The sequence below is a fragment of the Cupriavidus sp. FW305-46 genome (assembly GCF_058787075.1).
The window spans coordinates 1-55,744 of sequence record NZ_JBYSZI010000025.1; the positions used below are offsets into that span (position 1 = coordinate 1).

General features: G+C 66.9%; 55 protein-coding genes and 1 tRNA gene (1 of these 56 cut by a window edge). 14 read left to right on the plus strand and 42 right to left on the minus strand.

Going from position 1 to position 55,744, the window contains the following annotated elements; translation table 11 throughout:
* Nucleotides 1-115: 115 nt before the first annotated feature.
* The 22 genes from nagZ to AC3WON_RS14250 form a co-directional block, all read right to left on the minus strand.
* Nucleotides 116-1,165, minus strand: a complete 1,050-nt coding sequence (nagZ, locus tag AC3WON_RS14145) for a beta-N-acetylhexosaminidase (RefSeq protein WP_492319866.1) — start codon at nt 1,163-1,165, stop codon at nt 116-118.
* A 14-nt stretch (nt 1,166-1,179) separates the two neighbouring features.
* The gene (gene acpS, locus AC3WON_RS14150; protein WP_340520375.1) at nt 1,180-1,602 is read right to left on the minus strand and encodes a holo-ACP synthase; all 423 of its coding nucleotides are present in this window, start codon (nt 1,600-1,602) and stop codon (nt 1,180-1,182) included.
* Nucleotides 1,599-2,381, minus strand: coding sequence for a pyridoxine 5'-phosphate synthase (gene pdxJ / locus AC3WON_RS14155; protein ID WP_011615719.1), 783 nt, complete (start codon nt 2,379-2,381; stop codon nt 1,599-1,601). The genes acpS and pdxJ overlap by 4 nt, the downstream gene beginning before the upstream one ends.
* A gap of 41 nt (nt 2,382-2,422) precedes the next feature.
* Nucleotides 2,423-3,316 carry a DNA repair protein RecO gene (recO, locus tag AC3WON_RS14160; protein WP_439670798.1) on the minus strand — a complete coding sequence of 298 codons (894 nt, stop codon included), beginning with the start codon at nt 3,314-3,316 and terminating at the stop codon, nt 2,423-2,425.
* Nucleotides 3,317-3,335: 19 nt separating this feature from the next.
* Nucleotides 3,336-4,274, minus strand: coding sequence for a GTPase Era (era, locus tag AC3WON_RS14165; protein WP_010814691.1), 939 nt, complete (start codon nt 4,272-4,274; stop codon nt 3,336-3,338).
* Entirely contained in the window at nt 4,271-5,041 is a 771-nt protein-coding gene (gene rnc / locus AC3WON_RS14170; protein WP_010814690.1) for a ribonuclease III, read from the minus strand. Before rnc ends, era begins: the two co-directional genes overlap by 4 nt.
* 1 nt (nt 5,042) lies before the next feature.
* Nucleotides 5,043-5,435, minus strand: coding sequence for a DUF4845 domain-containing protein (locus tag AC3WON_RS14175; protein WP_492319864.1), 393 nt, complete (start codon nt 5,433-5,435; stop codon nt 5,043-5,045).
* A gap of 50 nt (nt 5,436-5,485) precedes the next feature.
* Nucleotides 5,486-6,385 carry a signal peptidase I gene (gene lepB, locus AC3WON_RS14180; protein ID WP_011615721.1) on the minus strand — a complete coding sequence of 300 codons (900 nt, stop codon included), beginning with the start codon at nt 6,383-6,385 and terminating at the stop codon, nt 5,486-5,488.
* Between the two features lie 95 nt (nt 6,386-6,480).
* Nucleotides 6,481-8,274 (minus strand): translation elongation factor 4, encoded by a 1,794-nt coding sequence (lepA, locus tag AC3WON_RS14185; RefSeq protein ID WP_010814687.1) that lies wholly within the window; start codon nt 8,272-8,274, stop codon nt 6,481-6,483.
* Between the two features lie 208 nt (nt 8,275-8,482).
* Nucleotides 8,483-8,767, minus strand: a complete 285-nt coding sequence (locus AC3WON_RS14190; protein ID WP_492319863.1) for a glutaredoxin family protein — start codon at nt 8,765-8,767, stop codon at nt 8,483-8,485.
* Between the two features lie 13 nt (nt 8,768-8,780).
* A complete protein-coding gene (locus AC3WON_RS14195) occupies nt 8,781-10,265 on the minus strand; it encodes a DegQ family serine endoprotease (RefSeq protein WP_492319862.1) in 1,485 nt (494 codons plus the stop codon).
* A 133-nt stretch (nt 10,266-10,398) separates the two neighbouring features.
* The gene (locus tag AC3WON_RS14200; RefSeq protein ID WP_492319861.1) at nt 10,399-11,478 is read right to left on the minus strand and encodes a MucB/RseB C-terminal domain-containing protein; all 1,080 of its coding nucleotides are present in this window, start codon (nt 11,476-11,478) and stop codon (nt 10,399-10,401) included.
* A gap of 8 nt (nt 11,479-11,486) precedes the next feature.
* Entirely contained in the window at nt 11,487-12,113 is a 627-nt protein-coding gene (locus AC3WON_RS14205) for a sigma-E factor negative regulatory protein (RefSeq protein WP_492352055.1), read from the minus strand.
* A gap of 115 nt (nt 12,114-12,228) precedes the next feature.
* Nucleotides 12,229-12,828, minus strand: coding sequence for an RNA polymerase sigma factor RpoE (rpoE, locus tag AC3WON_RS14210; RefSeq protein ID WP_010814682.1), 600 nt, complete (start codon nt 12,826-12,828; stop codon nt 12,229-12,231).
* A 637-nt stretch (nt 12,829-13,465) separates the two neighbouring features.
* Nucleotides 13,466-14,698, minus strand: coding sequence for a beta-ketoacyl-ACP synthase II (gene fabF / locus AC3WON_RS14215; RefSeq protein WP_454750348.1), 1,233 nt, complete (start codon nt 14,696-14,698; stop codon nt 13,466-13,468).
* 190 nt (nt 14,699-14,888) lie between these two features.
* Nucleotides 14,889-15,128: an acyl carrier protein gene (gene acpP / locus AC3WON_RS14220; protein ID WP_008644813.1), complete on the minus strand. Its 240-nt coding sequence runs from the start codon at nt 15,126-15,128 to the stop codon at nt 14,889-14,891.
* A gap of 170 nt (nt 15,129-15,298) precedes the next feature.
* Complete coding sequence (gene fabG / locus AC3WON_RS14225) at nt 15,299-16,048, minus strand: 3-oxoacyl-ACP reductase FabG (RefSeq protein WP_018309408.1); 750 nt, start codon at nt 16,046-16,048, stop codon at nt 15,299-15,301.
* A 16-nt stretch (nt 16,049-16,064) separates the two neighbouring features.
* Entirely contained in the window at nt 16,065-16,994 is a 930-nt protein-coding gene (gene fabD, locus AC3WON_RS14230; RefSeq protein WP_011615725.1) for an ACP S-malonyltransferase, read from the minus strand.
* Between the two features lie 83 nt (nt 16,995-17,077).
* A complete protein-coding gene (locus AC3WON_RS14235; RefSeq protein WP_492319859.1) occupies nt 17,078-18,058 on the minus strand; it encodes a beta-ketoacyl-ACP synthase III in 981 nt (326 codons plus the stop codon).
* 52 nt (nt 18,059-18,110) lie between these two features.
* Nucleotides 18,111-19,190, minus strand: a complete 1,080-nt coding sequence (gene plsX / locus AC3WON_RS14240; RefSeq protein ID WP_010814676.1) for a phosphate acyltransferase PlsX — start codon at nt 19,188-19,190, stop codon at nt 18,111-18,113.
* A 165-nt stretch (nt 19,191-19,355) separates the two neighbouring features.
* Nucleotides 19,356-19,535: a 50S ribosomal protein L32 gene (gene rpmF, locus AC3WON_RS14245; protein ID WP_010814675.1), complete on the minus strand. Its 180-nt coding sequence runs from the start codon at nt 19,533-19,535 to the stop codon at nt 19,356-19,358.
* Nucleotides 19,536-19,654: 119 nt separating this feature from the next.
* A complete protein-coding gene (locus AC3WON_RS14250; RefSeq protein WP_492319858.1) occupies nt 19,655-20,245 on the minus strand; it encodes a DUF177 domain-containing protein in 591 nt (196 codons plus the stop codon).
* 206 nt (nt 20,246-20,451) lie between these two features.
* On the opposite strand from AC3WON_RS14250, the gene AC3WON_RS14255 reads away from it, so the two are divergent.
* On the plus strand, nt 20,452-21,051 hold the full coding sequence (locus AC3WON_RS14255) for a Maf-like protein (RefSeq protein WP_492352056.1): 600 nt from the start codon (nt 20,452-20,454) through the stop codon (nt 21,049-21,051).
* Between the two features lie 16 nt (nt 21,052-21,067).
* A complete protein-coding gene (locus AC3WON_RS14260; protein ID WP_492319856.1) occupies nt 21,068-21,799 on the plus strand; it encodes an SAM-dependent methyltransferase in 732 nt (243 codons plus the stop codon).
* Nucleotides 21,800-21,856: 57 nt separating this feature from the next.
* Here the strand turns inward: AC3WON_RS14260 and AC3WON_RS14265 are convergent, their stop codons facing one another.
* From AC3WON_RS14265 to AC3WON_RS14280, 4 genes are all read right to left on the minus strand, one after another.
* A complete protein-coding gene (locus AC3WON_RS14265) occupies nt 21,857-23,041 on the minus strand; it encodes a S49 family peptidase (protein ID WP_492319855.1) in 1,185 nt (394 codons plus the stop codon).
* 79 nt (nt 23,042-23,120) lie between these two features.
* Complete coding sequence (locus tag AC3WON_RS14270; RefSeq protein WP_011615727.1) at nt 23,121-23,519, minus strand: Rieske (2Fe-2S) protein; 399 nt, start codon at nt 23,517-23,519, stop codon at nt 23,121-23,123.
* The gene (locus AC3WON_RS14275; protein ID WP_013957379.1) at nt 23,512-24,171 is read right to left on the minus strand and encodes an HAD-IA family hydrolase; all 660 of its coding nucleotides are present in this window, start codon (nt 24,169-24,171) and stop codon (nt 23,512-23,514) included. Before AC3WON_RS14275 ends, AC3WON_RS14270 begins: the two co-directional genes overlap by 8 nt.
* 30 nt (nt 24,172-24,201) lie before the next feature.
* Entirely contained in the window at nt 24,202-25,206 is a 1,005-nt protein-coding gene (locus AC3WON_RS14280) for an RluA family pseudouridine synthase (RefSeq protein WP_492319873.1), read from the minus strand.
* A gap of 793 nt (nt 25,207-25,999) precedes the next feature.
* Between AC3WON_RS14280 and AC3WON_RS14285 the strand changes: the two genes are divergently transcribed.
* The 5 genes from AC3WON_RS14285 to AC3WON_RS14305 all read left to right on the plus strand — a co-directional run bounded on the left by AC3WON_RS14285 (nt 26,000) and on the right by AC3WON_RS14305 (nt 32,811).
* On the plus strand, nt 26,000-29,074 hold the full coding sequence (locus AC3WON_RS14285) for an Rne/Rng family ribonuclease (protein ID WP_492352057.1): 3,075 nt from the start codon (nt 26,000-26,002) through the stop codon (nt 29,072-29,074).
* A 220-nt stretch (nt 29,075-29,294) separates the two neighbouring features.
* A complete protein-coding gene (gene moaA, locus AC3WON_RS14290) occupies nt 29,295-30,419 on the plus strand; it encodes a GTP 3',8-cyclase MoaA (protein WP_010814666.1) in 1,125 nt (374 codons plus the stop codon).
* A gap of 20 nt (nt 30,420-30,439) precedes the next feature.
* Nucleotides 30,440-31,039 carry a molybdenum cofactor guanylyltransferase MobA gene (gene mobA / locus AC3WON_RS14295; protein WP_010814665.1) on the plus strand — a complete coding sequence of 200 codons (600 nt, stop codon included), beginning with the start codon at nt 30,440-30,442 and terminating at the stop codon, nt 31,037-31,039.
* Between the two features lie 6 nt (nt 31,040-31,045).
* Entirely contained in the window at nt 31,046-32,335 is a 1,290-nt protein-coding gene (gene moeA / locus AC3WON_RS14300) for a molybdopterin molybdotransferase MoeA (RefSeq protein ID WP_492319850.1), read from the plus strand.
* A gap of 194 nt (nt 32,336-32,529) precedes the next feature.
* A complete protein-coding gene (locus AC3WON_RS14305; protein WP_010814663.1) occupies nt 32,530-32,811 on the plus strand; it encodes a hypothetical protein in 282 nt (93 codons plus the stop codon).
* A 78-nt stretch (nt 32,812-32,889) separates the two neighbouring features.
* Here AC3WON_RS14305 and AC3WON_RS14310 read toward each other — a convergent pair whose 3' ends face one another.
* The 6 genes from AC3WON_RS14310 to AC3WON_RS14335 form a co-directional block, all read right to left on the minus strand.
* On the minus strand, nt 32,890-34,377 hold the full coding sequence (locus tag AC3WON_RS14310; RefSeq protein WP_492352058.1) for a DNA recombination protein RmuC: 1,488 nt from the start codon (nt 34,375-34,377) through the stop codon (nt 32,890-32,892).
* Between the two features lie 27 nt (nt 34,378-34,404).
* Nucleotides 34,405-35,400: a 2-hydroxyacid dehydrogenase gene (locus AC3WON_RS14315; RefSeq protein WP_492319848.1), complete on the minus strand. Its 996-nt coding sequence runs from the start codon at nt 35,398-35,400 to the stop codon at nt 34,405-34,407.
* A 4-nt stretch (nt 35,401-35,404) separates the two neighbouring features.
* Nucleotides 35,405-36,829 (minus strand): sodium:proton antiporter, encoded by a 1,425-nt coding sequence (locus AC3WON_RS14320; RefSeq protein WP_492319847.1) that lies wholly within the window; start codon nt 36,827-36,829, stop codon nt 35,405-35,407.
* Between the two features lie 157 nt (nt 36,830-36,986).
* The gene (locus AC3WON_RS14325) at nt 36,987-37,673 is read right to left on the minus strand and encodes a LutC/YkgG family protein (protein WP_492319846.1); all 687 of its coding nucleotides are present in this window, start codon (nt 37,671-37,673) and stop codon (nt 36,987-36,989) included.
* A gap of 109 nt (nt 37,674-37,782) precedes the next feature.
* Complete coding sequence (gene pncB / locus AC3WON_RS14330; protein WP_492352059.1) at nt 37,783-38,961, minus strand: nicotinate phosphoribosyltransferase; 1,179 nt, start codon at nt 38,959-38,961, stop codon at nt 37,783-37,785.
* Between the two features lie 74 nt (nt 38,962-39,035).
* The gene (locus AC3WON_RS14335; protein ID WP_492352060.1) at nt 39,036-39,599 is read right to left on the minus strand and encodes a hypothetical protein; all 564 of its coding nucleotides are present in this window, start codon (nt 39,597-39,599) and stop codon (nt 39,036-39,038) included.
* Nucleotides 39,600-39,911: 312 nt separating this feature from the next.
* Here AC3WON_RS14335 and fdxA point away from each other — a divergent pair, with 312 nt between their 5' ends.
* The 3 genes from fdxA to AC3WON_RS14350 all read left to right on the plus strand — a co-directional run bounded on the left by fdxA (nt 39,912) and on the right by AC3WON_RS14350 (nt 41,740).
* On the plus strand, nt 39,912-40,235 hold the full coding sequence (fdxA, locus tag AC3WON_RS14340; protein ID WP_010814656.1) for a ferredoxin FdxA: 324 nt from the start codon (nt 39,912-39,914) through the stop codon (nt 40,233-40,235).
* 77 nt (nt 40,236-40,312) lie between these two features.
* Complete coding sequence (locus tag AC3WON_RS14345) at nt 40,313-41,422, plus strand: NAD(P)/FAD-dependent oxidoreductase (protein ID WP_010814655.1); 1,110 nt, start codon at nt 40,313-40,315, stop codon at nt 41,420-41,422.
* 242 nt (nt 41,423-41,664) lie between these two features.
* Nucleotides 41,665-41,740 (plus strand) — tRNA-Asn (locus AC3WON_RS14350).
* 138 nt (nt 41,741-41,878) lie between these two features.
* On the opposite strand, the gene AC3WON_RS14355 is transcribed toward AC3WON_RS14350, so the two are convergent.
* The 7 genes from AC3WON_RS14355 to AC3WON_RS14385 all read right to left on the minus strand — a co-directional run bounded on the left by AC3WON_RS14355 (nt 41,879) and on the right by AC3WON_RS14385 (nt 50,284).
* Entirely contained in the window at nt 41,879-42,646 is a 768-nt protein-coding gene (locus AC3WON_RS14355) for an IclR family transcriptional regulator (RefSeq protein ID WP_492319842.1), read from the minus strand.
* Nucleotides 42,647-42,714: 68 nt separating this feature from the next.
* Entirely contained in the window at nt 42,715-43,878 is a 1,164-nt protein-coding gene (locus AC3WON_RS14360) for a CaiB/BaiF CoA transferase family protein (protein WP_492352061.1), read from the minus strand.
* A gap of 12 nt (nt 43,879-43,890) precedes the next feature.
* Nucleotides 43,891-45,057, minus strand: coding sequence for an acyl-CoA dehydrogenase family protein (locus tag AC3WON_RS14365; protein WP_010814652.1), 1,167 nt, complete (start codon nt 45,055-45,057; stop codon nt 43,891-43,893).
* Between the two features lie 59 nt (nt 45,058-45,116).
* On the minus strand, nt 45,117-46,094 hold the full coding sequence (locus tag AC3WON_RS14370; protein ID WP_013957395.1) for a Bug family tripartite tricarboxylate transporter substrate binding protein: 978 nt from the start codon (nt 46,092-46,094) through the stop codon (nt 45,117-45,119).
* A gap of 50 nt (nt 46,095-46,144) precedes the next feature.
* Entirely contained in the window at nt 46,145-46,534 is a 390-nt protein-coding gene (locus tag AC3WON_RS14375; RefSeq protein ID WP_492352062.1) for a cupin domain-containing protein, read from the minus strand.
* Nucleotides 46,535-46,707: 173 nt separating this feature from the next.
* Nucleotides 46,708-47,403 (minus strand): two-component system response regulator KdpE, encoded by a 696-nt coding sequence (gene kdpE / locus AC3WON_RS14380; RefSeq protein WP_492352063.1) that lies wholly within the window; start codon nt 47,401-47,403, stop codon nt 46,708-46,710.
* Between the two features lie 31 nt (nt 47,404-47,434).
* Nucleotides 47,435-50,284 (minus strand): DUF4118 domain-containing protein, encoded by a 2,850-nt coding sequence (locus AC3WON_RS14385; RefSeq protein ID WP_492352064.1) that lies wholly within the window; start codon nt 50,282-50,284, stop codon nt 47,435-47,437.
* Nucleotides 50,285-50,674: 390 nt separating this feature from the next.
* Here AC3WON_RS14385 and rpsU point away from each other — a divergent pair, with 390 nt between their 5' ends.
* The 3 genes from rpsU (at nt 50,675) to AC3WON_RS14400 (ending at nt 52,878) form a co-directional block, all read left to right on the plus strand.
* A complete protein-coding gene (gene rpsU / locus AC3WON_RS14390; protein WP_010814647.1) occupies nt 50,675-50,887 on the plus strand; it encodes a 30S ribosomal protein S21 in 213 nt (70 codons plus the stop codon).
* Between the two features lie 201 nt (nt 50,888-51,088).
* Nucleotides 51,089-52,000 carry a nodulation factor ABC transporter ATP-binding protein NodI gene (gene nodI / locus AC3WON_RS14395; RefSeq protein WP_492352065.1) on the plus strand — a complete coding sequence of 304 codons (912 nt, stop codon included), beginning with the start codon at nt 51,089-51,091 and terminating at the stop codon, nt 51,998-52,000.
* A gap of 14 nt (nt 52,001-52,014) precedes the next feature.
* Nucleotides 52,015-52,878, plus strand: a complete 864-nt coding sequence (locus AC3WON_RS14400; protein ID WP_492352066.1) for an ABC transporter permease — start codon at nt 52,015-52,017, stop codon at nt 52,876-52,878.
* A 20-nt stretch (nt 52,879-52,898) separates the two neighbouring features.
* Here AC3WON_RS14400 and sugE read toward each other — a convergent pair whose 3' ends face one another.
* Complete coding sequence (sugE, locus tag AC3WON_RS14405) at nt 52,899-53,219, minus strand: quaternary ammonium compound efflux SMR transporter SugE (RefSeq protein WP_018309438.1); 321 nt, start codon at nt 53,217-53,219, stop codon at nt 52,899-52,901.
* Between the two features lie 56 nt (nt 53,220-53,275).
* Between sugE and AC3WON_RS14410 the strand changes: the two genes are divergently transcribed.
* Nucleotides 53,276-53,521 (plus strand): hypothetical protein, encoded by a 246-nt coding sequence (locus AC3WON_RS14410; protein ID WP_340521393.1) that lies wholly within the window; start codon nt 53,276-53,278, stop codon nt 53,519-53,521.
* 4 nt (nt 53,522-53,525) lie between these two features.
* Here AC3WON_RS14410 and AC3WON_RS14415 read toward each other — a convergent pair whose 3' ends face one another.
* Together AC3WON_RS14415 and purF are read right to left on the minus strand one after the other, a co-directional pair.
* Nucleotides 53,526-54,731: an O-succinylhomoserine sulfhydrylase gene (locus AC3WON_RS14415; RefSeq protein WP_492352067.1), complete on the minus strand. Its 1,206-nt coding sequence runs from the start codon at nt 54,729-54,731 to the stop codon at nt 53,526-53,528.
* A gap of 340 nt (nt 54,732-55,071) precedes the next feature.
* On the minus strand, nt 55,072-55,744 hold the 3' portion of the coding sequence (gene purF, locus AC3WON_RS14420; RefSeq protein WP_013957403.1) for an amidophosphoribosyltransferase. The gene runs 857 nt beyond the window's last position; only the last 673 of its 1,530 coding nucleotides appear in the window; the start codon falls outside the window, past its right edge — the gene reads right to left on this strand; its stop codon occupies nt 55,072-55,074.

A 55,744-nucleotide genomic window follows, 5' to 3' on the forward strand; every position in this document is an offset into this window, starting at 1 on the left:
GCACGGGTCGTTAAGTCGCGACCTTCTCGCTACACCGTTCGGTACCTGAAGAAGGACCTTAACTGAACGGCATTACAGCCGCGGCTGCCATTTTTGTTTGTGCACGCGGCCCCGTTCAGGCGATCAGGTCGTGCTCTTTCAGCGTGCGCAGCGCGGCGCGGTACTCGCCTTCCTGGTGCAGCTTGTTCCAGTCCAGCGGCTTCCTGCGCGCGAACAGCTTGCGGATGCGGCGCTGCGAGGTCTTGTCGATGCCCACGTCCAGCTCGGTCAGCAACTGGTCGGCGCGCTCCGGGTGGTTGCAGATCAGCACCATGTCACAGCCCGCGGTCAGCGCGGCGCGCGCGGCCTCGGTGACATTGCCGGCGACGCTGGCGCCTTCCATGCTGAGGTCGTCGCTGAAGATCACGCCCTCGAAGCCCAGCTGGGCGCGCAGCACGTCCTGCAGCCAGTAGCGCGAGAAGCCGGCCGGGTTCGGGTCGACCTTGGGGTAGATCACGTGCGCCGGCATCACCGACGACAGCGACAGGCCCAGCCACTCGTACGGGCGCGCATCCTGCTCCAGGATCTCGTCCAGCGAGCGCTCGTCGACCGGGATCGCCACGTGCGAATCGGCCTCGACGTAGCCGTGGCCAGGGAAGTGCTTGCCGCAGTTGCTCATGCCGGCCAGCAGCAGGCCGTGGTTCAGGTGGCCGGCCAGCATCGACACCACGCGCGGATCGGCGTGGAAAGCACGGTCGCCGATCACGGCGCTGCGGCCGTAGTCCAGGTCCAGCACCGGGGTGAAGCTCAGGTCGATGTCGCAGGCGCGCAGTTCGGCGGCCAGCACATAGCCGCAGGCCACGGCGGCCTTGGTCGCGGCCAGCACGTCGCGCTCCCACAGCTCGCCCAGGCGGTGCATCGCCGGCAGGTGGGTGAAGCCGTCGGTCTTGCAGCGCTGCACGCGCCCGCCTTCATGGTCGATGCAGATCAGCACGTCGTCGCGCACCGCGCGGATGGCGCGCGTCAGCGCCTGCAGTTGCGCGCGCGACTCGAAATTGCGCGCGAACAGGATCACGCCGCCGGTCAGCGGATGCGCGATGCGGCGCGCATCTTCCGCGTCGAGCTGCTTGCCGACGACGTCGAGGACCACCGGGCCCGGCCGCTTGCCGGAGTTCTTCTTGGACATGGAAGTTGTTGGATTCACAAGGCTGTAGGTTGGGAAGCCGCCCCGCCCGCACGCTCGGCAATGGCGAAGGCGACGGCAAAGTCGTGCTCGTCACTGACACTGACCCGCACGGTGAGCCCGCGTTCCGCCAGCCATGCGGCCAGCTCGCCATGGCATACCGGCGTGGGCTCGCCGGACGGCAGGTTCATCAGCTCCATGGCGCGCCACGTCATCGGCCAGCGCATGCCCAGGCCGATGGCCTTGGAGAACGCCTCCTTGGCAGCGAAGCGCGTGGACAGGAAGGCCAGCCCGCGCTTCTCGGAGCGCGCCTTGCGCGCGTGGTACTTGGCCAGCTCATCGGGGCCCAGCACCTTCTCGGCGAAACGGCCGTTGGTGCGTTCCATCACGCCCTGCACGCGGGCGATCTGGATGATGTCGGTGCCGACGCCGTAGATCACGCCGGGGCGCCCGCGGCAGGATAGCGCGTGCCCAGGCGCGCGGCGACCATGATGGCCTTCATCTCGCGCACCGCGTTCTCCCAGCCCGCGAACACCGCATGCGCCACGATCGCGTGGCCGATGTTCAGCTCCTTGATGCCGGGCAGCGCGGCGATCGGCTGCACATTGGTGTAGTGCAGGCCATGGCCGGCGTTGACCACCAGGCCGTGCTTCTGGCCGGCATCGACGCCATCGGCGATGCGGCGGAACTCGAGCGCCTGCTCATCGGGCGTATGCGCATCGGCATAGCGGCCGGTATGCAGCTCGATCACCGGCGCGCCGCACGCGGCCGCCGCGGCGATCTGGTCGGCATCGGCATCAATGAACAGCGACACGCGGATGCCGGCACCGGCCAGCTGCGCGCACGCCGCCTTGACCTGCTCGAAACGCCCGGCCACATCCAGCCCGCCCTCGGTGGTCACTTCCTCGCGGCGCTCCGGCACCAGGCATACGTCCTGCGGACGGATCTCGCAGGCGATGTCGAGCATCTCCTGCGTGAGCGCGCATTCCAGGTTCATGCGCGTGGCCAGTTGCGGACGCAGCGCGCGCACGTCGGCATCGCGGATATGGCGGCGGTCTTCGCGCAGGTGCAGCGTGATCAGGTCGGCGCCGGCCTGTTCCGCCAGCAGCGCGGCACGGATGGGATCGGGGTACACGGTGCCGCGCGCGTTGCGCAGCGTGGCGACGTGGTCGATATTGACGCCAAGGTCGATGACGCCCGGATTTGCGTGGAAGATCATGCGAGCAGGTGCAGGAGTGAGTCGGATGGTTCTTGAGTCGGTCAGAGATACTGCAGGTCGATCAGAATCTGGCGCGTCTTCAGCGGCGCGCCTTGCAGATAATAATGCAGCAGGAACCGCATCAGCGCGCGGCTTTGCGCGGCGGTCTGCGCGCGGCTGTAATCGTCCTGCGCCATGTCCAGCAGGGTCTGGCCGGTCACCACCGGCCACGACGACGGGTCGCTCGGCTGCGCGCGGCGCACGCCGCGCTCTGGCTGGTAGACATAGTCCAGGCCCGGCTGGACCCGCTCGCCGGTGCTCAGGCACTGGTCAAACGCAACCGCGAAGCCGGTTTCCTGCAGCAGCACGCGTTCAAAGCTGCGCAGCACCAGCCCGGCTTGCTCGCCGTGCGCCAGCCGCGTCAGCGTCGTCAGGTAATGGCGGAACAAGGCCGGATGCGCATCCTCGCGCGGGCAGAAGCGCATCAGCAGCTCGTTCAGGTAGAACGCCGACAGCAGCGCGTCGCCGGCCAGCGGCGGCATGCCGCCGACCCACTCGGCCTTGGTCAGGGTCTTGACCTCGCCGCGGCCGCTCCATGACACCGAGACCGGGTGGAAATGCTGCAATACCGCGCGCAGCGCGGAGTGCGGGCGCTTGGCGCCCTTGGCCACCATCGAGATGCGGCCGTAGTCGCGCGTGAACAGGTCCAGGATCAGGCTGGTCTCGCGATACGGCCAGGCATGCAGCACAAAGCCGGGCTGCTCGGCCACGCGCGACTCGGGCCGGGCCGGCACGATGCGCATGGCGCGATCCATCATCGCGCGCGCGGCAGCGTCGGCCATGCCGGGCAGCGCCTTGCTGTCGAGCAGTTCGGCGGCCTCGTCGACCACGGGGTCGGCGCGGCGGGACCGTGGCGCCGGCGCCGGCGCGCGCGCGATGTCAGCCGTCTTGCTCACTGGTCGCTCGCTGTTGTGCTCACTCGTAGCCGTACGCGCGCAGCCCTGCTTCGTTGTCGGCCCAGCCGCTCTTCACCTTGATCCACATTTCCAGGTAGACCTTGCCGTCGAACAGCTTTTCCATGTCCAGGCGCGCCTCGGTGGAGATCTGCTTGAGCTTGGCGCCCTTGTTGCCGATGATCATGGCCTTGTGCGCGTCGCGCTCGACCAGGATGGTGGCAAAGACGCGGCGCAGGCGGCCTTCGGTCTCAAACTTGTCGATGATCACGGTGCTGGTGTACGGCAGCTCGTCGCCGGTCCAGCGGAACACCTTCTCGCGGATGATCTCCGAGGCCAGGAAGCGCTCGCTGCGGTCGGTCATGGCGTCGGCGTCGTACATCGGCTCGCCTTCCGGCAGGTAGGGCCGGATGATCTCGAACAGGCGCGCGATATGGTCGTGGGTCTTGGCCGTCATCGGCACCACTTCGCGGAACGGGAACTGCTGCCCCATCTTTTCCAGGAAGGGCATCATCACTTCCAGGCGGTTCTCGCCGTTGACGCGGTCCAGCTTGTTGGCGACCAGCAGCACCGGCGTGTTCTTCGGCAGCAGCGACAGCACCTTCTCGTCGTCGGCGCCGTAGTAGCCGGCCTCGACCACGAACAGGACCAGGTCCACCGACGACAGCGTGGACGTGACCGCGCGGTTCAGCGAACGGTTCAGCGCGCTGGCGTGGCGGGTCTGGAAGCCCGGCGTGTCGACGAACACATACTGCGCGTCATCCGTGGTCTGGATGCCGACGATGCGGTGGCGCGTGGTCTGCGCCTTGCGCGAGGTGATGCTGATCTTCTGGCCGACCAGCGCGTTCATCAGCGTGGACTTGCCCACGTTGGGGCGGCCGACGATGGCCACGGTGCCGCAGCGGAACGCCGCGGCCGGGGTATCCGCCGCGTCTTGCTGCGGATGGGTAGATTCGGTCATTCCTTCAACCTGAGAGACAGCTGTGGGTCTTGCGGCACGGGTTGCTTGCGGGTCTTGCCGGTGCGCTCGGCGCGGCTGCGCTTGAGCAGCTGCGGCACCAGCTTCTGGACTTCATCCAGTGCCAGCTTGGCGGCGGCCTGCTCGGCGGCGCGCCGCGAGGCGCCGGTGCCGAACACCCGGACTTCCAGTTTAGGCACCGTGCACTCGACTTCAAACTGCTGGCTGTGCGCGGCCCCGTGTGTGGCGATTACGTTATATTGCGGCAGGGCGATCTTGTGGCCCTGCAGGTATTCCTGCAGCAGGGTCTTGGCGTCCTTGCCCAGCGTGCGCGGATCGACCTGCTCCAGGATCGGGATATAGAGCTTGCGGATCAGCGCGCGCGCGGCGTCGAAGCCGGCGTCGAGAAACACCGCGCCGACGATGGCTTCGAGCGCATCGGCGAGGATGGACGGACGGCGGAAGCCGCCGCTCTTGAGTTCGCCCTCGCCCAGGCGCAGCGTGTCGGACAGCTGCAGCATCTGGGCGATCTCGTACAGGGCCTGCTGCTTGACCAGGTTGGCCCGCACGCGCGACAGGTCGCCCTCGTCGAGCTTGCCGAACATGCCATAGAGCATGTCGGCCACGGCGCAGTTGAGCACCGAATCGCCCAGGAATTCAAGGCGTTCGTTGTGCTGGGCGCTGTGGCTGCGGTGCGTCAGCGCCTGTTGCAGCAATTCGGGCTTGCTGAATCGGTAGCCGAGTCGTTGCTGCAAGGCGTCGAGGTTCATATCAGTGCTGCGTTCCTGAATAGGTAATCAGTAGGCTCAGGGGTCCGTAGACGGGTACCTCGGTCCGGTACGAGAAATCGACCGACTGGATGGTGCCGTTCTCGTCTTCCCGGATCAGGAGGTCCTCGGCCTTGATTGCGGTAATCCGGTCGATGGCTGCCTGCTTTTCAAAAAAATCGACCACTTCGCGCTTGTTGGCGGCGCGCTGCTTGGCATAGCTGGCGGCGCGCTTGACCGAAAAATACTCCACCAGGCTCGGGATCGCGCGCAGGGCCGGCAAGGCCACCCCGATCACGAACACCACGATCACCAGCAGCGTCCAGACGGAAAACCCGCCTATGCCTGCCCGGCGTCGTACCGGATTCCTGCCCCCCACCTTCCCAAGTTGACCCATGATGCGCTCGTCCTCGTTTAGCGTTGAGTGTTCTTGCGCCGCGGGGATTCTTATTTGAACGTTCCCACGCGTCCGAAATTGCCCAGGTTCATCCAGATTACAAAGGCCTTGCCGACGATATTCTCATCCGGCACGAACCCCCAGAAACGGGAATCCAGGCTGTTGTCCCGGTTGTCACCCATGACGAAATAGTGACCTGCAGGTACCTTGCAGGTCACGCCCTGCTGATTGTAAGTGCAGTTTTCCCGGTACGGGAAATCCGGGTCCGCCCCCGCGATAAACGCCGGGCGGTCGGCGTCGTTCAGGATGCCATGATCGACGCTGCCTGGCAGCTTTTCGCGGAAATGCCTGGAATATGCCAGGCGCTCCTCGTCCAGGAAATCCGGCAGCGCGGCGTACTCGGCCGGCTTGCCGTTGATGGTCAGGCGCTTGTTGGCATACTGCACCACGTCGCCCGGCACGCCGATCACGCGCTTGATGTAGTCGAGCGACGGGTCCTTCGGGTAGCGGAACACCATGACGTCGCCGCGCTGCGGCTCGCCCATGTCCATGACCTTCTTGTTCACCACCGGCAGGCGGATGCCGTACTCGTACTTGTTGACCAGGATGAAGTCGCCGATCAGCAGCGTCGGGATCATCGAGCCGGACGGGATCTTGAACGGCTCGACCACGAACGAGCGCAGCACGAACACCGCCAGGATCACCGGGAAGAAACTGGCCGAATATTCCAGCCACCACGGCTGGCGCAGCTTTTCCTCGGCCAGGCGCTTGCGCGTGGCGTCAGCTTCCGCCGCGCCGAAGCGGCCCTGCAGGTCGGCCTGGCGCGAATCGAACTCGGCCAGCGCCAGCCGCGCCGAAGAGCGGCGCTGCCGCTCGAACACGAGCTTGTCCGCAACCCACGCGACGCCCGTAATCACCACCAGCACAAAAAGGATCAGTGCAAAATTCATGACGGCTTCTGGTTTCTTGAAATCCTGGTACAGCCTGTTCTTTCACCACGGCGGCAAGCCGCCGCGCGTGGCACTGCCCTGCTCGCGGCGCCTTCTTACTTGTCATCCACCTGCAGGATGGCCAGGAAAGCCTCCTGCGGGATCTCGACCGTACCGACCTGCTTCATCCGCTTCTTGCCCGCCTTCTGCTTTTCCAGCAGCTTCTTCTTGCGCGTGATGTCGCCGCCGTAGCACTTGGCCAGCACGTTCTTGCGCAGCGCCTTGACGTTTTCGCGCGCAATGATATTCGCGCCGATGGCGGCCTGGATCGCCACGTCGTACATCTGGCGCGGAATGATCTCGCGCATCTTGGCCGCGACCTCGCGGCCGCGGTATTGCGAGTTCGATCGGTGCACGATCACCGACAGCGCATCGACCTTGTCGCTGTTGATCAGGATGTCGACCTTGACCACGTCCGACGGGCGATATTCCTTGAACTCATAGTCCATCGACGCATAGCCGCGCGACACCGACTTCAGGCGGTCGAAGAAGTCCATCACGATTTCCGCCATCGGGATTTCGTAGGTCAGCTGCACCTGCTTGCCGTGGTAGCTCATGTTGATTTGCGAGCCACGCTTCTGCGTGCACAGCGTAATCACCGAGCCGACATATTCCTGCGGCATATACAGGTTCACGGTGACGATCGGTTCCAGGATCGCCTCGATCTTGCTCGGGTCCGGCATCTTCGCCGGATTTTCCACGGTGATCACGGTGCCGTCGCGCATCTCGACCTGGTACACCACCGTCGGCGCGGTGGTGATCAGGTCCATGTCGAACTCGCGCTCCAGGCGCTCCTGCACGATCTCCATGTGCAGCAGGCCGAGGAAGCCGCAGCGGAAGCCGAAGCCCAGCGCCTGCGACACTTCCGGCTCGAACATCAGCGAGGCATCGTTGAGCCGCAGCTTTTCCAATGACTCGCGCAGCGCCTCGTACTGGTTTGCCTCAACCGGGTACAGGCCGGCGAACACCTGCGGCTTGACTTCCTTGAAGCCCGGCAGCGGCGCTTCGGCCTTGCGCTGCATGGTGGTGATGGTATCGCCCACCTTGGCCGCCTTCAGTTCCTTGATGCCGGCGATGACAAAGCCCACCTGGCCCGCCGTCAGCGCATCGCGGGGGATCGACTTCGGCGTAAACACGCCCACCTGCTCGACCAGGTGCTGTGAGCCGTTGGCCATCAGCAGCACCTTGTCCTTGGGACGCAGGGTGCCGTTGACCACGCGCACCAGCATCACCACGCCAACGTAGTTGTCGAACCACGAATCGATGATCAGCGCCTGCAGCGGCGCGTCGGCGTCGCCCTCGGGCGGCGGCACCTTGGCGATCAGCGCCTCGATCACGTCCTGCACGCCCTGCCCGGTCTTGGCCGAGCACGGCGTGGCGTCCTGCGCGTCGATGCCGATCACGTCCTCGATCTCCTGGATCGCGTTATCGGGATCGGCCTGCGGCAGGTCGATCTTGTTCAGCACCGGCACCACTTCCACGCCCAGCTCGATCGCGGTGTAGCAGTTGGCCACGGTCTGCGCCTCAACGCCCTGCGAGGCGTCGACCACCAGCAGCGCGCCTTCGCAGGCGGACAGCGAGCGGCTCACTTCATAGCTGAAGTCGACGTGTCCCGGGGTGTCGATCAGGTTCAGGTTGTAGACCTTGCCGTCGCGCGCCTTGTAGCTGAGCGCAGCGGTCTGCGCCTTGATGGTGATGCCGCGCTCCTTTTCGATATCCATCGAATCGAGGACCTGCGCTTCCATCTCCCGATCCGACAGCCCTCCACAAAGCTGAATGATCCGGTCGGCCAGGGTGGACTTCCCATGGTCGATATGGGCAATGATCGAGAAATTACGGATATGGTCCATCTAGTGTTCAGGGGGGCGCCGGCGTGAGAGCCCGCGCGGCAACAAGCGGTTGAGCGGCCCGGCGCCGCGCGCCGCAAGGCGGGCGCGGGCGTACCGCAGGTTCGGGGGGTGCAATTTTTGCGCCAATCCGCAATTTTACCGGATTTTCAATGACTTCCGGGTCGTCAAATGGCGGCGTGGCGCGGTTGGCGGCGGTTACCGACGGGGATCAGCGGGTTGTGTGCGCGCCGCCATGTGCGGCAAGCCACACCCTTACGGCAGCTTCGTCGAGGAAATAGTGGCAAAGCTCCACGGCGCCGCCCTGCAAGTCTGCTGGGGTGCCCGGCATCAGCACCGGCACCAGTTCGCCAAAACGGTCTTTCAGCCCCGCATCGGCATCGACATCCACCTCGTGCAGGGTGAAAGAAAAATCGCGCCGGAGCGGCTCCAGCGCGACCTTCATGTCTTCGCAAAGGTGACAGTATGCCCGGCCGTACAACGTCAGCGCAGGCATACCGGTCATTGCTTTAGCGGCTGGACGTGGCGCCCGGACGCAGCGTCAGCACCTGGGTGGCATCGCCGCGCCGCACGAACACCGCGGCAATCCGGTTCTTGTCCAGGCTGCGCACCAGCTCGTTGAACTGGCGGGCGTTGGTCACGTCCGTATCGCCCAGGCGCAGGATGATGTCGCCCGGACGGATGCCGGCACGCAGCGCCGGGCCGTCGGCCACTTCCACCTCGACGCCCGACTTGAGCTTGAGCTCCTTCAGGCGCGCCTCGGGCAGGTCGTTGACCACCAGGCCAAGCGCGTTGGGCTTGCCGGCCTGTGCCGCGCTGTCGTCCTTGGGCGTTGCGCCGCTGCGAGCGCGTGCCTTGCCGTCCGGCTCCAGCTCGGTGACGGTGATCGTGACCTCGCGGACCGCGCCCTTGCGCCACAGCTGCAGCGGCACGCGCGTGCCCGGCTTGGTCTCGCCCACCATGCGCGGCAGGTCCGAGGCCCGCTCGATATCGCGGCCGTTGAACTTGAGGATGATGTCGCCGGCTTCGATGCCCGCCTTCTCGGCAGGACCGCCCGGCTCGACGCTGCCGACCAGCGCGCCGCGCGCACGGCCCAGGCCCAGCGAATCGGCCACCTCCTTGGTGACGTCGCCGATCGCCACGGCGATGCGCCCGCGCGTCACGCGCCCGGAGCTTTTGAGCTGCTCGGACACGCGCATCGCCTCGTCGATCGGGATCGCGAACGAGATACCCATGTAGCCGCCGCTGCGGCTGTAGATCTGCGAGTTGATGCCGATCACCTCGCCGCGCAGGTTGATCAGCGGGCCGCCGGAATTACCGGGATTAACCGCCACGTCGGTCTGGATGAACGGCAGGTAGTCGCCCGTGTCGCGGCCCTTGGCCGAGACGATGCCGGCGGTCACGCTGTTGTCCAGCCCGAACGGCGAGCCGATCGCCAGCACCCATTCGCCGGCGCGGACCTTGTTGGAATCGCCCAGCGGCAGGCGCGGCAGGCCGCTGGCCTCGACCTTGAGCAGCGCCACGTCGGTGCGCTTGTCCGAGCCGATCAGCTTGGCCTTGAATTCGCGCTTGTCGGGCAGCGTCACATAGATGGTTTCGGCGTCGGCCACCACGTGCGCGTTGGTCATCACGTAGCCGTCCTGGCTGATGATGAAGCCCGAACCCACGCCGCGGCTCTGCTCTTCCTGCTGCGGCGGCTGGCCGCGGCGGGGGGCGCCGGGCGCCGGGGCACCGGGCATCGGCACGCCGAAGAAGCGCCGGAAGAATTCCGCCATCTCGTCATCGCCGCCGGGCGCACCGCGCTGGCGCACGAGTTCCGTGGTGCGGATATTGACCACGGCCGGACTGGCCTTTTCCACCAGGTCGGTGAAATCGGGCAGGTTGTAGTTGGAGGCGGCAGCCTGGGCATGGCTGACTTCGGCAACAGTCGGGCCGAGCAGCATCATGGCAGCCATGACCACGGCCCGCGCCAGGGCTGGAGATCTGAACATCATCGACAACTCCCGGGATTCAGCGAATAGAAGAAAAACCGTCTGGATGTGATCCCGTGGCGGGGACCCCTGCGCAGGTTTCATGGAGCCGGCGCCGGGACAGAGTCCGGCGGCGTCGGCTGCACCTGCGTCAAGCTCAGTGTACCGCCTTGGGCGGGCGGTACTCCACGGCCGTCGCAAACTGCCGCACGGTGCTCGCCGGCACCTCGCCCACCACGGTAATCCAGAAATCGGCAATCCGGCGCACCACGACCTGGGTCGCGCCGAGCGCGGCCACGCCCTCGCGGCGCACGCGTTGCTCGGAAACCGGTTCAATGAAGACCGACAGGCCGGTCAGCCCGTCGCTGTAAACGACCTGCAGCACTTCGAAGACCTGGCCGCGCGCGTTGCCCGGCGCGGGCGCGCGCAACTCGCCGAGCGGACGGCGCACTTCGCGGATCTTCTGGAAGCCCTTGAGCGGCACCGCAATCGACCAGCCCTCGTCGGCGATATTGGTCGGCTGGTAGGTCACCTCATAGCGATTCCAGCTGCTGGAATTCTTGATCGCACCGAGGATACGCTGCTTTTCGGACGGCACCCCGATCTGCACCTGCGAGAACGCGACCTGCTCCAGCACCTTGCCGCCGTCGCCGATGGTCTGCGCGCGCATCAGCAGGCCGGAGTTCTTCTCCGCCCACAGGCGCACCGCATAGCGCGCGGCATCGTGCGGCTCCAGCGCAAAGACCTCGCATTCCATGCCTGCCACCCGCTCGGCGGGCATCTTGCGCATGTCGTACAGGTCCAGCACGTCGTTCTTGTTGGTGGCGAGCAGCGCCGGGAAGCGATCCTTGGCTTCCTGCTTCTCCACCACCACCAGCTTGGCTTCGGGGATCAGGCTGTGCACTACGTCATTCTGACGCAGCACCTCGCGCGGCTTGCCGTCGAGCGTTTCCAGGCGTTCGTACTCGTTGTGGACGAGATCGCTGTAGTGCTGGATACGCGAGGCGTGCATGACGCTGCCGCGCTGGTAGATCAGCGTGCCGACATAGTTCTCGCGCTGTGCGGCTTTGTGGATCTTGTTGAGCCAGGCGGTGGCGTCGCGTCGGTTCAGCGTACTGTCCGAAGGCTGTGCGGTGGCCGCGGCAGCGCTCAGACACAAGGCCAGAAAAAAGGACCTACGCAGGGCCCTGATTTTCTGCGCGCCCGCTACATAGGCGGGCGACCCTCCTTTATGCATGTCCGGCATTATTCCTGCGTATTTTCCTGAGTGAAGTTTGCACCGTTGGCAACCGTGCGCATGGTGGACACGAACGCATCCGTTGCCACCGACGTGCGATGGGCACGCAGGTATTCGTCCAGGCGCGGGTCGCGGATCATCTGGGGATTTTCCGCCGCCACGGTGACGATGCCAGAGGCCGGGCTGGCCGGCTGGTCGGCGCGTGCCACCACGGCATCGGGCGTGGCCAGCGTGGCGGGGCCCCGCATCTGCGGCACGACCACCCAGCTGACCGCTGCCACGGCGGCAGCGATCGCGGTGCCCGGCATCACGCGGCGCACCCACGACGGCCTGACCAGCAGGCGGTGGCGGGCACTGGCCTGCGCCAATGCCGGTACCAGTACATGCGGCTCGGCTTCTAGGCGCGCGGAGAAACGAGAGAGGAAAGCAGAGGTGGAACCCGCGTGCGTCAGGTCTTCCGAGCGCAGCGTGTCGCCGATCAACTGGTAAGTGGTCCAGTCGGACATGCCGGCATCGCTTTTCGCGAGGCCCAGCACGGCATCGACTTCGTGCGGCGCCAGTTCGCCATCCATCAATACGGAGATCTGCTCCGCTGCTTCCACTACATGAACCGACTGCTTATGAGCCTGACCCATTTCCCACCCCAAGACATTCCATTGAACACCGATAATCCCGTCACTTCTGTCGCTTATCGATGCAGGAATACGCTGCAACGCTGGCCGCACGACATTCTTTTCGACTACCCGACTACTACCACCGCTTGCCCTCTGCCGTTCCCAGCAGCGGACGCAATTTCTCGGCAATCGCCTCGCGCGCCCGAAAGATCCGCGAACGCACCGTGCCGATCGGACATCCCATCGCTTCGGCGATCTCCTCATAGCTGAGGCCCTCGATCTCGCGCAGCGTGATGGCGGTCCGCAATTCTTCCGGAAGGGCCTCCATGGCGCGGTTCACCGTCTCGGCGACCTGGCGCGTGTGAAGCATCGATTCCGGCGTATTGATATCCCTTAGTTGCTCACCGTCCGCAAAAGTTTCAGCCTCTTCTGCATCGATATCGCTGGACGCTTCCGGGCGGCGGCCCTGGGTGGCCAGGTAGTTCTTGGCCGTGTTGACGGCGATCCGGTACAGCCACGTATAGAAGGCCGACTCCCCGCGGAACTGGGGCAAGGCGCGGTATGCCTTGATAAAGGCATCCTGCGCCACATCCTCCACCTCAGCGGGGTCCCTGACCAGGCGCGAAATCAGGCGAATGATCTTCCGATGGTATTTGGTCACCAGAAGTTCAAAGGCCCGCTTGTCGCCCTGCTGGACGCGTTCAACTAGGAGCTGATCGGCTTCGCGTTCGCTCACGTATGGCTCACCTGCAGTGTATCTCTTGGTTTGGTCGTCACGACAAACGTTGTATTTTACCTACGATTCTAAGCCCGCCCGGTGAAGCAACGCGCATCCTGTGACCGTAAGCTAACAAAATCGTTCCCCTGCCGGCATCTCAGGCTGCACCCGCAGTGCAACTCTGGTGGCGCGTTGCAACCACCGCGCCATCGCGGGCGAACCCGCCTGCCAGGGGAGAAAGATGGCGCCCGGCATCCCGGGCGCTCCGGGGGCCAGGCGCACGACAGCGACGCCGCCGGCCTGCCAGCATTGCCTGACCACAGTCTCGTGTCGGGCACGGCCCGGCCCTTGCAGGCGGATCCGCAATGGCCCGTTGCCGTCGGGCGCGTGCAGCACTGCCGTGCAGCGCCAGCGCAGGCTACACCACCACGCCGGCCAGGCACGCACCGTTGCCGCTGCGGCAAGCACGAGTGCCAGCGCCATGGCGGCATGCCCCCAATGGAAACCAGCCTGACTGCCGGCTATTACAGCGGCCAGCGTCCGCGCCAGCAGCGCGAGCGCCAGCATTTCGCCGGCACAAAACACGAACAGGGCCCACCGCAACGGGTGGACCCTGCCCTGGCGCAGCCCGCGAAGGGCCCGCCTCAACCACGGATCAGGCGCGGCGGAAAACAAGCGTGCCGTTGGTGCCGCCGAAACCGAAGTTGTTCTTCACCGCGACCTCGATCTTCATCTCGCGCGCCGTGTTGGCCACGTAGTCCAGGTCGCACTCGGGATCCTGGTTGTCGAGGTTGATCGTCGGCGGCGACACCTGGTTGTGCAGCGCCAGCACGGTGAAAACCGATTCCAGGCCGCCGGCGCCGCCCAGCAGATGGCCGGTCATCGACTTGGTCGAGTTCACCACCATCTTGTAGGCCTGCTCGCCGAATGCGGCCTTGATCGCATCGGATTCGTTCTTGTCGCCCAGCGGCGTGGACGTGCCGTGGGCGTTCAGGTAGTGCACCTGGTCCGTATTGATGCCAGCGTCCTTGAGCGCGTTGACCATGCAACGGCGCGGGCCGTCCATGTTCGGCGCGGTCATGTGGTAGGCGTCGCCGCTCATGCCAAAGCCGATCAGCTCGGCGTAGATGCGCGCGCCGCGCGCCTTGGCCGACTCGTACTCCTCCAGCATCATCACCCCGGCGCCTTCACCCAGCACGAAGCCGTCGCGATCCTTGTCCCACGGACGCGAAGCGGCGGCCGGATCGTCATTGCGCGTCGACAGCGCACGCGCAGCGGCGAAACCGCCGATGCCCAGCGGCGACACGGTCGACTCGGCACCGCCCGCCAGCATGGCGTCGGCATCGCCGGCCTGGATCAGGCGGGCGGCCAGGCCAATGCTGTGCAGGCCGGTCGTGCAAGCCGTCACGGCAGCCAGGTTCGGGCCCTTGATACCGTGGATGATCGACAGGTGGCCCGCGATCATGTTGATGATCGAGCCCGGCACGAAGAACGGCGAAATCCGGCGCGGACCGCGCTCGGTCAGCACGGCGTGGGTCTCTTCGATCAACGGCAGGCCGCCGATGCCCGAGCCGACCAGCACGCCGATGCGCTCGGCATTGGCCTCGGTCACTTCCAGGCCGCTGTCCTTCAGCGCCTGCGTGCCGGCTGCAATGCCGAAATGGATGAAGGTATCCATCGCGCGGGCTTCCTTGGCCGGGATGTAGTCCTCGGCATTGAAACCCTTCACTTCACCGGCAAAGTGCACGGAAAGCGCGGAGTGATCGAATTTGGTGATGGTGGCGATGCCGGACTTGCCGGCAACCAGGTTGGCCCAGCCTTCGGCAACCGTGTTTCCGACCGGAGACACAAGGCCAAGCCCAGTGACGACGACGCGACGACGGCTCACTATGTTTTCCTACGGGTGCGTGAAACGGGAACGGAACGGAGATCAGCCCGCCGCCGGCCTTGCGGGCCGCGCGGCGAAGCACATTCCATTCTGCTTCTTCAAACAGACGAAAGCCACAGAAAACAGCAAGGCGCGGCCGCAACGGCCCGCCCACCTGCCTTCTGTGGCTCGGAATGCAGAGACGACGGGCTTAGGCCTTGACGTGCGCGGTGGCGTAGTCGATAGCCTGTTGCACGGTCGTGATCTTTTCGGCTTCCTCATCAGGAATTTCCATGCCGAATTCATCTTCCAACGCCATCACGAGTTCAACCGTGTCCAGCGAGTCCGCACCGAGGTCGTTCACGAACGACGATTCGTTCTTGATGTCTGCCTCGGCCACGCCAAGCTGTTCTGCCACGATTTTCTTGACGCGTTGTTCGATATTGTCCATGTAACCCTCCAGGGAAGTTCGACAAAAAGTGGGCGCATTTTAGCAGGTTTGAGGCGACAGAAATGCCGCCTGCCAAGCTTTGCAAGAATCGCGCCCGTTTGGTTCGGAAAACTACTACTTCAGGCGGCTTCTTCGGGCTTCTTGCCCGAAACCAGCCAGCCAAAAACCCATTAATTCATGTACATCCCGCCGTTCACATGCAGCGTAGTGCCGGTAATGTAAGCGGCTTGCGGGCCAGCCAGGAAGGCCACCGCGTTGGCGATATCCTCCGGCTGGCCAAGGCGACCCAGCGGAATCTGCGTCTTGAGCGAAGCATGCTGCTCTTCGGACAGCGCCTTGGTCATGTCGGTGTCGATAAAGCCCGGCGCGACACAGTTCACGGTCACGTTGCGGCTGCCGATTTCCGCGGCCAGCGAGCGGGTCATGCCCGCCACGCCCGCCTTGGCAGCAGAGTAGTTCATCTGGCCGGGGTTGCCGACCGAGCCCACCACCGAAGTGATATTGATGATGCGGCCCTGGCGGGCCTTCATCATCGGGCGCAGCACCGCGCGCGACAGACGGAACACCGAAGTCAGGTTGGTCTGGATCACGGCCAGCCAGTCCTCGTCCTTCATGCGCATCGCCAGCTGGTCCTGCGTGATGCCGGCATTGTTGACCAGCACGCCGATGCCGCCGTGGGTCTTGACGATCTCGTCGATGAGCGCGTCGCAAGCGGCCGCGTCATTGACGTTGAGCACGGCGCCCTTGCCCTTCAGGCCGTCGGCGCCGAGGTAATCGGTGATGCCGGCCGCGCCGGCTTCGCTGGTGGCGGTGCCGATCACGGTGGCGCCCTGGCGGGCCAGTTCCAGCGCGATGGCGCGGCCGATGCCGCGCGAGGCGCCGGTGACCAGCGCAACCTGGTTGTCGAGAAGTTTGGTCATGCGGATGTCCTCTTGCTTACTTCAGCAGTGCCAGCGTGTCTTGCAGCGAGGCCGGATCGAAGATCGCACCGCCGGTCAGGTTGCCGTCGATGCGCTTGGTCATGCCGGCCAGCACCTTGCCGGGGCCGCATTCGATCACGTGCGTGACGCCTTCGGCGGCCATCTTCTGCACGCACTCGACCCAGCGCACCGGCGCGGCGGCCTGGCGCACCAGGGCGTCCTTGATCGCGTCCGGATCATTGACGATGGCGACGTCGACGTTGTTCACCAGCGGGATCGACGGCGCCGAGAAAGCCAGGCCGGCCATGCGCTCGCGCAGGCGGTCCGAGGCGGGCTTGAGCAGCGACGAGTGGAACGGCGCCGACACCGGCAGCGGCAGCGCGCGCTTGGCGCCCTTGCCCTTGGCGATTTCGCAGGCCTTCTCGACCGCGGCCTTGTGGCCGGCAATCACCACCTGCGACGGCGCGTTGAAGTTCACGGCCTCGACCACGCCGGCGGCCGATGCCTCGGCACAAGCGGCGCGCACGTCGTCATCGGACAGGCCCAGGATCGCGGCCATGGCGCCCTCGCCCACCGGCACGGCTTCTTGCATGGCTTGCGCGCGGAAGCGCACCAGCGGTACCGCGTCGGCAAACGGGATCACGCCCGCGGCCACCAGCGCCGAGTACTCGCCCAGGCTGTGGCCGGCAACCAGCGCCGGTGCCGGACCACCGGCATCCAGCCAGGCACGGTAGACCGCCACTGCGGCGGTCAGCATCACCGGCTGCGTGTTGGTGGTCAGGTTCAGCTCTTCGGCGGGGCCTTCGGCGATCAGGCGGCCGAGATCCTGGCCGAGCGCGGCCGAGGCCTCTTCCACGGTGGCGCGCACCACGGCGTTATCGGCGAAGGCATTGAGCATGCCGACCGACTGCGAACCCTGGCCGGGAAATACGAAAGCGAATTTCATCGGATTGGAACCCTAACAAGAAACGGGTGGCCGGCGCCGCGGCATGTCCTGCATGCGCGGCATGCCATGGCGCCGGCCGCGAATCACATGCGCAGCAGCACCGCGCCCCAGGTGAAGCCGCCGCCCACGCCTTCCATCAGCACGGTCTGGCCCGCGCGGATGCGGCCGTCGCGCACCGCGACGTCCAGCGCCAGCGGGATCGACGCGGCCGAGGTGTTGCCGTGCTCATGCACGGTGGCGACCATGCGCTCCGCCGGCAGGCCCAGCTTCTTTGCCGTGCCCTGCATGATGCGGATATTGGCCTGGTGCGGGATCAGCCAGTCGATCTGGTCCGGCGTCACGCTGGCAGCCTCCATGGCTTCGCGCGCGACCTTGTCCAGCACGTTCACGGCCAGCTTGAACACAGCCTGGCCGTCCATGTGCAGGAACGGGTTGCCGGTGATGTTGCCGCCGGCGACGTTGCCCGGCACGCACAGGATATCGACATGCCTGCCGTCCGAGTGCATCGCGGTGGACAGGATCCCCGGCTCCTCGGACGCCGACAGCAGCACGGCGCCGGCACCGTCGCCGAACAGCACGCAGGTGGTGCGGTCGTTGAAGTCCAGGATGCGCGAGAACACCTCGGTGCCGATCACCAGCACGTTGCGGTGCGAGCCGCTGCGGATGAACTTGTCGGCAGTGGCCAGTGCGTACACGAAGCCCGAGCACACCGCCTGCAGGTCGAACGCCGGGCAGTGGTTGGTGATGCCCAGCTTTTCCTGCACGATGCAGGCCGTGCTGGGGAACACGAAGTCCGGCGTCGAGGTGGCGACGATGATCAGGTCGATGCTCTGGCGGTCGATGCCGGCGGCTTCGATGGCCTGCTCGGCAGCCTTGACCGCGAGATCGCTGCTGGTCACATCCGGCTCGGCCCAGTGGCGTGCCGAAATGCCGCTGCGCGAGACGATCCAGTCGTCGCTGGTCTCGATGCCCTTTTCGGCAAGCTGCGTGGCCAGGTCATGGTTGGTCACGCGCCGCGGAGGCAGGTAGCTCCCGGTACCGATGATTTTTGCGTACTTGGTCATGTATTGTCGGATCGTATGGCCCGCAGGCACCCTCGACCGGCGCGCGTGGCGCTCAGGCGACGTGGGGGCTGGGATGCGCGCCAGGCACCTCTGTCTCCGGGGCGGGCTGTGCAGCGCCTGCGGCGCTGGATTTATCGGCAAAAGCCCGGGTGATGCGGGCGATCACGCCATTCTTGGCGGCATCATACCCGCGTTTGATGGCCCACTCAAAAGAATGGGCATCGGCCGAGCCGTGGCTCTTGATCACCAGCCCGCGCAACCCAAGCAGCGAGGCGCCGTTGTAGCGCGCCGGGTCGAGTCGCCTGGCTAGGCGCGACAGCACCGGCATGGCGACCGCGGCCAGCAGCTTGGTGAACCACGAGCGGGTGAATTCTTCCTTGATCATACTGCCGATCATCTTGGCCAGGCCCTCGGTGCTCTTGAGCGCCACGTTGCCGACGAAGCCGTCGCAGACCACGATGTCGGTAGTGCCCTTGAAGATGTCGTTGCCTTCCACGTTGCCGTAGAAGTTCAGCTCCGAGGCGCGCAGCAGTTCACCCGCACGCTTGACCACCTCGTTGCCCTTGATGACTTCCTCGCCGATGTTCAGCAGGCCCACCGTGGGGTGTTCCTTGTGGTCGACCACGGCCACCATGGCTTCGGCCATGCGCGCGAACTGCAGCAGGTGCTCGGGCTCGCAGTCGGCATTGGCACCCAGGTCCAGCACGGTGGTGCCCCACCCTTGCTCGTTCGGGATGGTGGTGGCGATGGCCGGCCGCTCGATGCCTTCGAGCGTCTTGAGCACATAGCGCGACACCGCCATCAGCGCGCCGGTATTGCCGGCGGAGATGCAGGCACCGGCCAGGCCCTCCTTGACCTGCGTGACGGCGACGCGCATCGAGGAATCCCTCTTCTTGCGCAGCGCCACCTCGACCGGGTCATCCATGGTGATGACCTCGGTGGCCTCGACGATGGTCACGCGCGGATGGTCCAGCGCGTGCAGCTTCTTCAGCTGCGTCCGGATGGCGTCGGGCAAGCCGACCAGCACCATCTCGGCGTCGTCGTGGCGGGAAAGAAAACTGATCGCCGCAGGCACCGTCACGGAGACTCCGTGATCGCCGCCCATGCAGTCGATAGCGATTTTGATCGTCATTGTTCCTGGTACGGATAGCGCGGCGGCGCACGCCACGCCCGGCGGGAAATCCGAGCGCCCAACAAAAAAGCGGCAACGATCTTGCCGCTTTTTTGTCTCTGACCTTTTAGTGTCCGACCTACAGGCATGCGCGAGCGAGACGCAACGTCACGCCGAACGAAGCTATCAGTCGTTCTTGGTCTTGATGACCTTGCGGCCACGGTAGTAGCCGTTCGGGCTGACGTGGTGGCGCAGGTGGGTTTCGCCGGTGGTCGGCTCAACTGCCAGCGGCGCTGCCGACAGGTGATCGTGCGAACGGTGCATGCCGCGCTTGGACGGCGACTTCTTGTTCTGTTGAACAGCCATGATGACTCCTTCGAGAATTTTTCAATATTAACACACGCATCCCGCCCAAGGCGTAGCCGGGGCCCGGCCGGATGCTTCAGATTCACCTGCAAGACCTTGCGCACCGCCTGCCGGCGGCATCAATGCTTGGTCTTCAGGCCGGCCAGCGCCGCAAAGGGCGAAGGCCGCTTTTCTTCCTCAGGCTCAGCCTCTGGCTGCGCCTCGCCGTCCGAACCGGTCACGAGGCTTTCGTGCACCGTCGGGCAGACGTCATGCTTGGGGGCCACCGGCAACGCCAGCAGCACTTCATCTTCAATCAGGTCCAGCAACGAGAAATGCTTCGAGCCGGCGATCACGTCGACTTCGTCGTCGTCCATCGGCGCGGCGTCGGCCGCTTCCTCGCTTTCCACCACCTCGAAACGCGTTGCCGTATCGATCGGCTCGGCATATGGGGCCAGGCAGCGCTGGCAATCCAGCCATATCCGGCCCTGCACGGTCACGTCGAGAAACAGCCGCCGCGCCACCGCGGCGCCCGGCTCGGCCGCCTCTTCACGCATGAAGCCAGTGGCCGAATAGGCAAACGTCTCATCGGGTGCCGAGGCTGGCGCTTGCGCGGCGGTCTCGGCTAAGATGCGCGGCAAATCCCGCACCGCCACGTCGCCGGCCAGGCTTTCACCCTTCCGGCACAAGGCGAAGAGATCAAGCGCGCGCAGGTCAATCGGCTGGGTCATGTGCGTGGCTCCGGTCGCTATACAATGACTGGTTCGCCACATTCCACGGCTGTCGGACTACGGGCCGCGCACATTGGCGGCACTGCGCCCGGGTGCGGATGCGGCTAAACGCGCGATTGTACGACGTAAACCGTGCCGAGGTCAAAGGTCTTGCAGCGCGGGCCGCACCTTTTACTGTTTCGCTTCCTGTTCCGATTCCATTACTTATGTCCCCAGACCCCCGCCCCAGCCTGATCCTTGGCTCCGGCTCGCCCTACCGCCGCGAACTGCTGGAGCGCCTGCGCATCCCGTTCGAGGTGGCCGCGCCCGACATCGACGAAACCCCGCTTGCCGGCGAAGCGCCCGAAGCCACCGCGCTGCGCCTGTCGCAGCGCAAGGCCGAAGCCATTGCCGCGCGCCGTCCGGGCGTGCTGGTGATCGGCTCGGACCAGGTGCTGACCCTGGACGGCGAACAGATGGGCAAGCCCGGCACGCACGAGAAGGCCGTGGCGCAGCTGCGCCGCATGCGCGGGCGCACCGCAACCTTCCACTCGGCCCTGTGCCTGCTGGACGCACGCACCGGCACCGTGCAGCTGGCCGACGTGCAAACCCGCGTGACCATGCGCGACCTGACCGATGCTGAAATCGAAACCTACCTGCGGCTGGAGCGCCCCTACGACGTGGCCGGCAGCGCCAAGTCCGAAGGCCTGGGCATCGCGCTGCTGGAACGCGTCGAGTCGGACGACCCGACCGCACTGGTCGGCCTGCCGCTGATCGCGCTGACCGGCATGCTGCGCCAGGCCGGCTACCCTCTTCTTTCCGCATGACCCGCACGAGCCCACCATGAGCGGCACTCTCTACCTGATCCCCAACACCCTCGGCAAGCGCGATGAAGCCGACCCGCTGGCCGACGTGATCCCGGCCGGCGTGCAGCAGATCGCGGCCAACCTCGATTACCTCGTCGCCGAGAACGCCAAGACCGCGCGCGCCTTCCTGAAGAAGCTGGGCGAGACCACGCCGCTGGCACGCCCGATCCAGCAGATCGAGATCCGCGAGCTGAACGTCAACACGCGTGCCGACGCCCTGGCCGCTCTGCTGGCCCCGCTCGAAGCCGGCCGCGACGGTGGCCTGCTGTCCGAGGCCGGCGTCCCGGCGGTGGCCGACCCCGGCGCCGACCTGGTGCGGCTGGCCCATGCGCGCCGCATCCGCGTGCGGCCGCTGGTCGGGCCCAGCTCGATCCTGCTGGCGGTGATGGGCTCGGGCCTGAACGGCCAGAGCTTTGCCTTCAACGGCTATCTGCCGGTCGATGCCGGCGAGCGCGCGCAGCGACTGCGTGAGCTGGAGCAGCGCTCGCGCAAGTCCAGCCAGACCCAGGTGTTCATCGAAACGCCCTACCGCAATGCGGCGCTGCTGGAAGCCATGCGCCAGCACTGCGCCGGCACCACGCTGCTGTCCGTGGCCGTGGACCTGACCCTGCCGGGCGAGACCATCGTCACGCTGCCGCTGTCGGACTGGCGTCCCGAGCGGATCGACCTGCACAAGCGCCCGGCGATCTTCTCGCTGCTGGCCATGTAAGAAACGGCAAAGGGGGCGCGAACGCCCCCTTTGCCATTGCCGCCGCGCCATCCCGGCTCAGTGCATGCCCTGCATGCGGTTGCTCCACAGCATGGTCTTCATCGCCGCCGAGCCCACCGCCGCGCCAAAGCGCTTGGCCACGCGCTCGGCAATGTTCTCCTTGACGGTGTAGTCGACGATGTCCTCGGCCTTGAGCACATCGCGCGCGACATAGTCGGCACTGCCCAGCCCGTCGGCCAGGCCCAGCTCCACGGCGCGCTCGCCCGACCAGAACAGGCCGGAGAACAGCTCCGGATCATCCTTGAGCCGGTCGCCGCGTCCTTCCTTGACCACGTCGATGAACTGCTGGTGGATCTGCTTGAGCATGGCCTCGGCAAAGGCCTTCTGCTTGGGCACCTGCGGCGAGAACGGGTCCAGCATGCCCTTGTTGGCGCCCGAGGTGTACAGCCGGCGCTCCACCCCCAGCTTGTCCATCAGCCCGGTAAAGCCAAAACCGTCCATCAGCACGCCGATCGAACCCACGATGCTGGCCTTGTCGACATAGATCTTGTCGGCCGCCGCGGCCACGTAATAGCCGCCCGAGGCGCAGATCTCTTCCACCACCACATAGAACGGCTTGGACGGATAAAGCGTGCGCAGCCGCTGGATCTCGTCGTTGATGATGCCCGCCTGCACCGGCGAGCCGCCCGGAGAATTGATCTTCAGGATCACGCCGGCGGCATTGCCATCAGCGAACGCCGCCTGCAACGAGGCATTGATCGATTCCGCGCTGGCCGGCGTGCCCGCGGCGATTTCGCCCTCCAGCGTGACCATGGCCGTATGGCGGCCCGAGGTGCTGATGGCGCCATCGCCCTTGAAGTCGAACAGCGTGACCAGGATCAGCGCCAGCAAAGCCAGTCCGACAAAGCGGAAGAAGATGCGCCAGCGCCGTGCCGCGCGCTGCTCGCGCAGCGATGCGGTCAGCACTTTTTCGAGCAGATCGCGCTCCCAGCCGGCGCCGCCGCCAACCGGGGGCCCCGCCGCGGCTCCAGCCATGCGCGCCTTGCGCTCGCGCGCTTCACGCCTTGCCGCGTCGTCGCCGGCGCGCAATTCGTCTTCCAGCGGGTAATCGGCGCGCGGTGCGGTGACCAGGCGCTCGGACTCCGCCTGGGGCGACCCTTCGCCCGGCGCACCGTCGCCGGCTGGCTTGTGCTCGTCCGGCTGACCCGATTCACCCGATGGCGGCTTCTGTTGTTCTGTCATGCAAATCGCTCGTGGAAACGCCTGGAAACCCAGGCCTGGAAATACAACGGCCGGCCTGACTGCCGGCCCTGCCCGTCATTCAGGCACCGCCCATGCGCGCAGCGATCCGGTATGGCGCTTCCGGTAGCCAGTAGACCTGGCCGTCGCGCTCCTCGATGCGCAGCTTGGCCAGCGATGCACCGCGGCAGGGGCCGCCGACGCACTCGCCGCTGTCCGGCGCATAAACCGCGCCATGTGTGGCGCACATCAAGTATAGGCCCGAGGCATCGAAGAACCGGCCTTCCTGCCAGTCCAGTTCCATCGGCACATGGGCGCACTGGTTCAGGTAGCCGTGCGCGGCGCCGTCGAAACGCACCACGAAGGCGCCGATCTCGCGCTGGTCCAGCGCCACCGAGAAGCGCACACCCAGGCCGCCTTCCTCCAGGTCCTCGGCGGCGCACAGCCGCACCGGCGCCTGGCCGGCCGCTGCCTCAGGCATGGGCCAGCAGCCAGTCGGTCAGGTCGGGGATGGAAGTCGCGCAATGCACCGGCGCCATCGCGCGCAGCGAATCTGCGGGATGTGCACCATAGCACACGCCAATCCCCTTGGCGCCGGCATTGGCCGCCATCTGCAGGTCATGGGTGGTGTCGCCGACCATCACCGTGCGCTCCACGTCCTGGCCCAGTTCGCGGGTCAGTTCGTGCAGCATGGCCGGGTGCGGCTTGGAGAAGGTCTCGTCGGCACAGCGCGTGGCGTCGAACAGGCGGGTCAGACCGCTCGCGGCCAGCGCGCGCTGCAGGCCGACGCGGGTCTTGCCGGTGGCCACGCCAAGAAAATAGTGTTCGCCGCGCAGGGTCTCCAGCATTTCGCGCACGCCGTCGAACAGCACAAGGTCGGCATCGCGAGCGAGGAAGTGGTAGCGGTAGCGTTCGGCCAGGCGCGGGTAGTCGGCGGGGTCCAGCGTCGGCACCGCGTAAGACAGCGCATCCTTCAGGCCCAGCCCGATCACGTGGCTGGCGGCGCGGTCATCCGGCACCGGCAGGCCCAGGTCGCGGCTGGCAAGCTGGATGCACTTGGCGATGGTCGGGGTCGAGTCCATCAGCGTCCCGTCCCAGTCGAAAACGATCAGGTCAAATTGTTGCCTGGCCATGGAAGTCCTTGTGGCGTTTGATGCACTACCCTACTCCGGGGCATGCAGTTCACGCAATTGTTGCAGGAATCCGACGCACTCGTCGGGCAGCGGCGCTTCCACCGCCAGCGGCTCGCCCGTGGCCGGGTGGATAAACACCAGCCGGTGGGCGTGCAGGAACATGCGCTTGAGGCCCGGCCTCGCGCCAGAACGCGCCAGTGCCTTGTTCAGCGAGAAGTCGCCATATTTTTCGTCGCCGACGATCGGGAAACCCGAGTGGGCCAGGTGGACGCGGATCTGGTGGGTACGGCCGGTCTTCAGCTCGGCCTCCAGCAGGGTGAAGCCCTGGAAGGCCTCGACCCGGTTGAACACGGTGTGCGAGGCCAGCCCGTCGGCCTGCACCCGCACCCGGCGCTCGCCGTCCGGCGTGCTGTACCTATATAGCGGCAGCTTCACGTGCTGGCGCGCGTTCGGGAATTCGCCGGCCACGCAGGCGAAATAGCGTTTGTCCATCGCGCTGCCGCGAATCTGCTCGTGCAGGTGGACCAGCGCCGAGCGCTTCTTGGCCAGCACCAGGATGCCGGAGGTCTCGCGATCGAGCCGATGCACCAGTTCCAGGAACTTGGCCTGGGGCCGCGACCGGCGCAATTGCTCGATCACGCCGAAGGCCACGCCCGAGCCGCCGTGCACGGCCACGCCGGCCGGCTTGTTGATCACCAGTAGCTGGGCATCTTCAAACAGCACCGGGAACTCGCCCGCCGGCACATGCTGGGCATTGTCCGATTGCGCCGAATTCGCCACCCGCATTGGCGGAATGCGCACTACATCACCCGACTGCAAGCGATAAGTGGCATCGATCCGGCCCTTATTGACGCGAACTTCCCCCGAACGCAGCACCCGGTAGATATGGCTCTTGGGCACGCCCTTGGCCACCTTCAGCAGGAAGTTGTCAATGCGCTGACCTTCCGAGCCTTCGTCAATCGTGACATACGCCACCTGTGGGCTGGCCGGCGCAGCTTCGGCAGCCTTTTCAATTTGATGGCGTAACTCATTCATTTTCAATATAATTTCCTCGCTGTCCCGGCTTGTGGCCGGCAGCGCAAGACCTGTGTAAGCGATTAATCTTCGAGTTTTCCTGGATTTTTCGCATTCTACACTTGGGGTTGCCGCCAACCCCGCCCGTCTCCCGCAACTTTGCGTTCCGCCAAGCGCCAGACGGGCAAATGGCAGTAAAAAGCAGCACGCACGGTGCCGCCGGCATGCAGGAAGTCGCCCAAAGGAGGCTTCGGCGAGGCAGGCGGTGACGTGGGAACTGAGTGTTCAGGTAAAACAGAATTTAAAGGCGGATGCCACTGCCGGCATCCGCTTCGGTGAGAGAAGTCCTGCCCGCACCGGGAAACGGTGCCGGCCGGCAGGTTAGCCTGCCGCCTGACTGGAAATACCGGCGCCCGGTCGCAGAATTCCAAGAAGTAGTAGGTGCGCCCGCCAGGAGTAGTCAGGCAGCAACGGCAACCATGCCGTGTCCGAAAAATTTGCTCTTTGACGCGTCTAGGCCTTCCGCGGCCGGCCGCGATGCCGCCGGCGCCGGTTGCGCCGGCGTTCAGCATCGCCTCCGGCACGGGAACGCGCCGGATGTCTGCGCAAGAGCAGCCTCCGGTGTTCTCTCCTGCCCCGCGGACGTTACCCCGACGTCATCGCTCTCTTTCACCCGCGCCCAGCCGCTCGCCTATCCCGCGCAGCGGCGCTTTCCGGCAATTCTCGCGCCTCGCTCGCTCCCTCGCGTGCTCCATAGATCGCCGCGGACACCGCCCAGACGGTGCCACCCGCGACACTGGAGTGAGGTACTGCGATGAAACGCATGCTGTTCAACGCGACGCAACAGGAGGAATTGCGCGTCGCCATCGTCGACGGTCAGAAACTGATCGATATCGACATCGAGACTGCCGGGCGCGAACAGCGCAAGGGCAACATCTACAAGGGTGTCATCACCCGCATCGAACCCTCGCTGGAAGCCTGCTTCGTCAACTACGGCGAAGAACGCCACGGCTTCCTGCCGTTCAAGGAAGTAGCCCGCGCCTTCTTCAAGGAAGGCATCGACGTGCGCAACGCGCGCATCCAGGATGCCCTGCATGAAGGCCAGGAACTGATCGTCCAGGTCGAGAAGGAAGAGCGCGGCAACAAGGGCGCGGCCCTGACCACCTTTATCTCGCTGGCCGGCCGCTACCTGGTGCTGATGCCCAACAACCCGCGCGGCGGCGGCGTGTCGCGCCGCATCGAGGGCGAGGACCGCCAGGAACTGCGCGAGACCATGGCGCAGCTGACCGTGCCGGAAGGCATGAGCATCATCGCCCGGACCGCCGGCATCGGCCGCTCGGCCGAGGAACTGCAGTGGGACCTGAACTACCTGCTGCAACTGTGGAAGGCCATCGACGGCGCCGCCGGCGACAACAAGGCCCCGCTGCTGATCTACCTGGAATCGAGCCTGGTCATCCGCGCCATCCGCGACTACTTCCAGCCGGATATCGGCGAGATCCTGATCGACACCGACGAGATCTACGAACAGGCCCGCGCCTTCATGAGCGTGGTGATGCCTGACAACATGAACCGCGTGAAGAAGTACCGCGACGACGTGCCGCTCTTCTCGCGCTTCCAGATCGAGCACCAGATCGAGTCGGCCTACTCGCGCATGGTGATGCTGCCCTCGGGTGGCGCCATCGTGATCGACCACACCGAGGCGCTGGTCTCCGTGGACGTGAACTCGGCCCGCGCCACCAAGGGCGCCGACATCGAGGAAACCGCGCTGCGCACCAACCTCGAGGCCGCCGACGAGATCGCCCGCCAGTTGCGCCTGCGCGACCTGGGCGGCCTGATCGTGATCGACTTCATCGACATGGAGTCGGGCAAGGCCCAGAAGGATGTGGAAACGCGCCTGAAGGACGCGCTGCGCCACGACCGCGCGCGCGTGCAGATGGGCAAGATCAGCCGCTTCGGCCTGATGGAGCTGTCGCGCCAGCGCCTGCGCCCGTCCCTGTCGGAGGGCTCGCACATCACTTGCCCGCGCTGCAACGGCACCGGCCATATCCGCGATACCGAATCGTCCGCCCTGCAGGTGCTGCGCATCATCCAGGAAGAGGCGATGAAGGAAAACACCGCCGCGATCCACTGCCAGGTGCCGGTGGAAGTGGCTGCCTTCCTGCTGAACGAGAAGCGCCAGGAAATCAACCTGATCGAGCTGCGCTTCAAGGTCAATGTGCTGCTGATCCCCAACAAGCACCTGGAAACGCCGCACTACAAGCTGGAGCGCCTGCGCCACGACGACCCGCGCCTGGAAGAAAGCACCGCCAGCTACCGCATGGCCGAGGCCGCCGCCAAGGAACTGGAAGCCGACACCAGCTACAGCAGCCGCCGCAAGGAAGAAGCCAAGCCGCGCCAGGAAGCCGCGGTCAAGGGCATCACCCCGGAACAACCGGCCCCGGTGTCGGTGCCGCGCCCCGAGCGCGCACCCAAGCCGGAAGCCCCGGTCGCCCCGCCCGTGCCGGCCACCCAGCCTGTGGTCAGCGGCGGTTTCATCGCCTGGCTGAAGGGCCTGTTCGGTGCCCGTCCGGCAACCCCGCCGGTGGTGGAACCGGCCAAGCCGGCGGTTGCCACTGAGGCCCGCAGCGCCGAAGGCCGGCGCGAGCGCGGCCAGCGCGGCGAAGGCCGTGGCCAGCGTGGTGAGCGTGGCGACCGCGCGGAGCGTGGTGAGCGAGCGGAGCGTGGCGAGCGCCAGGGCCGCGGCCAGCGCGGCGACCGTGCCGAGCGCGCGGAACGTGGTGAACGCCAGGGTGCCGAGCGCGCCGAGCAACGCGAGGGCCGTGGCGAACGCCAGGGCCGCCAGCCGCGCCAGCAAGGTGAAGGCCAGGCCACCCCGGCCCTGGCACGCCAGGGCGAGGCGGTGCAAGCCGAGCGCGCCCAGGGCGAGCGCGTCGAGGGCCGTCAGGAAGGCCGTCGCGACCGCAACCAGGAACGCCGCGAGCGCCAGCGTGAACGCCAGCGCGAACGCAGCGAACTGCGCGAAGCCGAAGCCGGTGAAGCACCGCAGCCGGAAGCCATCGCCGCCGCCCAGGCGCTGGGCGTGCTGCCGCAGGCCGTGACCGAAGAGACGAAAGCCGTCCGCGCCGAGCTGCCGGAAGGTGCAGAGAGCGCCGCCGAGACCGCTGAGGGCGAAGAGCGCCGCCGCCGCAACCGCCGTGGCCGCAACCGCTATCGCCGCGAGCGCGACGAGTCGGTGCAAGGTGCCCAGGGCGAAGGCGACGAAGAAGCCGCCGCTGCCGAAGGCGTGGCCCCGGTGCGCGCTGAAGCCGCCATGCCGGCCGAGCCCGCACCGCAAGCTGCCGTGGCCGTGGCCGCAGCAGCCGAGGCCGTCGAAGCGATCCGCATCGCCGTGCCGGAAGACGTGACGCCCGCGCCGGTCGCGGAGGCAGCCCCGGTGACCGCGCCGGTTGCCGAGCCCGCGCCCGAGCAAGCTGCCCCGGTCGCCGCCGCCGTCACGGAAGCCGTTGCCGCCGAAGCGATCGTCGAGACCACCGCAAGCGTGGCCGTCGAAGCGGCTCCGGTGGTGCCGGCACCTGCCGCTGCACCGGTCATCGCCCCTGTGGCCGAAGCGGCACCGGCCGAGGTGTTCACCCCGGCAACTCCGGTCGTTGCAGCAGCGCCGGCCACCCCCGCAGCGCTGGAGAACCTGGAATCGATGCTGGCCACCGCCGGCCTGCAATGGGTCCATACCGACAGCGACAAGCTGCGTTCGGCCCAGGAAGCCGCCGCCCGCATCGCGCCCGCCCCGCGCGTGCAGCGCGAGCGCAAGGCGCTGCCGCCGCTGCCCCACGGTCCGATGATCCTGGTGGAAACCGGTGGCCGCGAAGTGGAGATGGCATCGCAGCAGTAAGCGTTGCCGCTGCACCGCAGCCAAAGCAGGAAGGGGACGGCCACGCCGTCCCCTTTTTTCATGGGCCGCCGCCCGGATGAATCCCCGCCATCACCGGGGGATGCGGGTGCCCCGCCCCCGCCTCGGCTAGAATGGCAGCAGAATGCATCCGGTCCTCGAGCGCCCCTGATTTGGCCCCGCCGCCAGGCCGCTCCCCGGACGCCGTGCCCACCCACAGGCCATGACCGAATCCGTCATTCCGATTTTCGACCTGCGCGACCATCGCTACCGCTCGATGACGCCCAGCATTCCCGGCAAGCTGGCTGCCCCCACCGGCCTGGTGGCGGACACCCGCGGCCGGCCGCTGCATGACCTGCGCATCTCGGTGACGGACCGCTGCAACTTCCGCTGCGTGTACTGCATGCCGAAGGAAGTCTTCGACAAGGACTACACCTTCCTGCCGCACTCCGAGCTGCTGAGCTTCGAGGAGATCGAACGCACCGCGCGCCTGTTCGTCGCCCACGGCGTCGAGAAGATCCGCCTGACCGGCGGCGAGCCGCTGCTGCGCAAGAATATCGAGCACCTGGTGGAGATGCTGGCGAAGATCGAGACGGTCTCGGGCAAGCCGCTGGACCTGACGCTCACCACCAACGCCTCGCTGCTGGCGCGCAAGGCGCGCGCCCTGCGCGACGCGGGACTGACGCGGGTCAGCGTCAGCCTGGACGCGATCGACGACGCCACCTTCCGCCGCATGAACGACGTGGACTTCGCCGTCGCCGACGTGCTGCACGGCATCGAGACCGCGCAGGCCGTGGGGCTGGCGCCGATCAAGGTCAACATGGTGGTCAAGCGCGGCACCAATGACCAGGAAATCGTGCCGATGGCGCGCCACTTCCGCAATAGCGGCATCATCCTGCGCTTTATCGAGTTCATGGACGTGGGCGCCAGCAACCACTGGCAGATGGATGAAGTGCTGCCGTCCGCCGAGGTGGTCAAGCGCATCGATGCGGAATTCCCGCTCGAACCGGTGCAGGCCAACTACTCCGGCGAAACCGCCGAGCGCTGGCGCTACCGCGACGGCAGCGGCGAGGTCGGCGTGATCTCCAGCGTCACCCACGCCTTCTGCGGCGACTGCAGCCGCATCCGGCTGTCCACCGAAGGCCGGCTCTACCTGTGCCTGTTCGCCACCGAAGGCTTCGACCTGCGCGCGCTGCTGCGCGGCGGCTACAGCGACCTGGAAATCTCCAATGCGATTGCGCAGGTGTGGCAGGGCCGCACCGACAATTATTCCGAGCAGCGCAGCGACCCGACGGTGCGCGCCAGGCGTGCCGAGCGCAAGATCGAGATGTCCTATATCGGCGGCTGACCCCGCCGCACACACAATCCATGATTGCACGCGACGACATCACCGGCCTGATCCTCGCAGGCGGCAGGGGCAGCCGCATGGGCGGCACCGACAAGGGCCTGCAGCCGCTGCACGGCACGCCGATGGCCATGCACACGATGATGCGGCTTACCCCCCAGGTGGGCGGGCTGATGATCAATGCCAACCGCAACCTGGCCGCCTATGAGTCCTTCGGCGTGCCGGTCTACACCGACACCGTGCCCGACTTCGCCGGCCCACTGGCGGGGATGCTGGCCGGCCTGGAGCAATGCGCCACGCCGTGGATGGTGACCGCGCCCTGCGATTCGCCGTTCCTGCCGACCGACCTGGTGGCACGCCTGGCGCAGGCGATCGAGGCCGAAGGCGCGGACCTGGCGATCCCCGTCACGCTGGACGAAGACGGCCGGCGCCAGACCCAACCTGTGTTCTGCCTGATGCCGGTCAGTGCGCTCGACAGCCTGGTGGCTTATCTTTCCGGCGGCGGCCGCAAGATCGAGACCTGGGCCGCCTCGCACCGCCTGGCCGAAGTGCTGTTCGACGACGCCGCGGCCTTTGCCAATATCAACACCCTGGACGAACTGCGCACGCACGAAACGCGCTGAGCCACCATGCCCACCCTGCAATCCGTCATCTCCTGCCTTTCCGACTACGACCCCACCGCCCTGCCGGTGGACCAGGCCAACCGCATCATCGGCGAGGTGGTCGAGCCGGTGCGCGGCGTCGAGCAGTTGCCGATCCGCAGCGCATTGGACCGCGTGCTGGCCGAGGACATCGTCTCGGCCATCGACGTGCCGGCGCATGACAACTCGGCAATGGACGGCTATGCCTTCCAGGGTGCCGCGCTGGCTGCCGCGCAGACCGCCACGGTCGAGCTGGAAGTCATCGGCAGCGCCTTCGCCGGCGGCGCCGGGGCGCTGGCGCCCACGGCGGCGCAGGCGGTGCGCATCATGACCGGCGCGGTGATGCCGGCCGGCTGCGACACCGTGGTGCCGCAGGAATTCGTCGAAGCCGTGGACGACGGCGCGCGCATCCGCTTTGCCGCCGACTGCGTGCGCACCGGCGACAACCGGCGCCTGCGCGGCGAAGACCTGGCGCGCGGCCAGGCCGCGCTGCAGGCCGGGCGCATCCTCCAGCCGGCCGACCTGGGCCTGCTGGCCTCGCTGGGCGTGGCCGAGGTGCGCGTGCGCCGGCGCCTGCGCGTCGCGTTCTTCTCCACCGGCGACGAGCTGCGCTCGATCGGCGAGCCGCTCGATCCCGGCTGCGTCTATGACTCCAACCGCTATACGCTGCACGGCATGCTGCGCCGGATGAACGTCGACCTTCTCGATATGGGCGTGGTACGCGACAACCCCGAGGCGCTCGAAGCCGCCTTCCGCACCGCCTGCGAGACCGCCGACGCGGTCATCACCTCCGGCGGCGTCTCGGTCGGCGAGGCCGATTACACCAAGCAGATCATGGCGCGCCTGGGCGATGTCACGTTCTGGAAGATCGCGATGCGCCCGGGCCGGCCGATGGCCTTCGGCCGCATCAATTCCAACGGCCGCGACGCGCTGCTGTTCGGGCTGCCGGGCAACCCGGTGGCGGTGATGGTCACCTTCTACCACTTCGTGCGCGCCGCGCTGCAGCGGCTGATGGGCGCCAGCGTGGCACCGCTGCCGCTGCTGCGCGTGCGCAGCGCGCAAGCCATCCGCAAGAAGCCCGGCCGCACCGAGTACCAGCGCGGCATCCTGGCGCGCGCCGGCGACGGCCAGTGGGAAGTGCGTATCACCGGCCAGCAGGGCTCGGGCGTGCTGCGCTCGATGAGCGAGGCCAACTGCTTTATCGTGCTCGGCCATGAACAGGACTCGGTCAAGGCCGGCGATGCGGTCGAGGTGATGCTGTTCGACGGACTGGTCTAGCCGGACCGGCAGGCGCTGCACGCAAGCGCTTGCCACACGCCGGTAGCAATGTGTCGTTTTTGTGCCGCACATTTGCGGCCATAGCACAGCCGGCACGGGGCTTTCGCCCGCCCCCGCCGCCGGCGGGCTATGCTTGGCATCGGCCAATCGCTACACTTGGCGCACGATTCAGAACCATTCGAGTATCCCCCGTCATGAATCAGGAGATCGCCTACCTCCACCCCGTCAAGACCGCCCGCGCGCTGGTGCTGGTCTACCTGTGCTTCTCGCTGCCGATCGTGTCGCTGGGCCTGTTTGTCACCTTCGTCCGCTACGGTGACCTGCCCGCCATCACGGTCTTCAGCGCAATCATCCTGAATGCGCTGATCGGCTTCGGCCTGCTGTGGCTGGCCTGCAAGGCCTACAACTGGGTGGCCGCCCGCTTCGGCGGCATTGAAGTCCACGTGCGCGAACTGGCGCCCGAAGACGAGCGCTGAGCAGCGCGCCGGCGCCCAGGCCGGCAGCAATCCGCAAGCCCCCGCGGGGGCTTGCCCTGACCCTTCCCTGCCGCGCGTTCAGCCGCCGTTGTCTTCGGCGGCCTCCGGCGCGTCCGCCGCTTCTGCTGCATTGAGGCCAAGCACCTGCTGCGCGGCCTCGCCCGGCAGCGCTTCCACCGTACGCAGCTTGCGCGCCATCTGGCGCGTGCGCACTTCGGCCTGCTCGATGTTGCGCGCGGCGCGTTCCAGCGTATCGCGGGTCTTGGCCAGCACGTCGCCGAACTTGCCGAACTCGGTCTTGACCGCGCCCAGCACCTCCCACACCTCGCTTGAGCGCTTCTCCAGCGCCAGCGTGCGGAAACCCATCTGCAGGCTGTTCAGCAGCGCGGTCAGCGTGGTCGGTCCGGCCACGGTCACACGGTAGTCGCGCTGCATCAGGTCGGTCAGGCCCGGACGCCGCAGCACCTCGGCGTACAACCCCTCGGTCGGCAGGAACAGGATGGCGAAATCCGTGGTCTGGGGCGGCGACAGGTATTTCTCGGCGATGGTCTGGGCCTCGCGCCGCAGCGCCACTTCCAGTTCGCGGCCAAAAGCGAGCACGCCATTCGGGTCGCCCCGCTCCTGCGCGTCCACCAGGCGCTCGTACTGTTCCTTGGGAAACTTGGCGTCGACCGGCAGCCAGACCGGCGCATTGTCGCCACCCGCGGCCTTGCCCGGCAGCCGGATCGCGAACTCCACCCGCGCGCCCGAGTTGCGCACGGTCTCGACATTCTTGCCGTACTGCTCCGGCGTCAGCATCTGCTCCAACAGCATTTCCAGCTGGACTTCGCCCCAGGTTCCGCGCGACTTCACATTGGTCAGCACCTTCTTCAGGTCGCCCACGCCCTGCGCCAGCACCTGCATCTCGCCCAGGCCGCGGTGCACCTGCTCGAGCCGGTCCGACACCAGCCGGAAGGACTCGCCCAGGCGCTGCTCCAGCGTGGCATGCAACTTCTCGTCGACAGTGCGGCGCATTTCCTCAAGCTTGGCGGCGTTGTTGGCCTCGATGTCCTGCAGCTTCTTCTCCAGCGTGGCGCGCACTTCGGCCAGGCGCCGCTCGTTGGCTTCGGACATCTGCGCCAGCTGCTGCTGCAGCCCGTCGCCGAAGCGGCGCAGCGTGCCGGCCTGCTCGTCGCGCGCCTGCTGGGCCTGCAGCATCAGGTGCTGGCGCACCTGCTCGAGCTGCTGGGTGTTGGTCTCGGTCAGCTTGGCCAGTTGCTGCGCGAAGGTGTCGATCTGGTTGTTCTGCAGCGTGGCGATGCCCGTCAGCTGCGACGACAGCGCCTGCTGGAAGCGCAGCATCTGCTGCGCCGACTCGTCGCGGCTGCCGCGCGCGGCGTCGGCCACGTCGGTGCGCAACTCCCGCTCCAGCCGCTCCATGCCGCGCGCGCTTTCCGCGCGCATGTCGGCCAGTTGCCGGCCAAGCTCGGCCCCCGGCGAGGCAGCCTGCTGGCGCAGCAGGACGATGACCAGCAGGACGACCGCGAGCAGCGCCACGGCCAGCGTCAGGAACGGAATCAGGGTCATGCAGCAGGAAACAGGTGGATGGCAGGCTTAGCGGCGCCGCGACATGACGTCGGGGTTGATCACGGTGGGCGGATGGCCGGCCTGCGGGCCCTGGTCGAGCGCGGCGATCAGGTTGTCGGCGGCCAGCATCGCCATCGCACGGCGGGTCTTCTCGGAGGCGCTGGCGATATGCGGCGTGAGCACGACGTTGGGCACCGTCAGCAGATCCGGATTGACGCTGGGCTCGCCCTCGAACACATCCAGGCCGGCGCCGAAGATGCGCTTGTCGCGCAGCGCCTGCGCCAGCGCGGCATCGTCGACGATGCCGCCGCGCGCCAGGTTCACCAGCGTCGCGGTCGGCTTCATCAGTGCCAGCTCGGCGGCGCCGATGGCGTGGTGGCTCTGCGGGCCATAGGGCAGCACCAGCAGCAGGTGGTCGGACTGGCGCAGCAGGTCTTCCTTGCTGACATAGCGCGCGTTGAGCGCGCGCTCGGTGTCCGCCGGCAGCTGGCTGCGGTTGTGGTACAGCACGCTCATGCCAAAGCCGCTCGCGCGGCGCGCCAGCGCCTGGCCGATGCGGCCCATGCCGAGGATGCCGAGCGTGCTTCCGTACAGGTCCATGCCGACCAGCATGTCGTAGCTCCAGCGCTGCCACTTGCCGGCGCGCAGGTAGTGCTCGGCCTCGGTCACGCGGCGCGCGGTGGCCATCAGCAGGGCCCAGCCGAAGTCGGCGGTGGTCTCGGTCAGCACGTCCGGCGTATTGGTGGCGACGATGCCGGCGGCCGTCAGCGCCGGCACGTCCAGGTTGTTGTAGCCGACCGCCATATTGCACACCGCGCGCAGCGCCGGCAGAGCGGCGACCACGTCGCCGTCGATGCGGTCGGCGGCGTTGGCCAGCACGCCGGCCTTGCCCGCCAGGCGCGCCTTCAGCGCGGCGGCGTCGAGCACCGCGTCCTGCTGGTTGTCGTCGACATCGAAATACTGCGCCAGGTGCGCGATGACTTCGGGATAGATGGCGCGGGTTACCAGGACAGACGGCTTCATGGCATCACACTCGGAAGAAAAGGAAGGTCATGATGACGAACAGCGGCATCAGGAAGATGCCCGAATACAGCATGTAGCCGAAGAAGCTCGGCATGCGCACGCCGCGGTTCTCGGCAATGGCCTTGACCATCAGGTTGGGGGCATTGCCGATATAGGTATTGGCGCCCATGAACACGGCCCCGGCCGAGATCGCGGCCAGGGTCGAGGCATCGCGCGTCATCAGCGTGGCCGCGTCGCCGCCGGCGGTGTTGAAGAACACCAGGTAGGTCGGCGCGTTGTCCAGGAACGACGACAGCAGGCCGGTGGCCCAGAAGTACATGCTGTCGACCGGCTGGCCGTTGCTGTCGCTGACCGCGCGGATCACGCCGGAAAAGGCGCCGTCGGTGCCGGCCTTGAGCATGGCGATGACCGGGATGATGGTCAGGAAGATGCCGGCAAAGAGCTTGCCGACCTCCAGGATCGGCTCCCAGTTGAATTCATTGCCGGTGCGCGCCGTCTGCGGCGTCACCAGCAGCGACACCACCGCCACCACCACCAGCAGCGCATCGCGTACCGCGGCCTGCAGCGGCACCTCGGTGCCCAGGACATCGAACGAAATGCCCGGCTGCCACAGCCCGCTCATCAGCACCAGGCCGATCACGGCGAGCAGCAGCACGAAGTTGAACTTGCCCTCGATGGCGATGCCGCCCGAGTCCGGCGTGGGGTCGCTGCGCGGCGGCAGTTCCTCTTCCTTGTTCCGGTAGTAGTGACGGTCGAGCAGGTAGAACAGCCCCAGCAGCACCACGCAGATAAAGACCGTCTCCGGAAAGATGTTGCGCATGGTCCAGAAGAAGTCCACGCCTTTCAGGAAGCCCAGGAACAGCGGCGGATCGCCCAGCGGCGTCAGCGAGCCGCCGGCATTGGCCACCAGGAAGATAAAGAACACCACCACGTGCGCCACGTGGCGGCGGTTGTCATTGGCGCGCAGCAGCGGCCGGATCAGCAGCATGGCCGCGCCGGTGGTGCCCATGAAGCTGGCCAGCAGCGTGCCCAGCGCCAGGATGCCGGTATTGAGCCCGGGCGTGCCGTGCAGGTTGCCGCGCACGCAGATGCCGCCGGCCACGATATACAGCGAGGCGATCAGAACGATGAACGGGATGTACTCGGCCAGCAGCGCGTGCACCGCGCTGGCCGCGGCCGCATGCGTGCCGAACGCTGCCGCGAACGGCAGCAGGAACAGCAGCCCCCAGCCCGCGGCGATCTTGCCGTAGTGGTGGTGCCAGAACTTGGGTGCAACCAGCGGCCACACCGCGATCGACAGCAGGATGCCGGCGAACGGCAGCCCCCACAGCGAGGACAGCGACGCCCCGTCAAGGTCCGCGGCACGGCCGACGGCGGGAAAGGCGGCCAGCACGGCCAGCAGCGGCAACAGCACGGAGGCACGTCGCATCAGGCAGGATCTCCTCGGGAATGCAGCATTCATTGGCACACCGCCGGCACGAAGCCGCGGCACGCAGGCAAGCCTGCAAGTGTAATTCAAGCACCTCTTGCCCCGGAGCTTCCGGCATGGGTGGTGCATCGCATTCCGTGCGGCAAAAGCCGCGGGTTCAGGCCTCGTCGACCAGGATCACATGCACGCGGTACGGGCCATGGGCGCCGAGCACGATGGTCTGCTCGATATCGCCCGTGCGCGAAGGCCCGCTGATGATATTGGTGGCGCGCGGCAGTTCGCCGCGCTCGCTGCGTACCAGCGCAAAGGCGTCTTCCAGGCCGGCGACGATGCGCGAGCGCGGCACCACCGCCAAGTGGGTCTCGGGCAGCAGCGCGGCCGAGGCAAAGGTGGCCGGGCCCGACAGCAGCATCAGCGAGCCGGTCTCGGCAATCGCGCAGAAGCAGCCGGTGATGCCGACCAGGTCGCCATGATCGTGGTCGGCCTCGACCTCGCGCACCGGCGGTCGGCATTCCACCGCCAGCCCCGCGGCCTGCCACGGCAGCGGGCCCAGCGCATCCCAGGCCACGGCACGGTGGACCAGGTTCAGGCTGTCGAGAAAGCGCGCGGTGGCGGCGGGCACCTCGTCCATCCTCGCCACGCGGTCGACGGTCGAGGCCATGCGCTGGGCCTGCGTCAGGAAGGCCTCGGCCAGGTCGGCGGCCACCGCCGGGCGCGGGCCCTGCGGGTGGCGCGCCAGGTAGTCGGCCACGGCCTCGCGCTCGCCCGCGCTCGGCCGGGTCGGCCTGCCCTGGGCAGCACGGATGCGGGCAAAGATGCGGTCGCGGGCGTCGTTGGTTTCCATAAGGCCTGGCTGGAGAAGCGCAAAGCGCGGCGAACGCGCGATGCGCCGATTATAGTGGCGCCCGCCGCATGCAGAGCATGCGATGGCCGGCGCAAGGTGTTGAATTTTGCTACGCCGCGGGCTGAACCGAGTACACCTGGCGCAGGTAGGACAGGTAGCCGGGATCGTCGCACATGGTCTTTTCCGGCGTGTCCGACAGCTTGGCCACCGGCTGCCCGTTGCAGCACACCATCTTGATCACGATCTGCAGCGGGGTATAGCCAAGGTCGTTGGTCAGGTTGGTGCCGACGCCAAAGGCCAGCCGGCAGCGGCCATGGAAGCGCTCGTACAGCTCGATCACGCGCGGGATGTCGAGGCTGTCGCTGAAGATCAGCGTCTTGGTGCGCGGGTCGACGCGGTTGGCGGCATAGTGGGCGACCATGCGCTCGCCCCACAGCATCGGGTCGCCGGAATCATGGCGCACGCCGTCGAAGAGCTTGCAGAAATACAGGTCGAAGTCGCGCAGGAAGGCATCGAAGCCGTAGGTATCCGACAGCGCGATGCCCAGGTCGCCGCGGTACTCGCGCGCCCAGCGCTCCAGCGCGTACACCTGCGAATCGCGCAGCCGCGGGCCCAGTGCCTGGCAGGCCTGCAGGTATTCATGCGCCATCGTGCCCAGCGGCACCATATTGTGCAGGCGGGCAAAGTGGACGTTGCTGGTGCCGGCCAGCTGCGGCCCGAGCAGGCGCCGCATGGTCAGCAGCACCTCTTCCTGCCATTCGCGCGAAAAGCGCCGGCGCGTGCCGTAGTCAGCGATCACGCAGTCGGCCAGCTCGGGCGTCTTCAGCAAGGCCAGCTTGTGGTCCAGCCGGCGGCGGCCTTCGGCCTGGTCAGGCCTGGGCTGGGTGCGGCGGAAATAGACCTCGTTGACGATCGCCAGGACCGGCACTTCGAACAGGATGGTATGCAGCCACGGGCCGATGATCGAGATCTCGATCTCGCCGTTGCCCTGCGGGGACGGCCGCACCGAGACATATTTCTCGTTCAGGTGGAACAGGCCGAGGAAGTCGACGAAATCGCTCTTGATAAAGCGCAGGCCGCGCAGGTAGGCGAGCTCGTCGTCGGTGAAGCGCAACTGGCACAGGTGTGCCACCTCGGCGCGGATCTCATCGATATAGGGCGTCAGATCGACGCCCGCGTTGCGGCACTTGAAGCGGTATTCCACTTGCGCCTGCGGGAACTGATGCAGCACCACCTGCATCATCGTGAATTTGTACAGGTCGGTGTCGAGCAGGGACGGGATGATCATAGCGGGCCAGACGGCGATGCCGGGTAGTACGTCATGCTAACCGAAGTCTGGCCGCACCCGGCCACTCTTGCCGCTCAGCCACCATCGAGGAAGGGCTGTGGCTGCCGCGGCGCCTCCCTGCCCCTGGCCCTGCCCTGCAGGCACCACAACTGGCGGCCGTCGGTACCGGGGCACGACACCAGCGTGGCGGCGGCGCGCGGCACCCGCTGCGGCAGCGGCTCGGCAAAGGCGCCGTCGCCGGCCATGATGCGCTCGGTGTAGACCTGGGCCCCGGCGAGCTCGAAGCGCAGCACCTGCACCCGGTCGCCCGGCTGCGGCTGCAACTGCGGCCCGCACGGCATCAGGCCGGCCCGGCCGCAATGGGCGATGGCATCGCCCGCGGGGGAATCGGTCACGCTGAAGTGGTCCCACTCGAACGCGGTCAGCGCCGGCAGCGCGACCGGCGCATCGGTACGCGCGCGCCACGCCACCAGGCGCGACACCACGCTGTCGGCCATTCCCGGCGACTGGGCCAGGGTCTGGGCGGCAACCGACCCGATCGGCGCCAGAAATGCCGTCAGCAGCACAGCAATGGGGGCGACGTTCCGGCGCATCGCGGCATGGTGCCGCAGGCTGGCAAGGCAAGTCTGGCGTGGCATACGGGTCTCCCGGCACGGATGCAAGTGACTGCTGGCGGCCTCATCATGCCCGCTGGCGGACCGACATGCCAGCTGGCCGCCATGCGTTAAATCAAAAGTACATAAAGAAATAAGAAAACTATCTGATCCGGCTATATAGACCCGCTATTCTTGCCAGAAGCCTCGGCTACAATATCGCTTTCCGAAAGGCCTCGGCCGGCGCTCGCCCAGCCCATGCTGCCATGCGGCACCATGCGGTGGATGCGGCGTCCGCCGGCAAGAAGCGGCCCCACAGTTTCCCATTAAAAGCCGACCTGTTTTCCTGGAACCGAAATGACTCACGTTGTCACCGAATCCTGCATCCGTTGCCGCTACACAGACTGCGTTGACGTGTGTCCGGTCGATTGTTTCCGCGAAGGCCCCAACTTCCTGGCTATCGACCCGGATGAGTGCATCGACTGCGCCGTATGCGTGGCCGAATGCCCGGTGAACGCCATTTACGCCGAGGAAGACGTGCCGGGCGACCAGCAGCAGTTCATCGACCTGAACGCCGAGCTGGCCCGCAACTGGCCCTCCATCACCAAGACCAAGGCCCCGCTGGCCGAGGCCGAGGAGTGGAAGGACGCCACTGACAAGCTGCAGTACCTGCAGCGCTGACAGAACAATAAAGCCGTCCCCACGCGCTTTCCGCAACACCGGGCACAAGCGGCCCACGCAAACGTATCAGGACGAATATGGACTTGAGCATTCCAAATCCCGTCGCCGACACGACCAAGCAGGTCGACGGCGGCAGCCCTGCAGGCGGCCAGCCGCAGGAGATCGATGCGCTGATCGTCGGTGCCGGCCCGGTGGGCCTGTTCCAGGTCTTTGAACTGGGCCTGCTCGAAATCAAGGCACATGTCATCGATTCCCTGAAGGTGGTCGGCGGCCAGTGCGTGGAGCTCTATCCGGACAAGCCCATCTACGACATCCCGGCGGTGCCCATCTGCACCGGCCAGGAACTGACCGACAACCTGCTCAAGCAGATCGAGCCGTTCGAGCCCACCTTCCACCTGGGCCAGGAAGTCGCCGTCGTGGAGCGCCGCGAAGACGGCCGCTTCTTCGTCGAGACCTCGCTCGGAACCCGCTTCATCACCAAGACCATCTTTATCGCCGCGGGCGTGGGTTCGTTCCAGCCACGCACGCTGAAGGTCGAGGGCATCGACAAGTTCGACGGCAAGCAGCTGTTCTACCGCGTCAAGGACCCGAGCCGCTTCCATGGCCGCAACCTGGTGATCATCGGCGGCGGTGACTCGGCGCTGGACTGGACGCTGGACCTGGTCGGCAAGGCCGAGTCGGTGGTGATGATCCACCGCCGCGACGGCTTCCGCGCCGCGCCGGCCTCGGTCGCCAAGATGAAGGAACTATGCGAACAGATGGAAATGCAGTTCCTGGTCGGCCAGGTCGGCGGCTATGAAGAGAAGGACGGCGTGCTCACCGAGATCAAGGTGACGGGCGCCGACGGCGTGACCCGCCGCCTGCCGGTGGATGACCTGCTGGTGTTCTTCGGCCTGTCGCCCAAGCTCGGCCCGATCGCCGAATGGGGCCTGGACCTGGAGCGCAAGCAGATCAAGGTGGACACCGAGAAGTTCGAGACCAATATCCCGGGCATCTTCGCTGTGGGCGACATCAACACCTACCCCGGCAAGAAGAAGCTGATCCTGTCGGGCTTCCACGAGGCCGCGCTGGCCGCGTTCGGTGCCGCGCCGTATATCTTCCCCGAGAAGAAAATCCACATGCAGTACACCACCACCTCGCCGAAGCTGCACAAGATCCTCGGCGTGGATTCGCCGGTGTTCGACTGAGCCGAGCGAGTGCCGCAGAAAAAAACCGCCGCGAGGCGGTTTTTTTCTGGCACAAACCCAAAACCGTAGCTATAATGCGGCCTCGCTGTTCGACACGGCGGCACGAAGCCGGCAGAGATGCCCTTCGCACCGTACGGCAGGCAGCAAGCCGGAAGCTTCCAGAGACCTTCTGACAAGAACAAAATGTCGAAAAGGTGTTGACGAAGAAAAGAGAAACTGGCTATAATCTCTTTCTCAGCTGTTCCCCGATAGCTCAGTCGGTAGAGCGACGGACTGTTAATCCGCAGGTCCCTGGTTCGAGCCCAGGTCGGGGAGCCAACCGATACGGAAGCCCGGTGCAAACGCACCGGGCTTTTTCGTTTTGGGCTTCGGTTCGCGCAACGCGCTTCGATCTTGTCCTCCCTCGACAGCCGTCACGACAGCCTGCGGGCCGCCGCAACGCCTGCCCTCTCCCATTTATCCCTGCAGCGAACCGCCAGCGGCCTTCAGCGCCACGACAATGGCGTCGGCATTGGCCTCGATCCGATGCAGCGGCCCCGCCACGGACATGCCATAGGTCACGCCCCCAATGGCCACCGGGATGGCGATCGCGCCGAGGTCAGGAAACGACTCGCCAAAGTTCGGATACCAGCCTTGCGCCTGCCATTGCTGCATGGCGGCTTCGAAAACGCGCAGCGAGTCCACCGTGCGCCCCGTGCGCGAGGCAAACGACACGCCAGCCAGCAGTTCGGCGCGGCTGTCCGCCGGCATCGTGCCAAGGATGGCGCGGCCGATCGAGTTCACGTGCGCATCGCGCAGCTCGCCCGGCGCGGCGATATAGCGCACCGGATTGCCGGACTCCCGCACCTCCAGGTACAGCACGCGGCCGTCATCCTGGAGCTTGCCGAAGATCACGGTTTCGCCGGTGGTGTCGCGCAGCGATTCCAGCACCGGCTGCACGCGTTCGAGCAGCGGGTCGTTGCGGGCGATGCGCTGGGCAATGTCGAGCAGACGGCGCGTCGGGTAGTAGCCCTGGCGGCGGCCGGTCTCGTACAGGTAGCCGAGCGAGGCCAGCGTGCGGATCAGCCCCAGGCAGCTCGACATCGGCGCGCCCAGCAGCCTGGCCAGCTCGGTCAGCGTCAGCGAGCGCCCTTCGCGCGCATAGATCTCCATGATCTCGATCACGCGCAGCGCGGTCTTGACGCTGGCGTGACCCGATTTTTCTGCCGGTTCGTGTTCTGCCATCGTTGGCTTCCTCGACTTCAATATCTGTTGGCCGGGATTGTACGCGGCGGAGTCGGCCGGCAAGGGTGTCAGCCGCCCTCCGCGCCGCCTGGCCCGGGCAACGCCTGCGGCCAGCTGCGGATATTGCCGGGCGTGCGCGAGAAGCGTGTCGGGATGCCCACGCCACGCAGCCGGCCTTCGCTGGGATGGTCGTATTCGAACATCATGCCGGTGGCGCGCAGGTGCGGGTCGTCGGCCAGGCTGTCGAAATGCGGCACTTCGCTGTGCGGGATATCGGCATCACGCAGCAGGTCCAGCCATTCGGCCGTGGTGCGCTGCGCGACGATCTCGGCCAGCGTGGCGTAGAGCGCGTCGATATTGGCGCTGCGCGCGGCCGGTGTGGCATAGCGCCGATCCTGCGCCAGCTCCGCATGGCCTGACACATCGAAAAAACGCAGCCATTGGGCGCTGGTATAGGGCAGCAGCGCAATATGTCCGTCGCGCGTGCGATAGGGCTTGCGGTGCGCCGACATCACGCGCGGATAGCCGGCCTGCCCGAGCGATGGGACAAAGGTCTGTCCGGCCAGCTGCTCCGCGGCCAGGAAAGACACCAGCGTCTCGAACATCGGCACCTCGATGGCCTGGCCCTGGCCGGAACGCTCGCGCTCGTACAGCGCCATCGGGATCGCGTAGGCCACGGTCAGCCCGGCCACCTTGTCGGCCAGGATGGTGTTGACGTACTGAGGGCCTTCGTTCGAGTTCGCACCCTGGAACTGCGCCATGCCGCTGCGCGCCTGGATGATGTCGTCGAAGGCCGGCGCGCCTGCGTAGGGCCCCTCCTCCGAATAGCCATAAGCGCCGCAGTAGATCAGCCGCGGATGGTCCGCGCGCAGCGACGCATAGTCCAGCCCAAGCTTGCGCAGCGACTGCGGCCGCACGTTGGAGACAAAGACATCGGCCGTGGCGATCAGGGCTTTCAGCGCGGCGAGGTCATCGGGCTGCTTCACGTCCAGCACCACGAACTGCTTGTTGCGGTTCAGGTTCAGGAAGCTGGCGCCCATGGCCGCGTGCCGCGCCGGCTCGGCGTGGCGGAACACATCGCCGGCGGGCGGCTCGACCTTGATGACTTCGGCGCCCATGTCGCCGAGGATCTGGGTGGCATACGGGCCCATCGCGACCGAGGTCATGTCGATCACGCGGATGCCGGCCAGCGGCCCGGTGGCCGCGCTTGCCTGCGCTTGCTCGTTTGGCATCGTCGCTCCCGCTCAGTACGACTTGGGCAAACCCAGCACGCGCTCGGCGATAAAGCACATGATCAGCTGCGGGCTGACCGGCGCGATGCGCGGAATATAGGACTCGCGCAGCAGCCGCTCGACGCGGTACTCGCGCGAGTAGCCCATGCCGCCCAGCGTCAGGATCGCGGTCTGGCACGCGTTATGGCCAGCCTCGGCGGCGAGGTACTTCGCCGTGTTGGCCTCGGCGCCGCAGGACTGGCCGGCGTCATAGCGCGCCGCGGCCTTGAGCATCATCAGGTTGGCCGACTCCAGCTGCATCCAGGCCTGCGCCAGCGGATGCTGCACGCCCTGGTTCATGCCGATGGGACGGCCGAACACCACGCGCTCCTTGGCGTACTGCGTGGCGATGGCCAGCGCCGCGCGGCCCAGGCCGATGGCCTCGGCAGCGATCAGGATGCGTTCCGGGTTCAGTCCGTGCAGGATGTATTCGAAGCCCCTACCCTCTTCGCCGATGCGGTCTTCCTCCGGGATGAACAGGTCGTCGATAAACAGCATGTTGGTATCGACGGCGGCGCGGCCCATCTTGTCGATCTCGCGAATCTCGATCTTGCTGCGGTCGACTTTGGTGTAGAACAGCGACAGCCCTTCGGTCGACTTCTTCACCGACTCCAGCGGCGTGGTGCGCGCCAGCAGCAGCATGCGGTCGGCCACCTGCGCGGTCGAGATCCAGATCTTGCGCCCGCTCACCGAATAGCCGCCCGGCACCTTGCGCGCAAAGGTCTTGAGCTTGGTGGTGTCCAGGCCCGCGTCGGGCTCTGTCACGCCGAAGCAGGCCTTCTCCTGGCCGGCGATCAGCGGCGGCAGGAAGCGGCCCTTCTGCTCGTCGGTGCCGAACACCACCACCGGGTTCAGGCCGAACACATTCATATGCACCGCCGAAGCGCCGGTCATGCCAGCGCCCGACTGCGAGATGGTCTGCATCACCAGCGCCGCCTCCAGGATGCCCAGGCCCGCGCCGCCGAAGGCCTCGGGCATCGCCACGCCCAGCCACCCGCCCTCGCACAGCGTCTTGTAGAACTCGTGCGGATAGGTGCCGGACTTGTCCAGGCGGTCCCAGTATTCCATGTCGAACTGCGTGCAGACCTGCTGCACGGCCTCGACGATGGATGCCTGTTCTTCGGAGAGGTCGAAATTCATAGCGTTACCTGCCTGATGTCGTTGTCTTGTTGGTTGCCTGATGGTTGCCCGAAGAGCGCCTATTCCGGCTGGATGCCAGCGTCTTTCACCAGCCGCGACCACTTCTGCAGCTCGGCCACGACAAACTGGCTGAGCTCGGCCGGCGTGCTGCCGAACGGCTCGAAGCCCAGCGCGTGGAACTGCGGCGCATGCTGCTTGCTGGTGGCGATGGCAACCAGCTCACGATTGAGCCGCTGCACCACCGGCGCCGGCACCCCGGCCGGCGCGAACACGCCGTTCCATGAGGTCACGTCGAAACCCTTCAGCTCCGGCACGCTCGCCAGCGGCGGCAGGTCGGGCAGCAGCGCGCTGCGCTGCGCGGTGGTCACCGCCAGCGCGCGCAGCTTGCCGGCGCGCACGTTGGCGATGCCCGCGGCAAAGTCGACGAACATCGCCTGCACCTGGCCACCCATCACATCGGTCATCGCCGGCGGCGTGCTCTTGTATGGCACATGCAGCATGTTCAGGCCGGCCATCTTCGACAGCGTGGCGCCCGAGACGATGCCGGTGCTGTTGCCGCTGGCATAGCTCAGGCCCGGATGCGCCTTGGCATAGTCGATGAACTCACGCAGCGTCTTCACCGGCAGCGCCGGATTGACCACCAGCATGAACGGCAGGTTGCCCATGCGCGAGACCGGCGTGAAATCCTTGACCGGGTCATAGCGCAGCTGCTTCATCAGCGACGGGTTGGCCGAATGCGTGGTGTTGGTGGTCATGAACAGCGTGTAGCCATCGGCCGGGGCCTTGGCCACGAACTCGGCGGCAATGGTGCCGTTGGCGCCGGGCTTGTTATCCACCACCACCGGCTGCTGCAGCGCCTCGCCCAGGTATTTGGCGGTCAGGCGGGCCACGGCATCGGTGCCGCTGCCGGCAGCGAACGGCACCACCAGGCGCAGCGGCCTGGACGGGAATTCATCGGCCGACAGCGCCGGGGTGGCGGCCAGCGCCGCGGTGCACCCGAGCACCAGGCTGGCAAAGGCATTCCTGAAGGACTTCACGGTGGTTGTCTCCTGTAGTTGTTCAATCCCTTGCCGTGAGCAGCCGCGTCTTATGCGGGCCGTATCACGCGCTCGGGGGATTCCTCATATGGCGGGGAATAGATGACCAGAATTTTGGCCGGCTCGTCGCTGACCACGGTGAACACATGCATCTGGTCCGGCGGGAAGAAGCAGCAGTCGCCAGGGCCCAGTTCCTTGCGCTGGCCGCCGACCTCGGCCACGGCGCGGCCTTCGAGCACGTAGCAGACCTGCTCGATGCCGGGATGCGCATGCGGCAGCGCGCCCTTGCCCTTCTCGATGGTGCCGTGGATCACTTCCAGGTGCCGCGATCCGACGGTCTCGGGGCCGATCAGCCGGCGGTTGAGGGTGCCGACATGGTTGGCGGGGTGGTAGCCCTCGACCTCGTCGGTCGAGATGAAATAGACGGGTTGGTCGTGCATGCGGCGCTCCTGCCTTAATTCATATCTATGAATATTAGTTTATCCTGTTGAATTTACCCGTCAAATGATTTCGACGTCGTTGCGGGTTTACCGGGAGTGGATGCGAGGGGCGAGCGCCATCTTCACGCGGCGCGTGATCGGCAAAAAAGTGCTTCTTTGAGTTACCTGGCGATTCAGCCGGCGAAGCGGTAGCCCACCCCAATCTCGGTCAGCAGGTAGGCAGGCTGGGCCGGGTCGGCTTCCAGCTTGTGCCGCAGGTGCCCCATGTAGACGCGCAGATACTGGCTGCTGTCGGCATGCGCCGGCCCCCACACCTCGCGCAGCAGTTCGCGGTGGGTCATGACCTTGCCGCGATGCGCCAGCAGCACGGCCAGCAGCCGGAACTCGATCGGCGTCAGGTGCACCGGCTCCCCCGCGCGCGTGATCTGGCGGTTGGCCAGGTCCACGGCGATCTCGCCGAACGCCACCTGCGCCCGCCCCTGCGCGCCGGCACGCACATGGCGGCGCAGCAGCACGCGCAGGCGCGCCACCAGCTCGCCCACGCCGAAGGGCTTGGTCAGGTAGTCGTCGGCGCCGGCGTCGAGCGCGCGGATCTTCTCGGCCTCGCCGGTGCGCGCCGACAGCACCAGCACCGGCACTTCGGTCCAGGTGCGCAGGTCGCCGATCATCGATACGCCGTCGCCATCCGGCAGCCCCAGGTCCAGGATCACCAGGTCCGGCTGGCGCGTGCCGGCCTCGATCAGTCCGCGCTGCAGCGACTCGGCCTCGTGCACGGTGCAGCCCTCGTCCTGCAGCGCCGCGCGCACGAAGCGGCGGATATGGGGCTCGTCTTCCACCAGCAGCACCGTGGGCGAAAACTCGAATGGCATGACGCGTCGGATCCTTGAAAGGTTGTCGGGTTCAGGCCGGCAAGCCGGCCGCTTCCGGTTCCAGCACTGGAGGGTTGCCGCGCGGCAGCGTGACCACGAAGCGCGCGCCGGTGCCTTCGCCCTGCGCCCGAGCATGCACCGGCTCGACGCGGATGCTGCCGCCGTGCGCCTGCACGATGGCCTCGCACACGGCCAGCCCCAGGCCCACCCCGCTGGTGGCGGACTCGCGCTCGCCGCGGGTGAATTTCTCGAACACCTTCCGCGCCATCGCCGCCGGCACGCCGGGGCCGTCGTCCTCGACGACCAGGTGCACGGCGTCATCGGAGAGCTCGCCGCGCACGCGGATCTCGGTGCCCGGCGCGGTGTACTTGGCCGCATTCTCCAGCAGGTTGCACAGCACGCGCTCCATCAGCACGCCATCGCATGCCACCAGCGGCAGCGCCGACAGGTCGGCCACCACCACGCGGTGCCGCGCCAGCGCATCGCGCAGCGACGCCAGCGCCGCGCCGGCCAGTTCTTCGAACGACTGCCATTCCTTGCGCAGCGCCACACTGCGGCTTTGCAGCCGCGCCATGTCGAGCAGGTTGGCCACCATCGCGTGCATGCGGCGCGCCTGGTCGCGCATGGCGCCGACGGTCTCGGCCACCTCCGGCGCCAGCGGCATCGTGCCGCGCTGCAGGGTCTCGGCCATGCCGATCAGGCTGGTCAGCGGCGTGCGCAGGTCATGCGACACCGCGGCCAGCAGCGAGCTGCGCAGGCGCTCGGACTCCATCGTCAGCAGCGCCTGCTGCGCCACCTCGACATAGTGCAGCCGCTCGATCGCAATCGCGATCAGCGTGGCAAAGACATCGGCCTGGCGCCGCAGCGCGGGCTGCGCAAACGCGCGCCAGGCGCGCGGCTCCACCGCCAGTACGCCGCGCACCTGCATCGGCGCCTTCAGCGGCAGGTACAGCACCGTGCCGGAAGGCAGCGTGTCGGTGCCGGTGCCGGCCGGCTGGCCGTGGTTGAAGACCCATTGCGCCAACACGTGGTCGACGGCATCGCTCTGTGCCGCACGGCCGGCCTCGGGATCCGTGGCCGCGGGCAGCAGCCGGCCGTCCGCGCCGACCAGGAAAAACGCGGCACGCGCATCGAACGCCGCGCGCAGGAAGCGGCTGCCAATGCCGACGATCTGCGCGTCGGTCAGCGCCGCCGACAGCTCGCGCGCCAGCTCGTACAGCGTGCGCGCATCGGTCTCGCGCTGCACCGATACCTGGGCCTGCTCGCGCAGGCCGGCCGTCAGTTGGCCGATCACCAGCCCGACTGCCAGCATCACCAGGAAGGTCACGAGGTATTGCACGTCGCTGACCGCAAACGACAGCTGCGGCGGCACGAAGAAGAAATCAAACGCCCCCACCGCCACCAGCGAGGCGAACGCCCCTGCCGCGCGTCCGTGGCGCAGCGCCACGCCGGCCACCGCCAGCAGGAACAGCATGGCGATATTGACCAGGTCGAACCAAGGCCGCGCCAGCGCCGACAGCGCGGTGGCGCCGGCGCACCAGGCCACCGCCCACAGCAGGCCCGGCCACTGCGCAGGCGCGGCTTCTGCCCGCGGCGGCTCGGTGCCGGGCAGCATGGGCGCATCACCGGAGGTGTCCTGCCGGACGCTGTCGGCCGCCACGCGGATCACGTCGATCTCGGGACACGCCGCAGCCAGCGCATCGGCAAAACTGGTGCGCCCGAACAGCCACGCGCGCGCGCCCAGCCATGGCGCCAGCGCGCGCGCCATCAGCGCGTGCATGCGGCCGGACAATGAAGCCCCGCCATCGGCCCAGCGCGCCGGCGTGCGGCCGATCAATACCTTGGTCAGGTTGTGCCGCCGCACATAGCCGGCCACCGCCGCCACCATGTCGCTGCCGGCCAGCGTTTCGGTACGCGCGCCCAGCGCCTCGGCCAGCCGCATGGCCTGGTCGAGCTGCTCGCGCTGGGCGTCGGGCACGGGTGCCAGGCGCGGCACCGACACCGTCACCACATGGCAGTCGCAATCGAGCTGCCCGGCCAGCCGGCGCGCGCTGCGCACCACCTGCGCGGCATCGCTGCCGTGGCCGACGCAGGCCAGCACCGCTTCACGCGTGCGCCAGACCGGTTCGATCGAGGCTTCCTGCCGGTAGGCGCGCACGTCGTCGTCGACGCGGTCGGCAGTGCGGCGCAGCGCCAGCTCGCGCAGCGCAATCAGGTTGCCCTTGCGGAAGAAATGCTGCACGGCATGGCGGGCCTGCTCGGGCACGTACACGCGCCCTTCGCGCAGGCGGCACAGCAGCTCGTCGGCGGGCAGGTCGACCAGCACCACCTCGCCGGCATCGTCGAAGACCGCGTCGGGCACGGTCTCGCGCACGCGGAGGCCGGTGATGCCGGCCACCGCCTGGTTCAGGCTGTCCAGGTGCTGGACGTTGACCGTGGTCCAGACATCGATGCCGGCCGACAGCAGCTCGGCGATGTCCTGCCAGCGCTTGGGGTGGCGGCTGCCGGGCGCGTTGCTGTGCGCCAGCTCATCCACCAGGATCAGCGCGGGGCGGTGCGCGAGGGCGGCATCGAGATCGAATTCCTGCAGCGTGCGGCCGCGGTAGTCGACGCGGCGCAGCGGCACGCGCTCGATGCCTTCGGCCAGTGCCTCGGTCTCGGCGCGGCCATGGGTTTCGACCACGCCCACCACCACGTCGCCGCCCTGCTCGCGCAGCGCGCGCGCCGCCGCCAGCATGGCGAAGGTCTTGCCGACGCCGGCCGAAGCGCCGAAATAAATGCGCAGGCGCCCGCGCGCGGCGCGTGCGCCGGCCGCCTGCATGCGCTGCAGCAGGTGGTCGGGGTCGGGGCGGGGATCGTCGGGTTGGCGCGGCTCAGGCATGGTGGGCGCGCTTGCCTCGCAGCGGCGGGGGCGCAGCCAGATTGTGCCACGCAGGCGCCGGCCTAAAGTGCGCCAAGGCAGACTAATAGCGATTTCCGATGAAACGCCCCGCGCGCGCATTGCACTACATTCTTGACAGTGCAGTCGTATACATGCCATAGTTACGGGCGTATAGCATTCATGGAAACCGGTACTGTCAGGCTCCAGTTGTATAGGACCTGGCGCTATCACCCCTGACACTGGTTGCACGGACTGAAACGTCCACATCTTTCAGGTTCGCGGGGGCGCACCAGGGCATTAGCCCGGCGTGCAATACCAGTCGCTCCGGCGACCGCAGTTTCCCCCCGTGTGAACCAGCCGCTCCTTGCGGCAATCCCCTAAAGGACTGAATTGACTAAGATCGTCTTGAAACCCGGTGAGCCCGTTGAAGTTGCAATGCGGCGCTTCCGTCGCGCCATTCTGCAGACTGGCCTGATCGTTGAACTCAAGAGCCGCACCGCTTACGAGAAGCCGACGACCGAGCGCAAGCGCAAGAAGAAGGCCGCCGAAGCACGTCTGCGCAAGCGCCTGCGCATGCAGATGCTGCCGAAGAAGATGTACTGATCCGGTACGCTTCGCCGCCTGGCACCGCCGGGCATAAAAAACCGCCAGTTCGCTGGCGGTTTTTTTATGCCTCGCGCGCAGGCCAGCCCCCGCTGCGCCTTGCCGCCGCGGCTTTTGCTGCACTGCGCCACCTGAGCATTGCGCCGATGACCGGCATAATGGCGGATATTGCGCCCGTGCGGCGCCACACCGGACCCTGCCTTGACTGCCATCCTAGAGTTGCGCAAGGTGCGCAAGCAATACGGCGACACGGTCGTGGTCGACGACCTCGATCTCCAGGTATTTCGCGGCCAGTGCTTCGGCCTGCTGGGCCCCAACGGCGCCGGCAAGACCACCACGCTGCGCCTGCTGCTGGGCCTGACCACGCCCATGGCCGGCACGCTCACGCTGTGCGGTGAGCCCATCCCCGAGCGCGCGCCGCAGGCGCGCACGCGCGTGGGCGTGGTGCCGCAGTTCGACAACCTCGACCCGGATTTCTCGGTGATCGAGAACCTGCGCATCTTCGGGCGCTACTTCGGGCTGTCGTCGGCCGAGATCGAACGGCGCGTGCCGATGCTGCTGGAATTCGCCCGGCTGGAAAACCGCGCCGATGCCCAGGTGCGCGACCTCTCCGGCGGCATGCGCCGGCGCCTGACCGTGGCGCGCGCACTGATCAACGACCCCGACCTGCTGGTGATGGACGAGCCCACCACCGGCCTGGACCCGCAGGCGCGCCACCTGATCTGGGAGCGCCTGAAGTCGCTGATGGCCAGCGGCAAGACCATCCTGCTGACCACGCACTTCATGGAAGAGGCCGAGCGGCTGTGCAACTACCTGTGCGTGATCGACGGCGGGCGCAAGATTGCCGAAGGCAAGCCGCACGAGCTGATCGACAGCCAGATCGGCTGCGACGTGGTCGAGGTCTATGGCGATGAACTGGACACGCTGCGCGGCAGCCTGACGCCGCTGGCGCAACGTACTGAAATGAGCGGCGAGACGCTGTTCTGCTATGTGCGCGAACCCGCCCCGCTGCTGGCGGCACTGCACGGCAGGAACGGCGTGCGCTACCTGCACCGCCCGGCCAACCTGGAGGACGTGTTCCTCAAGCTGACCGGCCGCGAGATGCGGGACTGAACCGAGGGACTGACATGAGCGAACAGGATCCCCGCGCGGATACCACCACTGCCCCCGCGGCCGCCGGCGGCCACGCCGCCGCGACGCCGCGCCAGCGCTATCCGCAGCCGCTGCTGCCGCGCAACCTGCGCAACTGGATGATGGTCTGGTACCGCAACTACATGGTGTGGAAGAAGCTGGCCATCCCGTCGATGATCGGCAACCTCGCCGACCCGATGATCTACCTGTTCGGCCTCGGCCTCGGGCTGGGGCTGATGGTGGGCCAGGTCGACGGCGTGTCGTATATCGCCTTCCTGGCCGCCGGCACCACCGCATCCAGCGTGATGATGTCGGCCAGCTTCGAGTCGATGTATTCCGCGTTCTCGCGCATGCACGTGCAGCGCACCTGGGAGGCGATCATGCATGCCCCGCTGACGCTGGGCGACGTGGTGCTGGGCGAGATTGCGTGGGCGGCCAGCAAGGCGGTGCTGTCCGGGCTGGCCATCATGCTGGTGGCGGGCGCGCTCGGCTATGCGCAGATGCCCGGCGCGCTGCTGGCGCTGCCGGTGATCGTGCTGGCCGGCATTGCCTTTGCGGCGCTGGCGATGATCGTCACCGCGCTGGCGCCCAGCTACGATTTCTTCATGTTCTACCAGACCCTGGTGATGACGCCGATGCTGCTGCTGTCGGGCGTGTTCTTCCCGCTGGAACAGTTGCCCGAAGGCGTGCAGGCAGCCACCAAGGTACTGCCGCTGGCTCATGCGGTGGCGCTGATCCGGCCGCTGATGCTGGGCCGTCCGTCGGAGGATGTCGGCCTGCACCTGGCGGTACTGGGCGCCTATGCAGTGGTGGCGCTGGTAGTGTGCCTGGTGCTGCTGCGCCGCCGGCTGCTGCGCTAAGGCTGCCGCATGCCGGGCCCTCAGGCGCTGCCCACCAGCTTGAGCCCGGCAATCCCGCACACGATCAGGCCGATGCAGGCCAGCCGCGCCGCGGTGGCGGGCTCATTGAAGAGTATGATGCCGAGGATCGCGGTGCCGACCGCGCCAATCCCGGTCCAGACCGCATAGCCGGTCCCGACCGGGATATGCCGCAGCGCCAGCGCCAGCAGCACCACGCTGATGGCCATGCCGATCAGCGTGATAACGCTGGGCACCAGCCGCGTAAAACCTTCGGTGTACTTCAGCCCGATCGCCCACACCACCTCGAACAGCCCTGCCAGGGCCAGCAGTGTCCATGCCATATCGATTTCTCGGATTGCGTCGCAACGTGCGCAACGATAGCGGAGATTCCGCCACCTTGCAGCGCACCGTCCTGGCGCTGGCGGCCGCATGTGCCACGGCGTCACTGGCCGGGTGCATGGTGATGGCGGTGGGCAGTGCCGCGGTGTCGACGGTCGCTACCGTCGGATCGGCCGCCGTCAGCGTGGCAACGACCGCGGTCAGCACCACCTACGACGTCACGGCCGCAGGCGTGAAGGCCGTGGCCGGCAGCGACGAACCCGCGCCGCCCCCGTCGCCACAACCAGCGCAGCCGGCGCAATAGACCCTCAGTCGCCCAGGCCGCGCAGCAGGTCGGCCTTCAGGTCCTCGACCGACTCCAGCCCCACCGCCAGCCGGATCAGCCCTTCACCCACGCCCGCGGCCGCCTTGGCCTCGGGGCTCACGCGCGCGTGCGTGGTGGTGTACGGGTGCGTGATGGTGGTGCGGGTGTCGCCCAGGTTGCCGGTGATCGAGCACAGCCGGGTGTTGTCGATCACGCGCCAGGCATTGGCGCGCTGCTGCTCGGGCGTGGCGCCCTTCAGCTCGAACGACACGATCGCGCCGCCGCCGCTTTGCTGGCGCATGGCGATCTCGTGCTGAGGGTGCGACTTCAGCGCCGGGTGGAACACGCGCGCCACCGCCGGATGCGATTCCAGGAACTGCGCCAGCGCCAGCGCGCTGGCCGAATGGCGTTCCATGCGGATCGCCAGCGTCTCCATGCCCTTGAGCAGCACCCAGGCGTTGAACGCCGACAGCGTCGGGCCGGCGGTGCGAACGAACGGGAACACCTTGCCCATGATGAAGTCGTGCGTGCCCAGCACCGCGCCGCCCAGCACGCGGCCCTGGCCGTCGATATGCTTGGTGGCCGAATGCACCACGATGTCGGCGCCGAACTTCATCGGCTGCTGCAGCGCCGGCGAACAGAAGCAGTTGTCGACCACCAGCAGTGCGCCGGCGTCGTGGGCGATGTCGGCCACGGCGGCGATATCGGCCACTTCGGTCAGCGGGTTCGACGGCGTTTCCAGGAAGAACAGCTTGGTGTTCGGGCGCACCGCGGCGCGCCATGCGCTCAGGTCGCTCGGGTCGACGAAGGTGGTCTCGACGCCGAACTTCGAGAAGATATTGCCGAACAGCGTCATGGTCGAGCCGAAGATCGCGCGCGAGCTGACCAGGTGGTCACCCGCCTGCATCGACGACAGCACCACCGACAGGATCGCGCTCATGCCCGAGGCGGTCGCCATGCAGGCCTGCGCCCCTTCCAGCGCTGCCAGGCGCGACTGGAACATCGACACGGTCGGGTTGGTGAAGCGCGAGTAGGTGAAGCCCTCTTCCGAGTTGGCGAAGCGTTCGGCGGCCTCGGCCGCGCTGTGGAAGCAGAAGCTCGAGGTCAGGTAGATGGCCTCGGAGTGCTCCATGAATTCGCTGCGCAGCGTGCCGGCGCGCACGCCGAGGGTGTCGATGCCGAGCGATTCGGGGTTGAGCGGTTCATTCATGCTGGTGGGGCGCGGTCGTACCCGCGCGAATGCGATGGTTTCGACGAGCCGGCGCCGGCCCGGTGGGCCGGCGCGCGGCCATGAAAAAAGCCCGTGCGATCGGGTGGTCGGATCGACGGGCTTGCTGTTCTGCGAATGGCCTTCGGCTTCAGGCTGTGGCGGCCGGCTTCCGGAAATCGCTGCGCCGCGAAGGCACTGCGCATCGGGAATCGTTGCTGACCGCCATCTCTTTAGCTGTTTCGGGCTGGACCCGCGTCCGCAAGCTGACTATCAAATCGACGCCCGGCCATGTTACGGCCGGGCTCCTCATTCGTCAACGCGCGGACAGCGGCGGCACGGCTTACTCGTTGCCGCCGGAGCGCTGCAGGTGCAGTTGCGAGCGCTCGGTGTCGCCATTGGTGCCGTCGCGGTCGGCCTGGCTGCGCGCCGTTTCGAGGCGGTTCAGGTAGGCCTCGTCGATATCGCCGGTGATGTAGCGGCCATCGAAGCACGAAGCATCGAAGTCCTTCAGCGCCGGGTTGATGTCGCGCACGGCCTGCTTCATCGCTTCCACGTCCTGGTACACCAGCTTGTCCGCGCCGATGATCTTCGCGATCTCTTCGTGGGTGCGGTTATGGGCCACCAGCTCGCTGCGGGTCGGCATGTCGATGCCGTACACGTTGGGGTACTTCACCGGCGGCGCGGCCGAGGCGAAGATCACCTTGTTGGCGCCGGCGTCCCGCGCCATCTGCACGATCTCGAACGAGGTGGTGCCGCGCACGATCGAGTCATCGACGATCAGCACGTTCTTGCCCTTGAACTCCACGCCCATGGCATTGAGCTTCTGGCGCACCGACTTCTTGCGCACCGCCTGGCCAGGCATGATGAAGGTGCGGCCGACGTAGCGGTTCTTGAAGAAACCTTCGCGGTAGTTCACGCCCAGGCGGTTGGCCACCTGCATCGCGGCCGGACGGCTGGAATCGGGAATCGGCATGACCACGTCGATATCGCCGGCCGACACTTCCTGGCGGATC

Excerpts from the sequence above, each read along its gene's own strand:
- nagZ (WP_492319866.1), bottom strand. The coding sequence starts at position 1,165 with ATGTCCAAGAAGAACTCCGGCAAGCGGCCGGGCCCGGTGGTCCTCGAC.
- pdxJ (WP_011615719.1), bottom strand. The coding sequence starts at position 2,381 with ATGATCTTCCACGCAAATCCGGGCGTCATCGACCTTGGCGTCAATATC.
- era (WP_010814691.1), bottom strand. The coding sequence starts at position 4,274 with ATGACCGAATCTACCCATCCGCAGCAAGACGCGGCGGATACCCCGGCC.
- rnc (WP_010814690.1), bottom strand. The coding sequence starts at position 5,041 with ATGAACCTCGACGCCTTGCAGCAACGACTCGGCTACCGATTCAGCAAG.
- AC3WON_RS14175 (WP_492319864.1), bottom strand. The coding sequence starts at position 5,435 with ATGGGTCAACTTGGGAAGGTGGGGGGCAGGAATCCGGTACGACGCCGG.
- lepB (WP_011615721.1), bottom strand. The coding sequence starts at position 6,385 with ATGAATTTTGCACTGATCCTTTTTGTGCTGGTGGTGATTACGGGCGTC.
- lepA (WP_010814687.1), bottom strand. The coding sequence starts at position 8,274 with ATGGACCATATCCGTAATTTCTCGATCATTGCCCATATCGACCATGGG.
- AC3WON_RS14190 (WP_492319863.1), bottom strand. The coding sequence starts at position 8,767 with ATGCCTGCGCTGACGTTGTACGGCCGGGCATACTGTCACCTTTGCGAA.
- AC3WON_RS14195 (WP_492319862.1), bottom strand. The coding sequence starts at position 10,265 with ATGATGTTCAGATCTCCAGCCCTGGCGCGGGCCGTGGTCATGGCTGCC.
- AC3WON_RS14200 (WP_492319861.1), bottom strand. The coding sequence starts at position 11,478 with ATGCATAAAGGAGGGTCGCCCGCCTATGTAGCGGGCGCGCAGAAAATC.
- AC3WON_RS14205 (WP_492352055.1), bottom strand. The coding sequence starts at position 12,113 with ATGGGTCAGGCTCATAAGCAGTCGGTTCATGTAGTGGAAGCAGCGGAG.
- acpP (WP_008644813.1), bottom strand. The coding sequence starts at position 15,128 with ATGGACAATATCGAACAACGCGTCAAGAAAATCGTGGCAGAACAGCTT.
- fabG (WP_018309408.1), bottom strand. The coding sequence starts at position 16,048 with ATGACCAAACTTCTCGACAACCAGGTTGCGCTGGTCACCGGCGCCTCG.
- fabD (WP_011615725.1), bottom strand. The coding sequence starts at position 16,994 with ATGAAATTCGCTTTCGTATTTCCCGGCCAGGGTTCGCAGTCGGTCGGC.
- AC3WON_RS14235 (WP_492319859.1), bottom strand. The coding sequence starts at position 18,058 with ATGACCAAGTACGCAAAAATCATCGGTACCGGGAGCTACCTGCCTCCG.
- plsX (WP_010814676.1), bottom strand. The coding sequence starts at position 19,190 with ATGACGATCAAAATCGCTATCGACTGCATGGGCGGCGATCACGGAGTC.
- rpmF (WP_010814675.1), bottom strand. The coding sequence starts at position 19,535 with ATGGCTGTTCAACAGAACAAGAAGTCGCCGTCCAAGCGCGGCATGCAC.
- AC3WON_RS14250 (WP_492319858.1), bottom strand. The coding sequence starts at position 20,245 with ATGACCCAGCCGATTGACCTGCGCGCGCTTGATCTCTTCGCCTTGTGC.
- AC3WON_RS14255 (WP_492352056.1), top strand. The coding sequence starts at position 20,452 with ATGTCCCCAGACCCCCGCCCCAGCCTGATCCTTGGCTCCGGCTCGCCC.
- AC3WON_RS14260 (WP_492319856.1), top strand. The coding sequence starts at position 21,068 with ATGAGCGGCACTCTCTACCTGATCCCCAACACCCTCGGCAAGCGCGAT.
- AC3WON_RS14265 (WP_492319855.1), bottom strand. The coding sequence starts at position 23,041 with ATGACAGAACAACAGAAGCCGCCATCGGGTGAATCGGGTCAGCCGGAC.
- AC3WON_RS14270 (WP_011615727.1), bottom strand. The coding sequence starts at position 23,519 with ATGCCTGAGGCAGCGGCCGGCCAGGCGCCGGTGCGGCTGTGCGCCGCC.
- AC3WON_RS14275 (WP_013957379.1), bottom strand. The coding sequence starts at position 24,171 with ATGGCCAGGCAACAATTTGACCTGATCGTTTTCGACTGGGACGGGACG.
- AC3WON_RS14280 (WP_492319873.1), bottom strand. The coding sequence starts at position 25,206 with ATGAATGAGTTACGCCATCAAATTGAAAAGGCTGCCGAAGCTGCGCCG.
- AC3WON_RS14285 (WP_492352057.1), top strand. The coding sequence starts at position 26,000 with ATGAAACGCATGCTGTTCAACGCGACGCAACAGGAGGAATTGCGCGTC.
- moaA (WP_010814666.1), top strand. The coding sequence starts at position 29,295 with ATGACCGAATCCGTCATTCCGATTTTCGACCTGCGCGACCATCGCTAC.
- mobA (WP_010814665.1), top strand. The coding sequence starts at position 30,440 with ATGATTGCACGCGACGACATCACCGGCCTGATCCTCGCAGGCGGCAGG.
- moeA (WP_492319850.1), top strand. The coding sequence starts at position 31,046 with ATGCCCACCCTGCAATCCGTCATCTCCTGCCTTTCCGACTACGACCCC.
- AC3WON_RS14305 (WP_010814663.1), top strand. The coding sequence starts at position 32,530 with ATGAATCAGGAGATCGCCTACCTCCACCCCGTCAAGACCGCCCGCGCG.
- AC3WON_RS14310 (WP_492352058.1), bottom strand. The coding sequence starts at position 34,377 with ATGACCCTGATTCCGTTCCTGACGCTGGCCGTGGCGCTGCTCGCGGTC.
- AC3WON_RS14315 (WP_492319848.1), bottom strand. The coding sequence starts at position 35,400 with ATGAAGCCGTCTGTCCTGGTAACCCGCGCCATCTATCCCGAAGTCATC.
- AC3WON_RS14320 (WP_492319847.1), bottom strand. The coding sequence starts at position 36,829 with ATGCGACGTGCCTCCGTGCTGTTGCCGCTGCTGGCCGTGCTGGCCGCC.
- AC3WON_RS14325 (WP_492319846.1), bottom strand. The coding sequence starts at position 37,673 with ATGGAAACCAACGACGCCCGCGACCGCATCTTTGCCCGCATCCGTGCT.
- pncB (WP_492352059.1), bottom strand. The coding sequence starts at position 38,961 with ATGATCATCCCGTCCCTGCTCGACACCGACCTGTACAAATTCACGATG.
- AC3WON_RS14335 (WP_492352060.1), bottom strand. The coding sequence starts at position 39,599 with ATGCCACGCCAGACTTGCCTTGCCAGCCTGCGGCACCATGCCGCGATG.
- fdxA (WP_010814656.1), top strand. The coding sequence starts at position 39,912 with ATGACTCACGTTGTCACCGAATCCTGCATCCGTTGCCGCTACACAGAC.
- AC3WON_RS14345 (WP_010814655.1), top strand. The coding sequence starts at position 40,313 with ATGGACTTGAGCATTCCAAATCCCGTCGCCGACACGACCAAGCAGGTC.
- AC3WON_RS14355 (WP_492319842.1), bottom strand. The coding sequence starts at position 42,646 with ATGGCAGAACACGAACCGGCAGAAAAATCGGGTCACGCCAGCGTCAAG.
- AC3WON_RS14360 (WP_492352061.1), bottom strand. The coding sequence starts at position 43,878 with ATGCCAAACGAGCAAGCGCAGGCAAGCGCGGCCACCGGGCCGCTGGCC.
- AC3WON_RS14365 (WP_010814652.1), bottom strand. The coding sequence starts at position 45,057 with ATGAATTTCGACCTCTCCGAAGAACAGGCATCCATCGTCGAGGCCGTG.
- AC3WON_RS14375 (WP_492352062.1), bottom strand. The coding sequence starts at position 46,534 with ATGCACGACCAACCCGTCTATTTCATCTCGACCGACGAGGTCGAGGGC.
- kdpE (WP_492352063.1), bottom strand. The coding sequence starts at position 47,403 with ATGCCATTCGAGTTTTCGCCCACGGTGCTGCTGGTGGAAGACGAGCCC.
- AC3WON_RS14385 (WP_492352064.1), bottom strand. The coding sequence starts at position 50,284 with ATGCCTGAGCCGCGCCAACCCGACGATCCCCGCCCCGACCCCGACCAC.
- AC3WON_RS14400 (WP_492352066.1), top strand. The coding sequence starts at position 52,015 with ATGAGCGAACAGGATCCCCGCGCGGATACCACCACTGCCCCCGCGGCC.
- sugE (WP_018309438.1), bottom strand. The coding sequence starts at position 53,219 with ATGGCATGGACACTGCTGGCCCTGGCAGGGCTGTTCGAGGTGGTGTGG.
- AC3WON_RS14415 (WP_492352067.1), bottom strand. The coding sequence starts at position 54,731 with ATGAATGAACCGCTCAACCCCGAATCGCTCGGCATCGACACCCTCGGC.